The sequence below is a fragment of the Comamonas antarctica genome, from assembly GCF_013363755.1.
GTDB classification, from domain to species: Bacteria; Pseudomonadota; Gammaproteobacteria; order Burkholderiales; family Burkholderiaceae_C; genus Comamonas; species Comamonas antarctica.
In genome coordinates this window covers 3802900-3859095 of the sequence record NZ_CP054840.1, presented here as the reverse complement: position 1 = coordinate 3859095, position 56196 = coordinate 3802900, and the positions used below count along the sequence as shown (strand labels likewise).

The following is a 56196-nucleotide window of genomic DNA, read 5'->3' as shown; positions in this document are numbered from 1 at the left end:
CGATGCGGTGGTGTACAGCGCCTTCCCCATCGAGCCTGCCGCACTGACGGAGCTCAGCGCTTCGTTGGAAAAGCGTTTTGGCCGCAAGCTGCATCTCACCGTTCAGCCCGATGAGTCGCTGATCGGTGGCATTCGCGTGGTCGTGGGTGACGAAGTGCTCGACACCTCGGTCAAGGCCCGTCTGGAACAAATGAAAGCGGCCCTCACTGCCTGATCGCGGTTGAGGTCCCGGCTAAACAAAGAAAGAAGGAAAGAGTCATGCAACTCAATCCCGCAGAAATTTCTGAATTGATCAAGAGCCGCATCGAAGGTCTGGCTGGCAGCACCGATATCCGTAACCAGGGCACCGTGGTGTCGGTGACGGACGGTATCGTGCGCGTGCACGGCCTGTCGGACGTGATGCAAGGCGAAATGCTCGAATTCCCGGCCAACGCCGAAGGCCAGCCTTCGTACGGCCTGGCCCTGAACCTCGAGCGCGACTCCGTCGGCGCCGTGATTCTGGGTGAGTACACGCACATCTCCGAAGGCGACACCGTCAAGTGCACGGGCCGCATTCTGGAAGTGCCGGTCGGCCCCGAGCTGATCGGCCGCGTGGTCAACGCACTGGGCCATCCCATTGACGGCAAGGGTCCGATCAATGCGAAGATGACCGACGTGATCGAAAAGGTCGCTCCGGGCGTGATCGCACGCCAGTCCGTCGACCAGCCGCTGCAGACCGGCGTGAAGTCCATCGACTCGATGGTTCCCGTGGGCCGCGGCCAGCGCGAACTGATCATCGGTGACCGCCAGACCGGCAAGACGGCCGTGGCCATCGACGCGATCATCAACCAGAAGGGCCAGGGCGTGACGTGTATCTACGTCGCGATCGGCCAGAAGGCTTCGTCGGTCAAGAACGTCGTGCGCGCCCTGGAGCAATCCGGCGCCATGGAATACACCATCGTGGTGGCTGCCACCGCTGCCGAATCGGCCGCGATGCAGTACGTGTCGGCCTACTCGGGCTGCACCATGGGTGAGTACTTCCGCGACCGCGGCGAAGACGCACTGATCGTCTATGACGACCTGTCGAAGCAAGCCGTGGCCTACCGCCAGGTTTCGCTGCTGCTGCGCCGCCCGCCAGGCCGCGAAGCCTTCCCCGGCGACGTGTTCTATCTCCACAGCCGCCTGCTCGAGCGCGCAGCCCGCGTGAACGCCACCTACGTGGAAGAGTTCACCAAGGGTGCGGTCAAGGGCAAGACCGGTTCGCTGACGGCACTGCCGATCATTGAAACCCAGGCAGGCGACGTGTCGGCATTCGTGCCTACCAACGTGATCTCGATCACCGACGGCCAGATCTTCCTGGAAACCAGCCTGTTCAACGCCGGTATCCGTCCCGCGATCAACGCCGGTATCTCGGTGTCGCGCGTCGGTGGCGCTGCCCAGACCAAGTTCGTCAAGGGCCAGTCCGGCGGTATCCGTACCGACCTGGCACAGTACCGTGAACTGGCTGCGTTCGCGCAGTTCGCTTCCGACCTGGACGAATCCACCCGCAAGCAGCTCGACCGCGGTGCCCGCGTGACCGAACTGCTGAAGCAAGCCCAGTACAGCCCGCTGTCGGTGGCCCTGATGGGTGCTTCGCTGTTCGCAGTGAACAAGGGTTACATGGACGACATCGAAGTCAAGCAAGTGCTGCCCTTCGAAGCCGGCCTGCATCAGTTCCTCAAGACCAGCCACGGCGCGTTGATCGACAAGCTCAATGCCACCAAGGCCATGGACAAGGAATCCGAAGCTGAATTGACCGCTGCCATCGCTGCGTTCAAGAAGTCGTTCGCTTAATCCGGACGAGGAGCCATCATGGCAGCAGGTAAGGAAATTCGCGGCAAGATCAAATCGGTGGAAAACACCAAGAAGATCACGAAGGCCATGGAAATGGTCGCAGCCTCCAAAATGCGCAAGGCGCAGGAACGGATGCTCGCGGCCCGTCCCTATAGCGAGAAGATCCGCAACATTGCAGCCCATCTTGGCCAAGCCAATCCCGAGTACGTGCACCCGTTCATGCAAGTGAACGATACACCGAAGGTCGGCGTCATCGTGGTGACGACCGACAAGGGATTGTGCGGCGGCATGAACACCAACGTGTTGCGTGTCGTCACGGCCAAGCTGCGTGAATTGCAGGACCAAGGCATCTCTGCGGAGGCCGTGGCCATTGGCAGCAAGGGTCTGGGCTTCTTGAACCGTGTCGGCGCCAAGGTGGTTTCGCATGTCACGGGTCTGGGCGACACGCCACATCTGGAATCCCTGATCGGCCCTGCAAAGGTGCTGCTGGACGCATATGCGGAAGGCAAGATAAGCAAGGTGTACCTGAGCTACACCCGCTTCATCAACACCATGAAGCAGGAATCGGTCATGGAGCAGCTGTTGCCCCTGTCGTCCGCGCAAATGCAGGCTGAGAAGACGTCTGGCTCCAGCTGGGACTACATCTACGAACCCGATGCGCAGACCGTCATTGACGAACTGCTGGTGCGTTACGTGGAGTCCCTGGTGTACCAGGCCGTTGCCGACAACATGGCGTCCGAGCAGTCGGCGCGCATGGTGGCCATGAAGGCCGCAACCGACAACGCAGGCAACGTCATCAGCGAGTTGAAGCTGGTCTACAACAAGACGCGTCAAGCAGCGATCACGACCGAGCTGTCGGAAATCGTGGCCGGCGCCGCCGCTGTGTAAGCAGCTCAACCGACAAACTTATTGGAGCAAAAAATGGCTCAAGTGCAAGGCAAGATTGTTCAATGTATTGGCGCTGTGGTGGACGTCGAGTTTCCCCGCAACGCAATGCCGAAGGTGTACGACGCGCTCAAGCTCGACGGTTCGAACCTGACGCTGGAAGTGCAGCAGCTGCTGGGTGACGGCATCGTGCGTACGATTGCCCTCGGTTCGTCCGACGGCCTGCGTCGCGGCCTGATGGTCAGCAACTCCGACGCCCCCATCACCGTGCCCGTGGGCAAGGCGACCCTGGGCCGCATCATGGACGTGCTGGGCGCGCCCATCGACGAGCGCGGTCCCGTGGACCAGACCCTGACGGCCCCGATCCACCGCACCGCTCCTGCGTACGACGAACTGTCGCCTTCGCAGGAACTGCTGGAAACCGGCATCAAGGTGATCGACCTGATCTCGCCTTTCGCCAAGGGCGGCAAGGTGGGTCTGTTCGGTGGCGCCGGCGTGGGCAAGACCGTGAACATGATGGAACTCATCAACAACATCGCGAAGGGCCACGGCGGTCTGTCGGTGTTTGCTGGTGTGGGCGAACGTACCCGTGAAGGCAATGACTTCTATCACGAAATGTCCGATGCGGGCGTCGTGAACCAGGAGAACCTGAACGAGTCCAAGGTGGCCATGGTCTACGGCCAGATGAACGAGCCGCCAGGCAACCGTCTGCGCGTGGCACTGACCGGCCTGACGATGGCCGAAGCTTTCCGTGACGAAGGCAAGGACGTGCTGTTCTTCGTGGACAACATCTACCGCTACACGCTGGCCGGTACCGAAGTGTCCGCTCTGCTGGGCCGCATGCCTTCGGCCGTGGGCTACCAGCCCACGCTGGCCGAGGAAATGGGCCGCCTGCAAGAGCGCATCACCTCGACCAAGGTCGGTTCGATCACGTCCATCCAGGCCGTTTACGTGCCTGCCGATGACTTGACCGATCCCTCGCCCGCAACGACCTTCGCCCACTTGGATTCGACCGTCGTTCTGTCGCGTGACATCGCTTCGCTGGGCATCTACCCCGCGGTCGATCCCCTGGACTCGACCAGCCGCCAGCTGGACCCCCAAGTGGTGGGTGACGAGCACTACCAAGTGGCCCGCGCCGTGCAAGGCACGCTGCAGCGTTACAAGGAACTGCGCGACATCATCGCGATTCTGGGCATGGACGAACTGGCACCTGAAGACAAGCTGGCCGTGGCCCGCGCGCGCAAGATCCAGCGTTTCCTGTCGCAGCCCTTCCACGTGGCCGAAGTGTTCACGGGCGCGCCCGGCAAGTACGTGCCCCTGGCAGAAACCATCCGCGGCTTCAAGATGATTGTGGCTGGCGAGTGCGACCACCTGCCCGAGCAGGCCTTCTACATGGTTGGCACCATCGACGAAGCCTTCGAAAAGGCCAAGAAGCTGGCAGCCTGAGGCACCGGAGCCCGCAAGGGCTCCTGTTCCCCAGCCCAGACTTAACCTTTAGGAGCAAAGATGAACACCATCCACGTCGATGTGGTCAGTGCCGAAGAGTCGATCTTCTCCGGTGAAGCGCGTTTCGTCGCGCTGCCCGGCGAGGCCGGCGAACTGGGCATCTACCCGCGCCACACCCCGCTGATCACGCGCATCAAGCCTGGCTCGGTGCGCATCGAGATGGCGGACGGCAGCGAAGAATTCGTCTTCGTGGCCGGCGGCATCCTCGAAGTGCAACCCAACCTCGTCACGGTACTGTCCGATACGGCCATCCGCGGCAAGGACCTCGACGACGAGAAGGCCAACAAGGCCAAGGCCGCCGCCGAGGAAGCGCTGAAGAACGCCAAGGGCGAACTGGATCTGGCCAAGGCCCAGTCCGAGCTGGCTGTCATGGCCGCTCAGATTGCCGCGCTGCGCAAATATCGCCAGAAACGCTGAGCTTTCGGCGCATGAAAAAAACCGCTCCTCGGAGCGGTTTTTTTATGCCTGCAGGCAACCGATCAGGGCGCGCACTTCGCCTGGTAGACATAGACCACCGAGTTGTCCTTGGAGTCGACGACGCGGCGCTTGTGCAGCTGGGTGGTTTCGGGGTTGGAGCACATGGCCTTGGCCTGGGCTTCGCACTTGCGCGGATCGTCTTCCTTGAGCTTGCAGCTCAGCACGTAGTCATAGACCACGCCAGACTCTTTGCTGTCATGGCCCAGGCTTGCACAGCCGGCCAGACCAAGGGTTGCGCCAAGCGCAAGGACTGCCAATGTTTTCATGGAAAGCTCCAGTGATGGGATGCGCTAACGCTATCACATGTTGTGACAGATGTGACGGTGACTCAAGGTCCCATGCGATGGCCGCTGCGCAGGCGCACGGGCGCATCGGGCAGCGCATTGGCATGCATTGAAGCGGCGCCGTCGTCTGCGGTGGCGAAGTGTTCGTACAGCAGCGCGGTGGCATGCGACAGCGCATGCGTCAAGCCATCTTCATATTTGCCGTCCTGGAAGGCCGTGCCCATGTGCTGCACCATGCGCTCCCAGGTATCGGCGGGAATGGCGCGCGTCAGTCCGCGGTCGGCGATGACCTCGATCGCGTGGTCTGCAAGCAGCAGGTAGATCAGCACGCCATTGTTGTGTTCGGTGTCCCACACGCGCAGCTTGCCGAACAGCGCCACCGCACGCTCGCGTGCCGACGCATCGCGCCAGATATACGACATGGGCAGCCCGGCTTCGACACAGATGCGGATCTCGCCCGAATGGCGCTGCTCGCTGGCGGCCACGCGCCGGCCCAGACGCTCGAGCAGTTCATCGGGCAGCGCGGCCTGCATCCGACCCTCGGCCCAGCGGTGGCGCAGCAGGCGCACGAAACGTTGTATCCAGTTGCGCATGTTCACCAGCTCCCCGAGGCGCCGCCGCCGCCAAAACTGCCACCGCCGCCGGAGCTGAAGCCGCCGCCGCCGAACCCGCCGCCGCCGCCTCCAAAGCCACCGCCGAATCCGCCGCCACCGCCAAAGCCACCGCCGCCAATGTGCATGCCCTTGCCGTTCGACAGCAGCGTGATCAGCAGCGCGACGACCCCGGCGCCGCCCGCCAGCAGCACGCTGGTGGTGAGCCAGAAGGCCACGGCACCCGTGCCCGCGCCCATCAGCACCGCGCCCAGGCGGTTGCCGAAGATGCGGCGCGCCAGCGGTCGCAGCACGGACACCGCGATGAACAGGAAGATCGCCAGCGACTCCAGGTCCAGCTTGTCGTCCTGTTGAGCGCGCGTGGGTGGCGGCAGCTGTTCGCCCGAGATCAGCTTCTCGATCTGCGTGAGCGCCGCGCCCAGGCCTCCCGCATAGTCGCCGGCGCGAAAGCGCGGCTGCATGGTTTCATCCAGGATGCGCGCGGCGGAAATATCGGGAATCGCGCCTTCGAGCCGGCGCGCGACTTCGATGCGCATGCGCCGGTCGTCCTTGGCGACGATGACCAGCAGCCCGTCGCCGACATCGCGCCGGCCGATCTTCCATTCGCTGGCGACGCGGTAGGCATAGGCCGCGATGTCTTCGGGTGCGGTCGTGGCCACCATCAACACCACCACCTGCGAACCGTGCCGGCTTTCGATCGCGGCCAGCTGGGACTCCAGCGCAGTGCGGTCTGCGGGTGCGAGCGTGCCGGTCTGGTCGATGACGCGCGCACTGAGCGTCGGCACGGGTTGCAGCGCCTGCGCACCCGCAAACAAAGGCGCGCAGGACAGTAGCAACAGGGACAGGAGCCAGCGCCAGGCCAGCGTGAAATGCATCGTGCGGCCTGATCAGCGAGCGGGTGCGGCCGGCGCGGGTGCCGAGAAATCCACGCGCGGCGGGGCGGAGATCTGGGCCTCGTTCTGCACCGTGAAATTCGGCTTGGGGTCGTAGCTGAAGACCTTGGCCGTGAGATTCGTCGGGAAACTGCGCGCCAGCACGTTGTAGTCCTGCACGGTCTTGATGTACTGGTTGCGCGCCACGGTGATGCGGTTTTCCGTGCCTTCAAGCGTCACGCGCAGGTCGCGAAAGCCCTGGTTGGCCTGCAGTTGCGGATAGCGTTCCGACACCACCATCAAGCGCGACAGCGCACTCGACAGCTCGCCTTGCGCCTGCTGGAAACGGTTGAAGGCGGCGGGGTCGTTGATCAGCTCGGGCGTGGCCTGGATCGAGGTGGCCTTGGCGCGGGCCTCGATGACGCGGGTGAGCGTTTCCTGCTCGAAATTGGCCTCGCCCTTGACGGTGGCAACGATGTTCGGCACCAGGTCGGCGCGGCGCTGGTACTGGTTGAGTACCTCGCTCCACGCGGCCTTGGATTGCTCGTCAAGGCGCTGGAAGTCGTTGTAGCCGCAGCCGGTCAAGACCAGGGCCGTGAACATAATCGCTAGAAGTCGTTTCATGGTGAGCTCTTGCCGGCACACCCCACAGGCGAAATTGCATGGATGGCTGCCGATGCCAGCGATTGTGCCGCAGGTAACATCGGGGCGATGGTAGGAGCCGGCCGCAACCCAAGGAGACGCAAATGGACGATATCGTGAAACAGGCCATGGCCAAGTGGCCCAATGTGCCCGACTGCTTTGGCTGGCTGGGCCTCGATGCGCGCGGACAATGGTTTCTGCGCGACGATGCCACCCAGGCCCAGGGCGCATTCCCCGACAGCAAAGGCTCACTTCTGGAGCATGGGAAATTGCTGGCCTTCATTGCCCGCAACTACGCGCATGACGACCAGGGCCGGTGGTTTTTTCAGAACGGGCCGCAGCGCGTCTATGTCGAACTCGAGGCCGCGCCCCTGGTCTGGCGCCTGCAGCCCGACGGCCAGGTGCAGGCGCACACCGGGGTGCTGGCAATGCCCGAGGCCTGCATCGTCGATGAACAGGGCCGGGCCTATTTCATGACGGCGCTGGGCCTCGGGCTGGTGCACAGCCTGGATGTGGGATTGGTCGCGGACGGTCTGGAGCAGGGCCGCTGGCCGCAGGAAGAAGTGCCGGCCGCCCGCCTGGCGCAGCGCTTTGGATTCATACCCAGCCCGGCGCAGCACCAAACGGCGCAGATGTGAAAAGAGGCCCGAAGGCCTCTTGATCGAACGGGCGTGGCGCCGTCTGCTTACTTGGCGGCTGCTGCGCCTTGCTGCGCGGTGTTTGCCGGTGCGGCAGCTTCCGCTGCGGCAGCTTCCGCTGCGGCACCCTCCGCTGCAGGCGGGTTGGGCTCTTCGAACTTCGCGCCCGCGGCATTGGCCATGTAGACCACGCCGCGCGCGATTTCGGTGTCGTTGAAGTCGCCGCCGCCCTGGGGTGCCATCGCGCCCTTGCCGGCCAGCGCGGAATGCACCAGCGTCTCGAGGCCTTGCGCCAGGCGCGGGCCCCAGGCGGCGACATCCTGGAACTTGGGTGCGCCGGCCGCGCCGGTCGCATGGCAGGCCGCGCATTGGCCGTTGTAGACCGCTTCACCGCCGCGCAGCGGGCGATTGGCGTCGCGGATCTCGATATGCCCCACCTTCTGCAGGCGCTGGGCCTTGGCCATCTCGGGATTGGCCGCGCCCGGGCCGGGCTTGTTTTCTGAGCTGACGATCGTCACCAGGCCGATGATGACCAGGACCGGAATCACAAAAGAGAGAAAGACGGCGATCAGCAACTGCTTGGGGTTCTTGATCGGGCCTGCATGTGCTTCTTCGTGGGGGGTGGCGCTCATGACATCCTCAGTATTTATAGGGGTATAAACCAGCAAGGAATTATATGGGCCGACCCGCGCTTGGGTGCTGCGCGTTTCCCCGCCTGTGCGGACTACGGCAACTTTGCTGCACAAGACATGATCTGGCGCAAGAAAAACGGCCATGACCCGAAGGGCATGGCCGTTGCAGTGGGCACCGGATCCGGACTTCAGCGCGCGCTGGTGGTCGCCTGTGCGGTGGCGGCGAGCGGCGTGGGCGTGGTCACGCCGCCGCCCAGCGCCTTGTAGAGCTGCAGCTGGTTCTGCAGCTGGGTCAGGCGCACCTGGACCACCGATTGCTCGAGCGCAAACACCGAGCGCTGGGCATCGAGCAGGTCGAGGTAGCTGGCCACCCCGTTGTTGTAGCGCAGGTCGGAAAGCCGCAGGCGCACGACTTCGGCTTCGAGCTGGGCGCGCTGGGCGCGGTCCTGCTCTTCGAGCGATGCCTGGCTGTCGAGCGCATCCGAGACTTCGCGGAACGCGGTCTGGATGGTTTTCTCATACTGCGCCACGGCAATCCGGCGGCCCACTTCGGCGGCGTCGAGGTTGGCGCTGTTGCGGCCCGCATCGAAGATCGGCAGCAGCGCCGAGGGCGCCAGCGAGAAGCCCCAGGATCCGCTCTTGAACAGACCCGAAAGCTCGCTGCTGGCCGTGCCGACCTGCGCCGTGAGCGCAATGCGCGGGAAGAAATTCGCGCGCGCGGCGCCGATGTTGGCGTTGGCGCCGATCAGCGCCTGTTCCGCCTGGCGGATGTCGGGACGCTGGATCAGCAGGTCCGAAGGCAGGCCCGCGGGCAGCGGCGCCAGCGACGGCACCTGGTTCAGCGGCGTGCTCGCCAGGCTGGCGCTGATCTCGGCCGGCAGCGCCTGGCCCAGCAGCAGGGACAGCGCATTGGCGTCCAGCGCGCGCTGGCGCTGCTGCAGCGCCAGCGTGGCGCGCGCGCCTTCGGTCAGCGTGATGGCCAGGCGGTAGTCGAGTTCGGAGCTCGCGCCGGCGTCGAAACGCAGCTTGGTCAGCGCCACCGAGGCTTCGCGCGTCTCGAGCGTGCGGCGCGAGATCGCCAGCAGTTCCTCGTTGGCCAGCAGGGTGTACCAGGCATTGGCCACCGCGGCCACCAGGCTGATCTGCGTGGCACGCATGCCTTCCTCGGTGGCCAGGTACTGGGCCAGGGCCTGTTCCTTCAGCGCGCCCACGCGGCCAAAGAAGTCCAGTTCCCAAGCCGTGGTCTGCAGGCCGACGTTGAAGACGTTGGCATAGCCGCCGTTGACGGTGTCGGGTGCGCGCGAGGCGGTCGCGCCGCCACTGATGGTCGGGAACTGGTCGGCGCGCGTGATGCGGTACTGGGCGCGGGCCTGCTCGATGTTGAGCACCGCGACCTGGAGGTCACGGTTGTTGGCCAGCGCCAGGCCGATCAGTTGCTGCAGCCGCGGATCGGTGAAGAACTGCTGCCAGGGCAGCGCGGCCGCGGGCTGGGCACCTGGCGCAACCCCTTGCGGGGCCGAGCGGTAGGCTTCGGGCATGGGCGCCGCGGGGCGCTCGTAGGTGGGAATGAACGAGCAGCCAGCCATCAGCAGGGCCGCTGCGAGCGCTACGGGAGTGCAGCGGTTAATCATGGCGCAGGGCCTCCGAATTGTGGGCAGTAGCGGGGGGCGTCTCGGCGTCCTCGGCGTGCTTCTTGCCCTTGAACAGCGTGCGCACGACCACGAAGAACACGGGCACGAAGAACACGGCCAGCACCGTGCCGGTGATGATGCCGCCGAGCACGCCGGTACCGATCGCGCGCTGGCTGGCCGAGCTTGCGCCCGAGGCCAGCACCAGCGGCACCACGCCCAGGCCAAAGGCCAGCGAGGTCATGATGATCGGGCGGAAGCGCAGGTGGGCGGCTTCGATCGCGGCCGCGATCGCCGACTTGCCCTGGGCCTGCAGGTCCTTGGCGAATTCGATGATCAGAATCGCGTTCTTGGCCGTCAAGCCGATGATGGTGATCAGGCCCACCTGGAAGTAGACGTCGTTGGAGTAGCCACGCAGCAGCGTGCCCAGCACCACGCCCAGCACGCCCAGGGGCACGACCAGGATCACGGCCAGCGGAATCGTCCAGCTTTCATACAGCGCGGCCAGGCACAGGAACACGGCCAGGATGGCGAAGCTGTACAGGATCAGCGACTGCGAACCCGCGAGCTTTTCCTCGTACGACTGACCGGTCCATTCGTAGCCGAAGCCCTCGGGCAGCTGGGCCACCAGGCGCTCGACTTCCGCCATGGCGTCGCCGGTGCTGTAGCCCGGAGCCGGCACGCCCGTGATCTTCATCGCGGGATAGCCGTTGTAGCGCAGCGTCTGCTGCGCACCCGTGACCCAGCGGGTCGTGGCAAAGGTCGCGAACGGCACGGGCGCGCCTTGGGCGTTGGGCGCCGTGAGCTGCATCAGGTCCTCGGCCTGCATGCGTGCGGGCGCATCGGCCTGCACGATCACGCGCTGCAGACGGCCCTTGTTCGGGAAGTCATTGACGTAGCTCGAACCCAGCGCCGTGGACAGCGTGGAGTTGATCGAACTGAACGACACGCCCAGCGCGCTGGCCTTGTCGCGGTCGATGTCGATCTGCAGCTGCGGTGCGTCTTCGAGGCCTTCGGGACGGACTTGCGTCAGCACCTTGCTTTGCGAAGCCATGCCCAGCAACTGGTTGCGCGCATTGACCAGCGCCGTATGGCCGTTGCTGCCACGGTCTTGCAGGCGCAGCGTGAAGCCCGTGGAGTTGCCCAGTTCGGGAATCGGAGGCGGGCTCAGCGCAAACACGAAGGCATCACGCACGCTGGACATCGCGCCCATGATGCGGCCGGCGATCGCATCCGCCGAATGTTCCGCGCCATGGCGCTCGCCCCAGTTCTTGAGCGTGATGAACGCCAGGCCGGCATTCTGGCCCTGGCCCGAGAAGCTGAAGCCCAGCACGCTGACCATGCTCGAGACTTCAGGCTGCTGCAGGGCGAACTTCTCCACCTCTTCCATCACGGCCTGGGTACGCTGCAGTGTCGCGCCCGGAGGCAGCTGGACGTTGGCGATGACCGTGCCCTGGTCTTCACCGGGCAGGAACGATGTGGGCAGGTTCCTGAAGATCAGCACCGCGGCGCCCAGGATGGCGGCGTAGATGATCAGGTAGCGCGCAGCCTTCTTCAGCATGCGTGCGACCACGCTTTCATAGCCCTTGGCGGTCTGGCTGAAGCGGCGGTTGAACCAGGTGAAGAACTTGTTCTTCTTGGCGTCATGGTCGATGGGCTTGAGCAGCGTCGCGCACAGCGCGGGTGTCAGCGACAGCGCCATGAAGGCCGAGAAGGCAATCGAGGCCACCATCACCGTCGCGAACTGGCGGTAGATGTTGCCGGTGGAGCCGGCAAAGAAAGCCAGCGGCACGAACACCGAGATCAGCACCACGGTCACGCCGATGATGGCGCCCGAGATCTGGCCCATGGCCTTGCGGGTCGCGGCGCGCGGCGGCAGCTTCTCCTCCTCCATGATGCGCTCGACGTTCTCGACCACCACGATGGCATCATCGACCACGATACCGATCACCAGCACCATGCCGAACATGGTCAGCACGTTGATCGAGAAGCCCAGCGCCAGCAGCGTGGCGAAGGTGCCCAGCAGCGCGATCGGCACGACGATGGTCGGGATGACCGTGTAGCGCCAGTTCTGCAGGAACAGGAACATCACCAGGAACACCAGCACCACGGCTTCGACCAGGGTCTTCGCGACCTGCTCGATGGAGATGCTCACGAAGTTCGAGCTGTCATAGGGAATCGACCATTCGACGCCCTCGGGGAAGTACTTCTCCAGCTCCTCGAGCTTGGCGCGCACGTCCTTGGCGGCGGCCAGCGCATTGCCGGTCGGCGACAGCTGGACACCGATACCGACGGCAGGCTGGCCATTGAGGCGCGCCGAGGTCGACAGGCTCTGCGAGCCGATTTCGATGCGGGCTACATCCTTGAGGCGCACGGTCGAGCCGTCGGCCTGGGCGCGCAGCACGATGTTGCCGAACTGCTCGGGGGTCGAGAGCTGGCCTTTGACCGTCACCGTCGCCGAGATCGACTGGCCGGTGATGTTGGGCAGCTCGCCGATCGCGCCGGACGCGACCTGGGCATTCTGCGCCTGGATGGCAGCCGTGACCTCGGCCGAGGACAGGTTGAAGCCCTGCAGCTTGGCGGGGTCGATCCAGATGCGCATGGCCTGCTCGGAGCCGAACAGCTGCACCTGGCCAATGCCGGTGACGCGCTGAAGTTCGGGCACCAGATTGCGCGTCGCGTAATCGCCCAGCGCCGTCGTATTCCATTCGGGGTTCTTCGACGCCAGCATCGCGAACAGCAGGAAGTTGGACGACGACTTGTCGACCTTGACGCCCTGCTGGGTCACGGCGGCAGGCAGACGCGGCGTGGCGCGCGACAGGCGGTTCTGCACGTCGACCTGGGCCAGCTCGGGGTTGGTGCCCTGCGCAAAGCTCACGGTGATCGAACCCGTGCCGTTGGCCTGGGCGACCGACTCCATATAGAGCAGTCCGGGCGAGCCGTTCATTTCGCGCTCGATCACGGACAGCACACTGTCCTCGAGCACCTGGGCGGAGGCACCGGGATAGGCGGTGCTGATGACGATGGCCGGAGGGGCCACGGGCGGATACTGCGCGATCGGCAGCTGTGTCAGCGAGACCGCGCCCATCACGATGATGAACAGCGCGATCACCCACGCAAAGATGGGGCGTTCGATAAAAAACTTGGCCATGACTAACGCCTTTGTTTACTTGGCGGCTGCGGCAGCCGGAGCGCCGGCCGCCGGAGCCGCTTCGGCCGCAGGTGCGGCGGCCGGGGCGCTGCCCGGAGCCTTCCACGGCACCGGAGTCACCGGCGTGCCCGGCGGCAGCATCTGCAGTTTCTGGAAGCCGTCGACCATGACCTTCTCGCCGGCCTTCAGGCCCTCGAGCACGACCCATTGCTGGTCCTGCGCGGCGCCGACCTTGATCGTGCGCTTGGTGATCTTGCCGTCGTCGCCCACGATGGAGACGGTGTCGCCGGTTTCGGTGCGCGTCACGGCCTGCTGGGGCAGGGTGATGGCATTCGAGACCTGAGCTTGTTCCACCTGCACGCGGACATACAGGCCTGGCAGCAGCATGCCCTTTGGGTTGGGCACTTCGGCGCGCAGCGTGACCTGGCCGGTGGCGCTGTCCACGGACAGATCGGTGAACAGCAGCTTGCCGGTGCGCTCATAGACGCTGCCGTCTTCCAGCACGACCTTCACGCTGGCGGCGTCGTTGCCCGAGGCCTTCTTCAGCTTGCCTTCGGCCATGGCCTTGCGCAGCTTGAAGGCCTCGCTCGACGACTGGGTGAAGTTGATATAGACAGGGTCGATCTGCTGGATCACCGCCAGCGGCGTGGCTTCGCCCTGGCCGACCAGCGCGCCCTCGGTGACCAGCGACTGGCCGATGCGGCCCGAGATCGGCGCCGTGACCTTGGCGTAGCCGAGGCTGATATCGGCAGTGCGCACGTTGGCCTTGCCCGCGGCGACATCGGCCAGCGCCTGCTTGTAGGCCGCTTCGGCGTTGACGAATTCCTGCTTGCTGATGGCATTGGCTTCGACCAGCGGCTTGTAGCGCTCGAGCTGGGCCTGGGCCTGGATCAGATTGGCTTCCGAACGGGCCAGCGCGGCGCGCGCGCTCTGGGCCGTGGCTTCATAGGACGCGGCATCGATGCGGTACAGCGCCTGGCCTGCCTTGACGTCGCTGCCTTCGCGGAACAGGCGCTCCAGCAGGATGCCGGCGCTGCGTGCGCGCACCTGGGCCACGCGCGATGCTTCGACACGGCCGGGCAGCTCGGTCACCAGGCCGACATCGCCGGGCGTGGCCACGACGACACCGACCTGCACCTGGGGCGCCTGGCCGGCGGCGGCTGCAGGTGCCTGGCCTTCGGCCGGCTTGTCGCCGCAGGCGGCCAGCGCAAGCGCCGCCGTGATGGCCAGGGCCAGGCTGGCGTGCCGGTAGAGGCGACGGGGAGGGTGTGCGTCGTGCGCGTGGCGCGTGCTGTGCATGGTTTTTTTCCTAATATGAATCAGCGTCAAAGCATGGAGGGGTTGCGTGTGACGGGCGTGAATACGCAATGCCCCTCAAAAGAGCTTGGAGATTGTACATACATCCATGAATGTATAATTAGATCCCTGCCTGAACTGAGGACATTGTGACCTTAGTGCCCCAAGCTGTGCACAAAGAGAATTGGAGACATCTGATGGCCCGTAGAACCAAGGAAGATGCCGAAGCAACGCGCAATGCCTTGCTGGACGCTGCCGAGCAGGTGTTTCTGGCGCAGGGCGTCTCGCAATCATCGCTGGCGGCCATTGCCAAGGAGGCAGGCGCGACGCGCGGCGCGGTGTACTGGCACTTCAAGGACAAGCTCGATCTGTTCAACGCGATGATCGATCGCGTGACCATGCCGCTGGACCAGGTGATATATGGCGACCTGGGCCAGTTGTCGCAGGTGGCCCCGCTGCCGCGGATGTGCCGCGTCATCCATTTGCTGCTCAATGGCCTGGTCAACGACGACCGTATCCGCCGGGTGTTCACCATCCTCATGCACCGCATGGAGTTCGTGGGCGAACTCGCGGCCCTGCAGGTGCGCCATACCTCGTCGATGAACGAGTTCACGCGCCAGCTGGCGCTGGATTTCGCTGCGGTGGCCGAGCAGCAGGGCTATGCGCTGAGCGGCACGCCGCAATTGCTGGCCATCGGCCTGCGCTCCCTGCTGGACGGACTGATGCATTCCTGGCTGATGAGCATCGAGGGTTTCGATCTCGAGAAGGATGGCCTGGCGGCGGTGCAGGTGTATCTCGTGGGCGCCGGACTGCCCAAGGCGGCGGTGGCCGCGACTTTTGCCGAAGCCACTTCCCTGCCGAACCCGCTGGCGGGTGCAGCACGTTTGCCCTGTGGCTATGTAGATAGCTCGGTTCTGTGAATTGCAGGCAAAGTCGTGCGACAATGCCGCTTGCTTTGGACCTCGGTCCGGGGCGGCTGTAGCTCAGTGGATAGAGTATTGGCCTCCGAAGCCAAGGGTCGTGGGTTCGATCCCCGCCAGCCGCACCAGCGCTGCATGAAAGTGCAGAACTAAAGTGAAAAAATAGCAGTTTTGTTTTTGGTGTCAAAAATGCTGCTACAATCGAATTCTTCGGAGGGGTGCCCGAGTGGCTAAAGGGGGCAGACTGTAAATCTGTTGGCTTACGCCTACACTGGTTCGAATCCAGTCCCCTCCACCAGTTTTTGGTTGAAGAGTTGAAGGATGCTTTTACCGGCATCCGCGCACAGAGATGTGCGGGAGTAGTTCAATGGTAGAACCCTAGCCTTCCAAGCTAATGACGCGGGTTCGATTCCCGTCTCCCGCTCCAGAACTGTGTGTCAGTAATTTTTTGAGTTGCCGCAAGGCAATTTCAATGCCCATGTGGCTCAGTGGTAGAGCACTCCCTTGGTAAGGGAGAGGTCGCGGGTCCGATTCCCGCCATGGGCACCAGCTTTCTGGTGCTTCCGCTAGATGGTTGCGCCGAGTCCTGTAGTTAAAGATTTTTTTCGGAGTCGGAAAAATGGCAAAAGGAAAATTCGAGCGCACCAAGCCGCACGTCAACGTGGGCACCATCGGTCACGTCGACCACGGCAAGACGACGCTGACGGCTGCGATCGCAACCGTGCTGTCCGCCAAGTTCGGCGGCGAAGCCAAGAAGTACGACGAAATCGACAAGGCGCCTGAAGAAAAGGCCCGCGGTATCACCATCAATACCTCGCACGTCGAATACGAAACCGAAAGCCGCCACTACGCGCACGTCGACTGCCCCGGCCACGCTGACTATGTGAAGAACATGATCACCGGCGCCGCCCAGATGGACGGTGCGATCCTGGTTTGCTCGGCCGCCGACGGCCCGATGCCCCAGACCCGCGAGCACATCCTGCTGGCTCGCCAAGTGGGCGTTCCCTACATCATCGTGTTCCTGAACAAGTGCGACATGGTGGACGACGAAGAGCTGCTGGAACTGGTGGAAATGGAAGTCCGCGAACTGCTGGACAAGTACAGCTTCCCCGGCGACGACACCCCCATCATCCGTGGTTCGGCCAAGCTGGCTCTGGAAGGCGACAAGGGTCCCCTGGGCGAGCAAGCCATCATGGGTCTGGCTGAAGCCCTGGACACCTACATCCCCACGCCCGAGCGCGCTGTGGACGGTGCCTTCCTGATGCCTGTGGAAGACGTGTTCTCGATCTCCGGTCGTGGCACCGTGGTGACGGGCCGTATCGAGCGCGGCATCATCAAGGTCGGCGAAGAAATCGAAGTCGTCGGTATCCGCGACACGCAAAAGACCACCTGCACCGGCGTGGAAATGTTCCGCAAGCTGCTGGACCAGGGCCAAGCTGGCGACAACGTCGGCCTGCTGCTGCGCGGCACCAAGCGTGAAGACGTGGAACGCGGCCAAGTGCTGTGCAAGCCCGGTTCGATCAAGCCCCACACCCACTTCACCGCTGAAGTGTATGTGCTGAGCAAGGACGAAGGCGGCCGCCACACTCCTTTCTTCAACAACTACCGTCCCCAGTTCTACTTCCGTACCACGGACGTGACCGGTGCGATCGAGCTGCCTGAAGACAAGGAAATGGTCATGCCTGGCGACAACGTGTCGATCACCGTCAAGCTGATCGCTCCCATCGCCATGGAAGAAGGTCTGCGTTTCGCCATCCGTGAAGGCGGCCGTACCGTCGGCGCCGGCGTGGTTGCAAAGATCCTGGCATAATAGATAAGTTCTAGGGGTATAGCTCAATTGGCAGAGCGTCGGTCTCCAAAACCGAAGGTTGTAGGTTCGATTCCTACTGCCCCTGCCACCTCGGTGGTGAAATGAGAAAGCCCGCCAGTCTCTGGCGGGCTTCAGTGTCTTGGGCGTGGCGTGATCCGCGCGAGAGAAATCAGATATGGCCATAAGTCAGGTAGAAACCGTTAGTTCCACCGCCGATAAGGCGAAGCTTGCCGCAGTAGCGGCTTTGGTCGTTGCTGCGATTGCCGGTTTCTACCTGTTGTCCAAGCAAGGCCCGGTGGCGCAATGGGGCGTGCTGATTGTCGGCCTGGTGGCTGCAGCCGGAGTGTTCCTGGTGTCCGAGCCGGGCAAGCAATTCGTCGGCTTTGCACGCGACTCCTGGCGTGAAGTCAAGAAGGTTGTCTGGCCTACCCGCAAGGAAACGATGCAGATGACGGCCTACGTCTTTGTGTTCGTGGTGATCATGGCCTTGTTCCTTTGGTTCACCGACAAGACACTGGAATGGGTTTTGTACGATCTGATTTTGGGCTGGAGGAAGTAATGACGGATGCTGTCGAAATGGGCGTTGCAGATACCACGGGTGCTGCTCCTACCAATCCTGACCTGCGCTGGTACATCGTTCATGCCTATTCGGGCATGGAAAAAGCAGTCGAACGCAACATCACCGAGCGCATCATGCGCGCCGGCATGGAAAACAAGTTCGGCCGCATCCTGGTGCCCACCGAGGAAGTGGTCGAAGTCAAGAACGGCCAGCGCAAGACCACCGAGCGCCGCCTGTTCCCGGGCTACGTGTTCGTCGAGATGGTCATGGAAGACGACACCTGGCACCTGGTCAAGCACACCAACAAGGTGACCGGCTTTGTCGGCGGCGCGAAGAACCGTCCCGCACCGATTTCCGAAGAGGAAGTGCAGAAGATCGTCAGCCAGATGCAGGAAGGCACGGACAAGCCGCGCCACAAGGTCGAATTCCTGGCGGGCGAACTGGTGCGTGTCAAGGAAGGCCCGTTCACCGACTTCAACGGCTCGGTCGAGGAAGTCAACTACGAAAAGAACCGCCTGCGCGTGTCGGTCACGATCTTCGGTCGTGCCACGCCGGTGGAGCTCGAATTCTCCCAGGTCGAAAAGACCTGAGGAACCCCATGAGGCCCAGGCCTCATGTTCTGTGTGGCCCAGGCCTCATGTTTTTGTGTTTTCGCATTTCTCGGCTCGATGCGGAATTTTTGAATGAGTCGTTAACCCCCGGGGAGCAGCGCGCGATAGCGCGCCGCGTTATACCCGCAAGGAGCAATCATGGCGAAGAAAATCGTCGGCTTCATCAAGCTGCAAGTCCCAGCTGGCAAGGCCAACCCATCCCCACCAATCGGTCCCGCACTGGGCCAACGTGGCCTCAACATCATGGAGTTCTGCAAGGCGTTCAACGCCCAGACCCAAGGTGTCGAGCCCGGTCTGCCGCTGCCCGTGGTCATCACGGCCTTTGCCGACAAGAGCTTCACCTTCATCATCAAGACCCCGCCCGCGACGGTCCTGATCAAGAAGGCCATCAAGCTGGACAAGGGTTCCTCGAACCCCAACAAGGTCAAGGTCGGCAAGATCACGCGTGATCAACTGGTTGAGATTGCTAACACCAAGCTCAAGGACATGAACGCCGCCGACGTCGACGCCGCTGTGCGCACGCTGGCTGGTTCCGCCCGTTCGATGGGCGTGCTGGTGGAGGGTTTGTAAAATGGCCAAGCTGACCAAGAAGCAAAAAGCCTTTGCAGGCAAGGTTGATTCCAACAAGCTGTACGCTTTCACCGAAGCCGTCGTGCTGGTGAAGGAAGCTGCAACCGCCAAGTTCGATGAATCCATCGACGTGGCCGTGCAACTGGGCGTGGATGCCAAGAAGTCGGACCAAGTGGTTCGCGGCGCTGTCGTGCTGCCCCACGGTACCGGCAAGACCACCCGCGTTGCGGTGTTCGCACAAGGTGCCAAGGCTGAAGAAGCCAAGGCTGCCGGCGCCGACATCGTGGGCATGGACGACCTGGCCGCCATGGTCAAGGCCGGCGACATGCCTTTCGACGTGGTGATCGCTGCTCCCGACGCCATGCGCGTCGTGGGTACGCTGGGCCAGATCCTCGGCCCCCGCGGCCTGATGCCCAACCCCAAGGTTGGCACCGTGACCCCCGACGTCGCCACGGCCGTGAAGAACGCCAAGGCTGGTCAGGTCCAGTACCGCGTCGACAAGGCTGGTATCGTGCACAGCACCATCGGCCGCCGCTCGTTCGACAACGAAAAGCTGCAGGGCAACCTGGTGGCTCTGATCGACGCCCTGAACAAGTCCAAGCCCGCCACGAGCAAGGGCCTGTACCTGCGCAAGGTGGCAGTTTCCTCGACGATGGGCGTGGGCGTTCGCGTCGACACCCAGACCATCGCAGCGTAATTGCAAAAAATCTTCAGGCCGGTTGCAAGACCGGCTTGATGTGGTGGGCTGCGGCCTGGCGCTCAGGCGCCGGGCCCAGGCCATCCAAGACCGTTGGTGCACACCTGGCTGTGCTTAAACCCGAATGGGCCAACGCAGATGGCGATCCCGCTGCAGATGGATGTATTTCCTCAACAGTTGGTCGCTGCAACAAGAGCGCGTACGAAGGACCTCCGACGTATGCATTTTAAGGAGTAGACCTTGAGTCTTAATCGCAGTGAGAAAGAAGCGGTCATTTCCGAAGTGACCAGCCTCGCCGCTAAAGCTCAAACGCTTGTGATCGCGGAATACCGTGGCATCACGGTCGCCGACATGACCAAACTGCGTGCTGATGCCCGCAGCAAGGGTGTGAGCCTGAGCGTGTTGAAGAACACCCTGGCCCGCCGTGCTGTCGCCGGTAGCGCGTTTGACGTGGTGGCTGACCAGATGACTGGTCCGCTCATCTATGGCTTCTCTGAAGACGCAGTGGCCGCCGCCAAGGTGGTGGCCGACTTCGCGAAGACCAACGCCAAGTTGGTCATTCGCGCAGGCGCTTTCGGTGGCAAGGCCCTGGATGTCGAAGGCGTGAAGCAACTGGCAAACATTCCTTCCAAGGAAGTTCTGCTGGCACAAGTGTGTGGCTTGCTTATGTCCCCCATGTCGCGTACGGCCGTTGTGCTGGGCGCCCTGGCGGCAAAGAAGAGCGAAGGCGTTGCCGAAGTGGCAGCCGAAGAAACTGCCGCGGCCTGAGCGCCTGGTAGTCAACCAACAAAATTGTTAGGAAATCAAAATGGCATTCGATAAAGACGCATTCTTGACCGCGCTGGACAGCATGACGGTTCTGGAACTCAATGACCTGGTGAAGGCCATTGAAGAGAAGTTTGGCGTGAGCGCTGCCGCTATGGCTGCTCCCGCTGCTGGTGGCGCTGCTGGCGGCGCTGCTGCTGCTGAAGAGAAGACCGAATTCAACGTCGTCCTGCAAGAAGCCGGCGCCAACAAGGTGTCCGTCATCAAGGCCGTGCGCGAAATCACCGGTCTGGGTCTGAAGGAAGCCAAGGACCTGGTCGACGGCGCTCCCAAGAACGTGAAGGAAGGCATTGCCAAGGCTGACGCTGAAGCTGCCGTGAAGAAGCTGGTGGAAGCCGGTGCCAAGGCTGAACTCAAGTAATTGAGCTCATTCCCTAGGCTGGAGTGCCCGCAAGGCGCTCCAGCCTTTGGCGCTTATGGAACGCGATTCCAGAACGCACCAGAAAGCGGTCGTGCAAACGAGCGCTTTTTAGTGTCTTCTGACAACCCGACAGCAGAAGACGCCTTGGTTCGGGCGGTGTGCAAGGCACCGTCGTCAGCCATGGTTGGTAGTGGCCAACCGCCAAGCCCGCAGGGAGCTTTCCATGTGGGGCAGTCGTCGAAGACCCAGGACTCATGTCTTTGCCCGGAGATCTCATGGCCTATTCTTACACCGAACGCAAGCGGATTCGCAAAAGTTTCGGCAGCCGCGATAGCGTGCTCGAAGTGCCGTATCTGCTCCAGATGCAAAAGGACGCCTACACCGCGTTTTTGCAAGCAGATGCAGCCCCCAAAAAACGTACCCACGAAGGCCTGCAAGCAGCTTTCAATGCTGCGTTCCCCATCGTCTCGCACAACGGTTTTGTCGAGATGAAGTTTGTCGAGTACAACCTTGCCAAGCCCGCATTTGACGTGCGCGAATGCCAGACCCGTGGTCTGACCTTCGCCTCGGCCGTGCGCGCCAAGGTTCAGCTCATCATCTACGATCGCGAATCCTCGACCAGCCAGTCCAAGGTCGTCAAGGAAGTGAAGGAGCAGGAAGTCTACATGGGCGAAGTGCCCCTGATGACGGAAAAGGGCTCGTTCATCATCAACGGCACGGAACGTGTGATCGTTTCGCAGCTGCACCGCTCGCCTGGCGTGTTCTTCGAACACGACAAGGGCAAGACCCACAGCTCGGGCAAGCTGCTGTTCTCGGCACGCATCATCCCCTACCGCGGCTCCTGGCTCGACTTCGAGTTCGATCCCAAGGACATGCTGTACTTCCGCGTGGACCGTCGCCGCAAGATGCCCGTGACGATCCTGCTGAAGGCCATCGGCCTGACACCCGAGTCGATCCTGGCGAACTTCTTCGTCAACGACAATTTCCGCCTGATGGACAGCGGCGCGCAGATGGAGTTCGTCGCCGAGCGCCTGCGCGGCGAAGTCGCACGCTTCGACATCACCGACAAGTCGGGCAAGGTGGTCGTGGCCAAGGACAAGCGCGTCACCGCGCGCCACACGCGCGAACTCGAGCAGTCGGGCACGAAGTACATCAGCGTGCCTGAGGACTTCCTGATCGGCCGCGTCTGCGCACGCCACATCGTCGACCCCGACACCGGCGAGATCATTGCCAAGGCCAACGAAGAGCTGACCGAAGCGCTGCTGAAGAAGCTGCGCAGCGCCGGCGTGCAAGAGCTGCAGTGCATCTACACCAACGAACTCGACCAGGGCGCCTACATCTCGCAGACGCTGCGCATCGATGAGACGGTGGACGAATTCGCCGCGCGCGTGGCCATCTATCGCATGATGCGCCCCGGCGAGCCGCCAACGGAAGATGCCGTGCAGGCCCTGTTCCAGCGCCTGTTCTACAACCCCGATACGTACGATCTGTCGCGCGTCGGCCGCATGAAGTTCAACGCCAAGATCGGCCGCGACGGCGCGACCGGTCCGATGGTGCTGTCGAACGAAGACATCCTGGCCGTGGTCAAGATCCTCGTCGACCTGCGCAACGGCAATGGCGAAGTCGATGACATCGACCACCTGGGCAACCGCCGCGTGCGTTGCGTGGGCGAACTCGCCGAAAACCAGTACCGCACCGGTCTGGCACGTATCGAGAAGGCCGTGAAGGAACGTCTGGGTCAGGCCGAGCAAGAGCCGCTGATGCCGCACGACCTGATCAACAGCAAGCCGATCTCGGCCGCGCTGAAGGAGTTCTTCGGTGCGTCGCAGCTGTCGCAGTTCATGGACCAGACCAACCCGCTGGCCGAAATCACCCACAAGCGCCGTGTTTCGGCCCTTGGCCCGGGTGGTCTGACGCGCGAGCGTGCGGGCTTCGAAGTGCGCGACGTGCACGTGACCCACTACGGCCGCGTCTGCCCGATCGAAACGCCTGAAGGCCCGAACATCGGCCTGATCAACTCGCTGGCCCTGTATGCGCGCCTGAACGAGTACGGCTTCATCGAGACCCCGTACCGCCGCGTGGTGGACGGCAAGGTCACGGCCGAGATCGACTACCTGTCGGCCATCGAGGAAGGCAAGTACATCATTGCCCAGGCCAACGCCGAACTCGACGCCGAAGGCCGCCTGACGGGCGAGCTGATCTCGGCGCGCGAAAAGGGCGAATCGACGCTGATCTCCGCCGACCGCGTCCAGTACATGGATGTGTCGCCCGCGCAGATCGTGTCGGTGGCCGCTTCGCTGATTCCGTTCCTGGAACACGATGACGCGAACCGCGCCTTGATGGGTGCCAACATGTCGCGCCAGGCCGTGCCGGTGCTGCGTCCCGAGAAGCCCATGGTCGGTACCGGTATCGAGCGCGTTGCCGCGGTCGATTCGGGCACCGTGGTGACGGCAACCCGCGGCGGTATCGTGGATTACGTCGATGCAACCCGCATCGTGATCCGCGTGAACGACGCCGAAGCCGTGGCCGGTGAAGTCGGTGTGGACATCTACAACCTGATCAAGTACCAGCGTTCCAACCAGAACACCAACATCCATCAGCGTCCCGTGGTCAAGCGCGGCGACCTGCTGGCCAAGGGTGACGTGATTGCCGACGGCGCTTCGACCGACCTGGGCGAAATCGCCATCGGCCAGAACATGCTGATCGCGTTCATGCCCTGGAACGGCTACAACTTCGAGGATTCGATCCTGATCAGCGAGCGCGTGGTGGCCGAAGACCGCTACACCTCGATCCATATCGAAGAACTCGTGGTGATGGCCCGCGACACCAAGCTCGGTGCCGAGGAAATCACGCGCGACATCCCGAACCTGTCGGAACAGCAGCTCAACCGCCTCGACGAGTCGGGCATCATCTACGTCGGCGCCGAAGTCCAGCCGGGCGACACGCTGGTCGGCAAGGTCACGCCCAAGGGCGAGACCACGCTGACGCCGGAAGAGAAGCTGCTGCGCGCGATCTTCGGCGAGAAGGCTTCTGACGTGAAGGACACCTCGCTGCGCGTCGACCAGGGCAGCTCGGGTACCGTCATCGACGTGCAGGTCTTCACGCGTGAAGGCATCCAGCGCGACAAGCGCGCCCAGCAGATCATCGACGATGAACTCAAGCGCTTCCGCCTGGACCTGAACGACCAGCTGCGCATCGTCGAAGCCGACGCGTTCGACCGTATCGAGAAGCTGCTGATCGGCCGCGTGGCCAACGGCGGCCCGCAGAAGCTGGCCAAGGGCGCCAAGCTCGACAAGGCCTATCTGGACGGCGTCGAGAAGTTCCACTGGTTCGACATCCGCCCCGCGGAAGACGAAGTCGCGGCACAGCTCGAGTCGATCAAGAACTCGCTGGAGCAGACGCGCCACAGCTTCGACCTGGCTTTCGAGGAAAAGCGCAAGAAGCTCACGCAAGGCGACGAGCTGCCCGCGGGCGTGCTGAAGATGGTCAAGGTCTACCTGGCCGTCAAGCGCCGCCTGCAGCCTGGCGACAAGATGGCCGGCCGTCACGGCAACAAGGGTGTGGTCTCGAAGATCACGCCCGTGGAAGACATGCCTTTCATGGCCGACGGCACCACCGCCGACATCGTACTGAACCCGCTGGGCGTGCCTTCGCGCATGAACATCGGCCAGGTGCTCGAAGTCCATCTGGGCTGGGCCGGCAAGGGTATCGGCCAGCGCATCGGCGACATGCTGCAAGCCGAAGCCAAGGCCTCGGAAATGCGTGAATTCCTGGAGCAGGTCTACAACTCGCGCGGCCGCCAGGAAGACCTGGCCCAGCTGAGCGACACGGAAGTCCTGGCCATGGCGGAGAACCTGAAGACCGGCGTGCCGTATGCAACGCCGGTGTTCGACGGCGCTTCCGAAAAGGAAATCCAGGACATGCTGGCACTGGCGTACCCGCCGGAAATCGCCGCGCGCAAGGGCCTGACGGAAAGCCTGACCCAGGCCTACCTGTTCGACGGCCGCAGCGGCGAGCGTTTCGAGCGTCCGACGACCATTGGCTACATGCACTACCTGAAGCTGCATCACCTGGTCGACGACAAGATGCACGCGCGTTCCACCGGTCCCTACTCGCTGGTGACGCAGCAGCCTCTGGGCGGTAAAGCCCAGTTCGGCGGCCAGCGTTTCGGTGAAATGGAAGTGTGGGCGCTCGAAGCGTACGGCGCCGCCTATGTGCTGCAGGAAATGCTGACCGTGAAGTCCGATGACGTGGTGGGCCGTACCAAGGTGTACGAATCCATCGTCAAGGGCGAACACTCCATCGAAGCCGGCATGCCCGAATCGTTCAACGTGCTGGTCAAGGAAATCCGTTCGCTGGGCCTGGACATCGAGCTGGAACGCTCCTAAGCCGAAAAGGAAAGAGTCACTATGAAATCGCTGCTCGACCTATTCAAGCAATTCACGCCGGATGAGCATTTCGATGCCATCCGCATCGGCATGGCTTCGCCCGAGAAGATCCGTTCGTGGTCTTTCGGCGAAGTGAAGAAGCCCGAGACCATCAACTACCGCACGTTCAAGCCCGAACGCGACGGCCTGTTCTGCGCCAAGATTTTTGGTCCCATCAAGGACTACGAATGCCTGTGCGGCAAGTACAAGCGCCTGAAGCACCGCGGCGTGATCTGCGAGAAGTGCGGCGTTGAAGTCACGCAGACCAAGGTGCGTCGCGAGCGCATGGGTCACATCGACCTGGCCGCGCCCTGCGCCCACATCTGGTTCCTGAAGTCGCTGCCGTCGCGTCTGGGCCTGGTGCTCGACATGACGCTGCGCGACATCGAACGCGTGCTGTACTTCGAAGCCTACGTGGTGACCGACCCCGGCATGACCCCGCTGAAGAAGTTCGGCATCATGTCCGAGGACGACTACGACGCCAAGCGCAAGGAATACGGCGACGAGTTCATCGCCAAGATGGGCGCCGAAGGCATCAAGGACCTGCTGGAGTCGATCGACATCGAGATCGAGATCGACAAGCTGCGCAACGATCTGACGGGTTCCGAAGTCAAGATCAAGAAGAACGCCAAGCGCCTGAAGCTGCTCGAGGCCTTCAAGAAGTCGGGCATCAAGCCCGGCTGGATGGTGCTCGAAGTGCTGCCCGTGCTGCCTCCGGACCTGCGTCCGCTGGTGCCGCTGGACGGCGGCCGCTTCGCGACCTCCGACCTGAACGACCTGTACCGCCGCGTCATCAACCGCAACAGCCGCCTGCGCCGTCTGCTGGAACTGAAGGCACCGGAAATCATCGCGCGCAATGAAAAGCGCATGCTGCAGGAAGCCGTCGACAGCCTGCTGGACAACGGCCGCCGTGGCAAGGCCATGACGGGCGCGAACAAGCGCGCGCTGAAGTCGCTGGCCGACATGATCAAGGGCAAGAGCGGTCGTTTCCGCCAGAACCTGCTGGGCAAGCGCGTGGACTACTCCGGTCGCTCCGTGATCACCGTGGGCCCATACCTCAAGCTGCACCAGTGCGGCCTGCCCAAGCTGATGGCGCTGGAGCTGTTCAAGCCCTTCATCTTCTCGCGTCTCGAAGCCATGGGCATCGCGACGACGATCAAGGCGGCGAAGAAGGAAGTCGAATCCGGCACCCCCGTGGTCTGGGACATCCTGGAAGAGGTCATCAAGGAACACCCGGTGATGCTCAACCGTGCGCCTACGCTGCACCGTTTGGGTATCCAGGCCTTCGAGCCCATCCTGATCGAAGGCAAGGCCATCCAGCTGCACCCCCTCGTCTGCGCGGCGTTCAACGCCGACTTCGACGGTGACCAGATGGCTGTCCACGTGCCGCTGTCGGTGGAAGCGCAGATGGAAGCCCGCACGCTGATGCTGGCCTCCAACAACGTGCTGTTCCCGGCTTCGGGCGAACCGTCGATCGTGCCGTCGCAAGACGTGGTGCTGGGCCTGTACCACGCCACCCGCGAGCGCATCAACGGCAAGGGCGAAGGCATGGTCTTCGCCGACATCGGTGAGGTGCAGCGCGCGCTCGACGCCGACCAGGTCGAACTGGCGGCGAAGATCAACGTGCGCCTGACGGAATGGACCAAGAACAAGGCGACGGGCGAATTCGAGCCCGAAACCAAGCTCGTGGAAACCACCGTCGGCCGTGCGCTGCTGTCGGAAATCCTGCCCAAGGGCCTGCCGTTCAGCAACATGAACAAGGCGTTGAAGAAGAAGGAAATCTCCAAGCTCATCAACACCTCGTTCCGCAAGTGCGGCCTGAAGGCAACCGTCGTGTTTGCCGACAAGCTGCTGCAAAACGGTTTCCGCCTGTCGACGCACGCCGGCATCTCGATCGCCATCGGCGACATGCTGGTGCCGCCGCAAAAGGCCGAGATCATCGGCCGTGCCGAAGCCGAAGTGAAGGAAATCCAGCAGCAGTACGTCTCGGGTCTGGTGACCTCGGGCGAACGCTACAACAAGGTGGTGGACATCTGGGGCAAGGCCGGTGACGAAGTCTCCAAGGTCATGATGGCCCAGCTGGCCAAGGAAAAGGTCATCGACCGCCACGGCAACGAAGTCGATCAGGAATCGTTCAACGCGATTTACATGATGGCCGACTCCGGCGCCCGCGGCTCCGCGGCCCAGATCCGCCAGCTCGCCGGTATGCGTGGCCTGATGGCCAAGCCGGACGGCTCGATCATCGAGACGCCCATTACCGCGAACTTCCGCGAAGGCCTGAACGTGTTGCAGTACTTCATCTCCACCCACGGTGCCCGCAAGGGTCTCGCGGATACGGCGCTGAAAACGGCCAACTCGGGTTACCTGACGCGTCGCCTGGTCGACGTGACGCAGGATCTGGTCGTGACCGAGCAGGATTGCGGCACCACCAATGGCACGCTGATGCGCGCCATCGTCGAAGGCGGTGAAGTCATCGAATCGCTGCGCGACCGCGTGCTGGGCCGTACCACGGCCGAGGACGTGCTGAGCCCCGAGACGCGCGCCGTCGTGGTGCCCGCGGGCACGCTGCTCGAGGAAGACACGATCGAAGGCATGGAAGCTGCCGGCGTGGACGAAGTGAAGGTGCGCACGGCCCTGACCTGCGAAACCCGCTACGGCCTGTGCGCCTGCTGCTACGGCCGCGACCTGGGCCGCGGCGGCCAGATCAACCTCGGCGAAGCCGTGGGTGTGATTGCCGCCCAGTCCATCGGCGAACCCGGCACGCAGCTGACCATGCGTACGTTCCACATCGGTGGCGCGGCTTCGCGTGCGGCGATTGCCTCGAGCGTCGAAGCCAAGTCCAACGGCTTGATCGGTTTCAACCCGACCATGCGCTATGTGACCAACACCCGTGGCGAGCTGGTGGTGATTTCGCGTTCCGGCGAAATCATCATCCAGGACGAGCACGGCCGCGAGCGCGAGCGCCACAAGGTGCCGTACGGTGCGATCCTGACCATCAAGGCCGACCAGACCATCAAGGCTGGCACGATCCTGGCGAACTGGGATCCGCTGACCCGACCGATCATTACCGAGTACGCCGGTAGCGTGAAGTTCGAGAACGTCGAAGAAGGCCTGACGGTTGCCAAGCAGCTCGACGAAGTGACCGGTCTGTCCACGCTGGTGGTGATCGATCCGAAGCGCCGCGGCTCGACCAAGGTGGTTCGTCCCCAGGTCAAGCTGATCGACGCGAGCAACCAGGAAGTCAAGATCCCCGGCACCGACCATTCGGTGACGATCGGCTTCCAGGTGGGCGCGCTGATCCAGGTGCGCGACGGCCAGGAAGTGGGCCCCGGCGAAGTGCTGGCCCGTATTCCGGTCGAAGGCCAGAAGACGCGCGACATTACCGGTGGTCTGCCCCGCGTTGCCGAGCTGTTCGAAGCCCGTACGCCGAAGGACAAGGGCACGCTGGCAGAAATGACCGGCACGGTGTCGTTCGGCAAGGAAACCAAGGGCAAGGTCCGCCTGCAGATCACCGATCTCGAAGGCAAGGTCTCCGAAGAGCTGGTGCCGAAGGAGCGCAACATCCTGGTGCACGAAGGCCAGGTGGTGAACAAGGGCGAACTGATCGTCGACGGCCCGGCCGATCCGCAGGACATCCTGCGCCTGCTGGGTATCGAGGAACTGTCGCGCTACATCGTGGACGAAGTCCAGGACGTGTACCGCTTGCAGGGCGTGAAGATCAACGACAAGCACATTGAAGTGATCGTGCGCCAGATGCTGCGCCGCGTCGTGGTCGAGAACCCCGGTGAGTCGACCTACATCGCCGGCGAACAGGTCGAGCGCTCGGAGATCCTCAACACCAACGAAACGCTGCTGGCCGAAGGCAAGATCCCGGCAACGTACTCGAACGTGCTGCTGGGTATCACCAAGGCGTCGCTGTCGACCGATTCGTTCATCTCCGCGGCTTCCTTCCAGGAAACCACGCGCGTGCTGACCGAAGCGGCGATCATGGGCAAGCGCGACGAGCTGCGCGGCCTGAAGGAAAACGTCATCGTCGGCCGCCTGATTCCCGCAGGTACCGGCCTGGCCTACCATCAGGCACGCAAGGCCAAGGATGCGATGGACGACGCCGAGCGCCGCGCCATTGCCGAAGCCGAAGCCGCCGAGCTGGCCGGCATCATCGAAGAAGGCGCCGACACGGTGTCCGTCAACGATTCTTCCGCCGATTAAGTCTCTGACTTAAGCTGAGCCGCGCCCCCGTTCCGCAGCTGCTGGACGGGGGCGTTTTCATTGGTTTTTCACGAACCGGGGCGCGATGAAGACAAGCGTTCCGGTCCCTGTGCATGTGGTCTATCTCCCTGGACTGGATCGTCCTGGCGGTGCTGGTTTTCTGGGCCGTCGGTGCCTACAACCGGATAATGCGGCTGCGCACGGCCTGTGTGCAGGCCTTTGGCGCGCTCGACAGCTATCTGCTGCAGGCCCAGGGGCTGCTGGGCGAATGGGCCGCGGCCCAGGCCGGGCAGGCCGATCTCGCCGGCGCGCACCGGCTCGCGCATGCGGCCTGGCAGCAGAGCCTGGCGGCGCTGGGTGCGGCATTGGCCGGCGCGCGTGCGCGGCCGCTGCACGCGCAGACGATGCAGGGGCTTGAAAGTGCCCACGCCGCACAGTACGTGGCCTGGCAAGCCCTGAAGAACCTGCCGGGCGCACCTGAGGACCCGGCATGGCGCCTGCGCTGGCAGCAGCAGCAGGCACAGACCGGACTGGCCGCCGACCAGTTCAACACCGCAGTGGCGCAATACAACGCGGCCATTGCCCAATTCCCGGCGCGCGTGCTGGCGTGGTTCTTTGGATTCCGCGCAGCACGCCCGCTTCAACCGGCCCTTGGGGCCCAGCCAGCAGACACCGCCGCATGAGCCGAATCTTTCCTCCTTCTTCCCTCGAACCGGCAGCTGCCGCAGGAGGCGGCGCGCCCGCGCTGTCGCAGCAGCTGGCCGAAGTGGCGCAGGCGCTGCAGGCCATCCTGGCGGGCCAGTCGGGCACGCAGGCGCTGGCCGCCGTGCCGCAACGCCTGCGCCCCGGCGTGCAGGCACTGCTGTTCCAGGTGCTGCGCCAACTGGGCCGCGCCCAGGCGCTGCGCGCCGAACTCGCGCCGCGCACGCCGCCGCCGCGCGTGAACGCGCTGCTGTGCACGGCGCTGGCGCTGGCCTGGGACGAGGCCCAGGCGCCGTATCCGCCGTTCACGCTGGTGAACCAGGCCGTGGAGGCCGCCAAGCGCGGTCCGGCCCAGCGCCAGGCGGCCTTCATCAACGCCTGCCTGCGCCGTTTCCTGCGCGAGCGCGATGCGCTGGTGCACAAGACCAATGCCCAGCCGCAGGCGCTGTGGAACCATCCGCAGTGGTGGATCGACCGGCTCAAGCAGGACCATCCCGACCACTGGCAGCAGATCCTCGAAGCCAACAACCGGCATGCGCCCATGACGCTGCGCGTCAACCGGCTGCAGGGCACGGTGGCGCAATACCAGGAATTGCTTTCGGCGCAGCAGATGGATGCCAAGCCGGTGGTGGACAGCGGCCTGGAGCTCGCGCAGCCGCAGCCGGTGCAGGCCCTGCCCGGGTTTGCGCAGGGCCGGGTGTCGGTGCAGGATGCGGCCGCGCAGATGGCCGCGCCCTTGCTGCTGCAGGGACTGGACCTGGCGCAGCCGCTGCGCGTGCTCGATGCCTGCGCCGCGCCGGGCGGCAAGACCGCGCATCTGCTGGAGTACGCGGGCGCCGGCGCGCCGCTGCAGGTCACGGCGCTGGAGATCGATGCGCAGCGCAGCCAGCGCATCCACGACACATTGGCGCGCGTGGGCGTCAAAGCCCAGGTGCTCGTGGCCGATGCCTCGCGTCCCGAGCTGTGGTGGCAGCAGGCCAGCGGCGGCGCGCAGTTCGACGCGATCTTGCTCGATGCGCCCTGCACGGCCTCGGGTATCGTGCGCCGCCACCCGGACGTGCGCTGGCTGCGCCGCGGCAGCGATGTGGACCAGTTGGCAGCGATCCAGTCGCGCCTGCTCGACACGCTGTGGCCGCTGCTGCGCAGCGGCGCGCGCATGCTGTACTGCACCTGCTCGGTGTTCAAGGCCGAGGGCGACCTGCAGGTGAAAGCGTTTCTTGCACGCAACACTCAAGCGCGGCTATTGCCCTCACCCGGGCATTTAATTCCAGGCAATGGCGCGCAAAACGCGGCTGTCCTGGACAATCATCCGGGTGACCATGATGGATTCTTCTACGCCCTGCTGGAAAAACTCCCCTGAGCGCACGCGGCATGCGCGCGTGCGGACCCTGCGCTGGCAGCATTGGCTGATGGCCTGCGTGCTGTGTCTCGCGGGCTGGAGCCTGCAAAGCCCGGCCTGGGCGCAGGGCAGCGCGGCCATCACCCAGATGCAGGTCGAGCGCACGCCCGAAGGCATGCTGCTGAGCGCGGCGCTCGCGTTTGAATTGCCCGAGCATGTCGAAGATGCGCTGCTCAAGGGCATCACCATGCATTTCGTGCTGCAGGCGCAGGTGCTGCGCGAGCGCTGGTACTGGTCCGATGCCGAGATGGCGCATTCGACCCGCTATATGCGCCTGAGCTACCAGCCGCTGACCCGGCGCTGGCGGCTGCACATCTCGTCCACCCCGCTCACGGGAACGGGATCGGGTTCGGGCCTGGGGCTGGCACTGTCCCAGACCTATGACGATCTGGCCGAGGCGCTCAACGCCATGCAGCGCATCTCGCGCTGGAAGATTGCCGATGGCGCGCAGGTGCCCGAGGACATGCCGGTCACGGTGCAGCTGCGCTTCGGCCTCGACCTGTCGCAGCTGCCGCGGCCGCTGCAGATCGGTGCGTTCGGCCGCTCGGGCTGGAGCCTGCAGATGACGCAAAGCCTGCGCCTCGCGGGCGGAGGCCAGCCTTGAACGCAGGCGCGGCGATGCCGGCTTCGCGTTGGTCGCGCACGGCGCGCTGGGCCGTGGGCGTGGGCGTGGCGCTGATGTGCGCGATCGGCCTGGTGCTGATGTTCCTGCTGGCGCTGGCCACCAATAACCGCGAGGCCTACGAACGCAACTACAACTGGCTGTTCACGATGAACGTGCTGGTCGCGGCCGTGCTGCTGGGCCTGCTGCTCTGGGGCGGAGTGCGGCTGGCGCTGCGCCTGCGGCGCGGGCGCTTCGGCAGCCGACTGCTGCTCAAGCTGGCAGGCATCTTTGCGCTGGTCGGCGTGGTGCCCGGGCTGCTGATCTATGTCGTGTCCTACCAGTTCGTCTCGCGCTCCATCGAGAGCTGGTTCGATGTCAAGGTCGAAGGCGCTCTGTCCGCGGGGGTGAGCCTGGCGAGCGTCACGCTCGAGACCGTGGCCAACGACATGGCGCACAACACGCGCACGGCGAGCGAGTCGCTGTCCCAGGTGCCGAATGCGGCCGCGGGTTTCGAACTCGAACGCATACGCGAGCAGCTCGGTGCCGTCGATGTGGTGCTGTGGAACGACTCGGACAAGGTGCTGGCCAGCGCCGGGCCGTCCAAGTTCGATCTGTTGCTGCCCGAGCGGCCCAGCGCCCAGCAAAAGCGCGCGCTGCGCGAGCAGTCGGCATCGGCGCGCATCGAGGGGCTGGATGACATGTCGGGCATCGACGATCCCGAGGTCCTGGCGCGCATGCTGGACGCGGTGCGTGTGCGCACGCTGGCGCTGGTGCCCAATCCTGCCGTGGGACTGCTGGCCGAGCGGCGCTATGTGCAGGCCACGCTGAAGCTGCCGGTGGCGCTGCTGGCCAATGCCATGGCGGTGCAGGAAGCCCACCGCGAATACCAGGAACGCGCGCTGGCGCGCGAAGGCCTGCAGCGCATGTACATCGGCACGCTGACGCTGACGCTGTTTTTCGCGGTGTTCGGTGCCGTGCTGCTGGCCGTGGTGCTGGGCAACCAACTGGCGCGGCCGCTGCTGATGCTGGCCCAGGGCGTGCGCGAAGTCGCGCGTGGCGACCTGCGGCCCAAGGCCTCGCTGCCCAGCGCCGACGAGCTCAGCGGACTCACGCGCGCGTTTGCGCTGATGACACGGCAGCTGGCCGAAGCCAACTACGCGGTGGGCCAGAGCATGGCCGATCTCGACTCGGCGCGCGCCAACCTGCAGACGATTCTCGACAACCTGACCTCGGGCGTGATCGTGCTCGATGCGGACGGACATGTGGTGTCCAGCAACCCGGGCGCCACGCGCATCCTGCGCGTGCCCATGGCCGCCTACCAGGGCCGGCTGCTGCAGGACGTGCCGGGCCTGCAGGAATTCGCGCAGATGGTGCGCGAGCAGTTTGCGCAGTTCCTCGGCGAGCGCGGCGCGTCGCTGGGCCGCGACCGCTGGCAGCAGGTGCATGAGCTGCACAGCGCGGCCGGCGGCGGCGTGGTGCATGACAGCACCAGCCTGGTGGTGCGCGGCGCGGAGCTGCCCGACACCCAGCACCTGCTGGTGTTCGACGATATCTCCGAGATCGTCTCGGCCCAGCGTGCGCAGGCCTGGGGCGAGGTCGCGCGGCGCGTGGCCCACGAGATCAAGAATCCGCTGACGCCGATCCAGCTGTCGGCCGAGCGCCTCGCCATGAAGCTCACGGACAAGCTCGCTCCCACCGATCAGGCCCTGCTCAACAAATCGGTAAAGACCATCGTCGAGCAGGTGGGCGCGATGAAGCATCTGGTGGACGAATTCCGCGACTACGCGCGCCTGCCCGCGGCCCAGCTGATGCCGCTGGACCTGAACGGCCTGCTGGCCGATGTGATGCATCTCTACGGCGAGGAGAACGCCGCGGTGCGCGTGACCCTGCACCTCGATGCGAACTGCCCGTGGATTGCCGGAGATGCACAGCAACTGCGGCAGATCGTCCATAACCTGTTGCAAAATGCGCAGGACGCGACCGAACAGGCCGCGGCCGAAAGCGGCACGGCGCCCGGCTCGGTGGAACTGGCCACGCAGTGGAACGCACTCACCGGACGCGTGCAACTGATCATCAGCGATAGCGGGACAGGATTTCCCGCCAATATCCTGCAAAGGGCCTTCGAGCCCTATGTCACAACCAAGGCACGCGGCACCGGTCTCGGGCTTGCCGTGGTCAAGAAAATCGCAGATGAGCATTCGGCCCGCATCAACTTGAGCAACCGGGTAGAAAACGGGATAGTGCGGGGAGCACAAGTGTCGCTATCATTTGCCCCTGTAAACAAGGTCCTCGCAGAGGGCGCCGCTCAGCGCAGTACATAGGCGTTTCAATACACATGGCAAACATACTGGTGGTCGACGACGAATTGGGGATTCGGGATTTGTTGTCGGAGATCCTCAATGACGAGGGACATAGTGTCGATCTGGCCGAGAACGCAACCCAGGCGCGTGCGGCGCGGTTGTCCGGCAGCTATGACCTGGTTCTGCTGGACATCTGGATGCCCGACACCGATGGCGTGTCGCTGCTCAAGGAATGGTCTGCGGCAGGCCAGTTGACCATGCCGGTGATCATGATGAGCGGCCATGCCACCATCGATACCGCCGTCGAGTCCACCCGCATCGGCGCGTTCTCCTTTCTGGAAAAGCCGATCACGCTGCAGAAGCTGCTCAAGGCGGTCGAGCAGGGCCTGGCACGCAGCAGCGCGCAGGCCGCTGCGGCGCCCGGGCACGCACCTGCCGACAGCAGCAGCGCCGCGGCACCGGCCGAATCCACGCACCACCATGCACTGTCTTCGGCCGTGCGCGTGGCCAGCGATGCCGGCCCTGAACAGCACCAGGGCTTCGACCTCGACCGCCCGCTGCGCGAGGCGCGTGACGGTTTCGAGAAAGCCTACTTCGAATTTCACCTGGCCCGCGAAGGCGGCTCGATGACGCGCGTCGCCGAAAAGACCGGCCTGGAGCGCACCCATCTGTACCGCAAGCTGCGCCAGCTGGGCGTCGATCTGGGCCGCAACAAACGCGGTTGAAAGAAATTTTGAAAAAAATAGCGATTTTCAAATTCGGGTCAAAAAACGCCCCTATAATTTGAGCTTCAGCAGGCCCGGTAGCTCAGTCGGTAGAGCAGAGGATTGAAAATCCTTGTGTCGGCGGTTCGATTCCGTCCCAGGCCACCAAACACGAAGCCCCAGATCAGCAATGGTCTGGGGCTTTTGCTGTTGGCGGCGTGGCGCACGGCGCTGCGCCTTGCGGCGGTGCCCGAAAGGGGCTTGCCAAAACGGCGCGATTGCTCCGACCATAGCGGCATGCAAGGTCTTGCGCTTTCCTTTTTCGCGTGGGTCTGGTGCGCCGGTCTCGCCCTGGCGTGTGGGCTGGGCCATGCCGAGCCGGCCAAGGCGCCCGCAGCGGTGCCCATCAACGCGGTGCAGCCGATTGCGCTGGCGGACATCCTGGCGCGCGCCGAGGAGGACCAGCAGCGCGTCGATCGCGTCAAGCGCCTGCTGGCTGCTCCCGATCCGGTGGTGCCCCTGCAGGCGGCGCTGGGCAAAATCGCGGCGCCCGTCGATGCCAAGCTGCACAACGCCACGGGAGCGGCCTTGCGCGGGCTGCCAGTCATGCGCCTGGAGAGCCTCGCGCGGCATTGGCAATTCGACATCCGCCGCCATGAACGCTGGCAGGCCGAGGCACATCGCAGCTTCGCGCCCTACGAGGACAGTGCGCTGGACCTGGCGCAGCGCCGTGCCGCATGGTCGGCGACGCGCGCCCAGGGATTGCTCGATGGCCTGCCGTCAGTGCTGGCCGGGCGCGTGGACGCGATGCTGGGCGGCATCGACGCCGCCGAAGCCGGCCTGGGCGCGGCGCTGTCGCGCCAGTTCGCGCTCATGCAGCGCGCCAGCGCGCTCAAGGCGCGCATCGATGCCGGGAACAACGAGGTGGCGTCCACCATCGCCGAGATCGACGCGGGGCTCTGGCATGAGGAGGCGCCGGCGCTGTGGGAGGGTCTGGAGCAGCATGGCAGCGGAAGCCAGTCGCCGCAGCGCCAGCTCGACCTCGGCCTGGATATCGAGCGCCAGTTCGCGATCGATTACAACGCCGCCAACACCGGCAACCAGCGCGCGCTGCACGCCGTGCAGCTGTTGCTGCTGCCGGCGATCATCTGGCTGGTCATGCGCAGCCGGCACAACCGGCCGGTGGGGGATGCCAAGGAAACCACGTCACCGGCCGCGGCACTGGCATTGCGCCGACCGGTATCGGCCTGGCTGCTGTTGTCGCTGCTGGCGGTGCTTGCCCTGGAGGCCGATGCGCCGCTGCTGGTGCAGGAATTCGTGTTGCTGCTGGCGCTGGTGCCGGCGCTGCGCCTGCTGCCGCCGGGCACGCTGCGCGCGCTGGGCGCCTGGCCTTACGTCGCCGTCGCGCTGTATGTGCTCGATCGCGCGGGGGTGGCCGTGCCGGTGGACAAGGGCTGGTACCGGCTGTTCCTGCTGGTGCTCAATATCCTGGCATTGGTGCTCACGCTCTGGCTGCTCAAGCGTACCGCGGGCGCGCAGGCGCCGGCCCCGGGCCACAGCCAGCGGCTCAGGACGTCAGTGCGCAGCGTGGCCTGGGGCGTACTGGCTTTGCTGGTGGTGGCTGCCATCGCCAATGTCGTCGGCAATGTGTCGCTGGCCGAGACGCTGACCAGCGGCGTCATTGACAGCGGCTACATGGCGCTGCTGCTCTATGCCGGCGTGAATGCCTGCCTGGGCCTGCTGCAGGCCTTGTTCGACCAGCCCGAGCTGGTGGATCGCCGGCTGGTGCGCGCGCATGGTGCGCTGATACAGACGGCCTGCACGCGGGTGCTGCTGCTGGCGGCGGGCATCGGCTGGCTGCTCTACACCATGAACCGGTTCCGCGTCCTGCGCCCGCTGCACAGCATGGGCGCGAAGGTGCTGGGATTCGGCATCGAGGCCGGCGAGGTGTCCATCCACCTGGGCGACCTGCTCACGTTCGCGTTCTCCGCCTGGCTCGCGCTGTGGGCCGCGCGTGCCGTGCGCCGGCTCTTGCGCGACGAACTCACGGGCCATGCCGGCCTGCCGCGCGGCGTGGGCAACAGCATCTCGTCGCTGAGCTACTACGGCGTGCTGCTGCTGGGGTTGCTGATCGCACTGTCGGCCGCAGGCTTCAAGGTGAGCCAGCTGACGCTGGTGTTCGGCGCGCTGGGCGTGGGTATCGGTTTCGGGCTGCAGAACGTCGTCAACAACTTCGTTTCAGGCCTGGTGCTGATGTTCGAGCGGCCCATACAGCCGGGCGATGTGGTGGACGTGGCGGGCGTTTCGGGCACGGTGCGCGAGATCAGCCTGCGCGCCACCGTGATCCGCACCTTCGATGGCGCGGATGTGGTGGTGCCGAACGGGCAGCTGCTGTCCGGCAATCTCGCGAACTGGACCATGTACGACCGCAGCCAGCGCGTGCAGGTGCCGGTGGACGTGGCCTACGGCTCGGATCCGGCGCAGGTCATTGCCTTGCTGCAGGCGGCGGCCTGCGCGACACCGGGCGCGGCCGAGAATCCCGCGCCGGTGGTGCTGATGACGAACTATGGCGACAGCGGGTTGAAATTCGTGGTGCGGGTCTGGGCCCGCGACCAGGCCAACGCGGAAACGCTGCGCAGCGAATTGCTGGCGCGCCTGCTCAAGGCGCTCGAGACCGCCGGAATCGCCATTGCCCACAAGCAGCTCGATATCAGCCTGCACCCGATGGCGCAAACGCCGGCGCCGCCGGCGCGTGACGCGAAGGCCTGAGGCGGCGCGAGCCGCCCGGCTTCAATCGGGGAACAGCTTCTGGATCTGCTCCAGCGTCACGGGCTTCTGGAAGTAATGGTCGACGGTGACGAAGGTGGCCTTGACGCGCGGATCGTCGGCGGGCGAGCCGGTGATGGCGACCAGGATGACGTCGTCGCCGAACTGCTCGCGAAAGCGGCGCGCGAGTTCAAGACCGTCCATGCCGGCCATGCTGATGTCGAGCATGACGCAATGCGGCGGTTCATGCTGCGCTTGCTCCAGAGCCTCTTCGCCGCCATAGAATGGCCGGGCGCGGTGGCCCAGCAGCTCCAGCAGCGTCGCAAGGGAATCCGCTGCATCCTTCGAGTCATCAACGACGTAGACTGTCAACTGGTCCACAATATTCCTTACACGTACTTGCCGTCCATTGTGCCCGTGGACGGCCGAAAAAGCACACGACGATCTCATGGCGCATCAAAAAAAAGCCGATGAATTCAACGCCGACCGCTTCCGGTTGCTGGTGGAGGCAGTGCAAGACTACGGCATTTTCATGCTTGACGAAAACGGTATCGTCATGTCCTGGAATGCGGGCGCGGCGCGGCTCAAGGGTTATACCGCCGAGGAAATCATAGGGCGGCACTTCTCGATCTTCTATCCCGAACCCGCAAAGCAGAAGATGTGGCCCGACCATGAGCTGCAGCTGGCCACGGAGCACGGCACCTACGAGGAAGAAGGCTGGCGCGTGCGCAAGGATGGCAGCATGTTCTGGGCCAACGTGGTCATCACCGCGCTGCGCGACCCGCAGGGCCAGCTGACCGGTTTCGGCAAGGTCACACGCGACCTGACCGAGCGGCGCCTGCAGGAGGAGGCGCTGCGCCAGAGCGAGGAGCGCTTTCGGCTGCTGATCGAGGGCGTGCGCGACTATGCGATCTACATGCTCGACCCGATGGGCCGGATCCAGAGCTGGAACAGCGGCGCCGAACTCATCAAGGGCTACAAGGCGGCGGAGGTGCTGGGCCGGCACTACAGCATGTTCTTTCGCAGCGAGGATGTGGCGCAGGGCCTGCCGGGACAGGAGCTGCGCGACTGCCTGCAGCGCGGGCGCACCGAGGAAGAGGGCTGGCGCGTGCGCAAGGACGGCTCGACCTTCTGGGCCAATATCGTCATGGTGCCGATGTGGAGCGCCGACGGCTCCCACCTGGGCTTTGCCAAGGTCACGCGCGACATGACCGAAAGCCGGCGCCTGAGCCATCTCGAACACTCGTCGCGGCAGATGAACGAGTTCATCGCGATGCTGGCGCACGAGTTGCGCAATCCGCTCGCGCCGATCCGCAATGCGGTGTCGATCCTGCAGCTCGAGCAGGCGCCGAGCACGACGGTGCGCACCAGCCGCGACATGATCGACCGCCAGCTGTCGCATCTGACGCGCCTGGTCGACGACCTGCTCGATGCGGGCCGGCTGACCAGCGGCAAGATCCGCATCAAGCCGGAACTGATTTCCTTCAACCGCGTGGTGTCGCGCGCCATCGAGGCCACGCGGCCCGCGATGGATGCGCGCTCGCACCAGTTCAAGCTCGACGTGCCGGCCGAGGACCTGTGGGTGAATGCCGACGAGACGCGGCTGGCGCAGGTGCTGCAGAACCTGCTGAGCAACGCCACCAAGTTCACGCCCGTGGGCGGCGTGATCACGCTGTCGGCGCGCGTCGAGGCCGGGCGGCTGCATGTCGATGTCGCGGACAACGGCGAAGGCATTTCACCGCTGGCGCTGGAGAGCATCTTCGAGCTGTTCTCGCAGGGCGACGGGCTGGCGGCATCGCGCCAGTCGGGGCTGGGCATCGGCCTGTCGCTGGCGCGCTCGCTGGTGGAAATGCATGGCGGCTCGATCTCGGCCAAAAGCCCGGGCACCGGCCGGGGCAGCGTGTTCAGCTTCGAGCTGCCGGGCGCGGTGCTCAAGACCGGGGGAGGCGATGATGCGAATTCCGACGCCGGCGCGACCCTCGCGGTGCGCATGCTGGTGGTCGACGACAACCGCGATGCCGCGGACAGCCTCGCGGAAATCCTGCGCCTGCTCGGCTACCGCGTGAGCACCGCGTATGACGGACGCACGGCGCTGGAATCGGCGCTGCGGGAAAAGCCGCGCGCGGTGTTTCTCGATATCGGCATGCCCGACATGGATGGCCCGGCCGTGCTGCGCGCCTTGCGCGCGCTGCCCGGCGGCAGCAGCATCTATGCCGCGGCCGTGACCGGGTATGGCAGCGAAGACGAGCGCACCCACCGTCCGGATTTCGCCGGCTTCGACGCCCGGCTGCTCAAGCCCGTGGCGCTCGAGGACCTGCAGAAGCTGCTGGCCGCGGCGAAATTGTGATGCCGCGCGCGGCGCAGGAGCGGGGTCAGCGGATGGTCAGGCCCGCAGTCTTGATCGCCTGCGCGTAGCGCGGCTGCTCGGTCTGCAGGCTCCTGGCGAGATCGGCCGACGAGCCGCCCGCGACCTTGAAGCCCTGGGCCTCGAGCTGGGCGCGCACCTCGGGCAACTGCAGCACCTGGTTGATGTCGCGGTTGATCTTCTGCACGATGGCCGGCGGCGTGCCGGCCGGCGCGAAATAGCCCTGCCAGCTCTCGACCGAATAGCCCGGCAGCTTGGCGGCTTCGGCCACGGTGGGCACGTTCGGCAGTGCGGGCGAACGGTAGCTGGTGGTCACGGCCAGCGCGCGCAGCTTGCCGGCGCGCACGTATTCGGTCACCGCGGCCAGCGTGATCAGCGTCGCATTCGCATGCCCGGCAATCACATCGACCGAGGCCGGGCCGCCGCCAGGGTAGGGAATGTAGTTGACCTTGGCACCGGTCTCCTGGGCCAGGATCTCGTGCGCGACATGGGCGATGCCGCCATTGCCGGGCAGCGCCAGGCTGATGCTTTCGGGCTGGGCCTTGGCGCGCGCCAGGTAGTCGCCCAGCGTGTTCAGGCCCGTGCCCGGGTTCACCACCAGCACCTGGGGGTTGACCACGGCCTTGACCACGGGCGCAAAGCTGCGCGCGGTGTCGTAGGGCAGGTCGCGGAACAGGATGCTGTTGAGCATCAGGCCCTCGCCCTGCTGCAGCAGCGTGTAGCCGTCGGGCGCTGCCTTGGCAACCTTGCCGGCGCCGATGGTGCCGCTGGCGCCGGCGACGTTCTCGACGATCACGGTCTGGCCCCAGAGCTGGGACAGGCGCTCGCCCAGCGTGCGCGTGAGCTTGTCGGCGCTGCCGCCCGGCGCCACCGGCACGATGATGCGCACGGGCTTGCTGGGGAAGGTGGCCGCGGTGTCGGGCGCGGCCTGCAGCGCGGAGGCATGCAGCGCGGCGCCGCCGGCGGCGGTCAGTGCGATTGCCGACGCCAGGGTGCGCAGGAAGAAACGTTTGGTGGTCATATGGCGGCTCGGCAGGAAAGAAAGGATGTGCCGAATCTAGGGACCGCGGCGCGCCGCGTGAACGAAGCTTTTCAGCTAACGATCTGCGCTTTTCTTCGTTGGCCCGGGCCGCGCGGGTGCGTAACGTGGGGGCAATTTCCCGGAGACCCCCATGACCCAGACCCATGTTTCCCTCGACTTCAGCGGCAGCGACATCGCCAGCCGGCGCAGCGCTGCCGTGGCGGATTTCGTGGCCCAGGCGCGCCGCCTGCTGCCCGACCCCGAGCGCGCCACGCCCGAACAACTGCGCGCCGTGGCCACGCTGCTCGAGCGCCTGGGCACGCAGCGCGAGCTGTTCGCGTCCGAGCACTTTCCGGTGTCGGCGCAGAACCCGGCGCAGGTATACCGCCTGAGCGAGGATGCGGGCGGGCGCTATGCGCTGTATCTGTCGGCGGGCCTGCCGGGCAAGTCGCAGCCGCCGCATGACCACACCACCTGGGCCATCATTGCCGGCATTTCCGGCAACGAACGCAATGTGTTCTTCCGCCGCGACAAGACCCAGGATGCCGCGCGCGACACGCTCACGGCCGAGCGCAGCGTCGATGTGACTTCGGGCGTGTCCGTGGTGCTGTCGCCCACCGACGTGCACACCATCGAGCTGATCGGCGACGAGCCCGGGCTGCACCTGCATTTCTACGGCCTGGGCATCGACCGCCTGCCGGGCCGCGTGGTGTTCGAGAGCCCCGAAGGCGGCAGCTTCCGCACCTTCGGCCCGCCGCGCTCGATCCGCCACCCGCTGGTCTCGCCCCAGGCGCTCAAGGCCGCGCTGTTCGATGGCGAGGAGATTGCCGTGCTCGACGTGCGCGAGACCGGCGTGTTCGCGCACCGCCACCTGCTGTTTGCGGCCTCGGCGCCGCTGTGGCGCCTGGAGCTGCTGATCGACCGCCTGGTGCCGCGCCGCGGCACGCGCATCGTGCTGGTCGATGCCGACGAGTCGCTGTCGCACCAGGCCGCGGCCAAGCTCGCGCGCCTGGGCTGGCGCAATGTGTCGGTGCTCGCAGGCGGCACCGACGGCTGGGCCGCCGCGGGCTTCGAGATCTTCAGCGGCACGAATGTGCCGAGCAAGGCCTTCGGCGAAGTCATCGAGCACGAGAAGCACACGCCCTGGATCACCTCCGACGAGCTGCAGGAGCGCGTCGAGCGCGGCGACAACATCGTGGTCGTGGACAGCCGCACGCCCGAGGAATTCGCGGCCTTCAGCCTGCCGTTCGCGCACAGCCTGCCGGGCGCCGAACTGGTGTACCGCATCGGCGAGATCGCGCCCGATCCCGAAACGTTTGTGGTGGTGAACTGCGCGGGCCGCACGCGCAGCATCGTCGGCGCGCAGACGCTGATCGATGCCGGCATTCCGAACCGCGTGGCGTCGCTGCGCAACGGCACGATGGACTGGCTGCTCACGGGCCGCACGCTGGCGCATGGCCGTGGCGCGGCCCTGCCCGAGCCCGCGCCCGAGACGCTGGACAAGGCGCGCGCGCGTGCGGCCGCGGTGGCGCAGCGCGCCGGCGTGCAGCGCATCGGCGCGGCGGATCTCGCGCGCTTCGAGTCCGAGGCGCAGGAGCGCACGCTCTACCGCTTCGACGTACGCACCGAGCAGGAATACGAAGCCGGCCATCTGCCGGGCTGGCGCTGGGCGCCGGGCGGCCAGCTGGTGCAGGCCACCGATGAATACGCGGCGGCGCGCGGGGCGCGCATCGTGCTGGCCGACTGGGACGGCGTGCGCGCGCTGACCACGGGCGCCTGGCTGGCGCAGCTCGGCGGCTACGAGGTGTACCTGTTCACGCCGCCCGCGCTGGCCACGCTGGAGACCGGGGCCGAACCGGTGCGCGTGCTGGCGCTGCATGCGCCCGCGGCGCTGGTGTCGCCGCAGCAGGCGCAGGCGCTGCTGCAGGCCGGCAAGGCCGCGGTGTTTGACATCGACCGCCGCGCGGCGTTCGAGAAACAGCACATCGCGGGCGCGCGCTTCGCGGTGCCGGACCGCCTCGAGGCTTTCGTGGCGGAGCTGCCCGAAGCGCAGGCCGTGCTGCTGCATTCGCCCGATGGCGTGCTGGCGCGCAGCGTCGCGGCCGAGCTCGCGGCGCGCACCGGGCGCGACGTGCGTGCGATCGCGGGCGGCACGCCGGCCTGGGTGGCGGCCGGGCTGCCGGTGGCGCAGGGCGCCGAAGGCGTGCTGACCGGTGACGACGACCACTGGTACAGCCCCTATGCCCACCATGACCTGCGGCTGCGCAACGCCGGCTTCCAGCAGTACCTGGATTGGGAGCTGGGCCTGGTGGCGCAGCTCGAGCGCGAAGGAACGACGGGAATCCAGTTGCTGCCCGTGGCTGGTTGATGGGGGAACGCGGCGGCCAGGGGGTGGACGCCGCGACATGGCAGACAACAACGGCGCCGTTTGGCGCCGTTGTTGTTTTCGGTTTTTGGGAGCTACTGGACGGTGGGCGTTCACCCTTCGGCGGCCGCGTCGAACCATGAACGGCCCGTTCTCATGAACAAGCCTTTTTCACGCCTCCGCCAGTTCCTGCTGCTGCCCCACCCGCGCAAACGCCTGCTGCAGATCCGCAATCAGATCCTGCGGATCCTCCAGCCCGATGTGCAGGCGCACGACGGGCTGGGTGCCGCTCCAGAAGCTGTGCTCGCGCACGCGCTCGGGGGCCGCGACCAGGGCCAGGCTTTCGTAGCCGCCCCAGGAGGCACCGATGCCGAAGAACGTCAGCGCGTCGACAAAGGCCTCGGCAATGCGCGCATCGACGCCGTCCTCGAATGCAAACGACACCAGGCCGCTCGCGCCGCTGAAGTCGCGCTGCCACAGCGCATGGCCCGGGTCGGAAGGCAGCGCGGGATAGAACACGCGGCTGACCTGGGGCTGCGCCAGCAGCCACTGGGCGACCTGCGTCGCATGGCGCTGGTGCTGGGCCAGGCGCACCGGCAGCGTGCGCACGCCGCGCAGCGCGAGATAGGCGTCGTCGGCGCCCACCGTGAGGCCCAGCGCTTCGTAGGCCAGCGCAATCTTCGCGGACAGCGCCGCGGAATCGGTGACCACGATGCCCTGCATCACATCCGAGTGGCCGGAGATGTATTTGGTCGCGGCATGGATGGAGATGTTGGCGCCCAGTGCCAGCGGCTGGTAGAACCAGCCGCCGCTCCAGGTGTTGTCGGTGGCCACGGGAATGCCGTGCGCGCGCGCAATGGCGCTGAGCGCGGGCAGGTCGAGCACCTCGTAGAGCAGCGAGCTGGGCGATTCCAGGTAGATCAGCCGGGTATTCGGCCGGATCTTCGCCGCGAGATCGTCCTGCGAGGGCGAGAAGTATTCCAGCGTGATGCCCAGGCGCTGCAGCAGCGTGTCGTCGACGCGGCGCACCGGCGAGTAGACGCTGTCGGCCACCAGCGCATGGTCGCCGGGCGACAGCAGCGCCACCAGCACCAGTGTGATCGCCGACAGGCCCGAGGGCGTGAGAAACGCGCGGTGCCCGCCTTCGAGCGCGGTCACGGCATCTTCGAGCGCGCGGTGGGTGTCGAGGCCATGCCGGCCGTAGGTGGCCAGGCGTTCGCCCGCGCTGCGGCGGTGGTGGTGCTCGGCATACGCAGCGCTGTTCTCGAAGCGCACGGTGCTGGTGCGCACCACCGGCACGTTGACGGGTCCCGAGCCGCCGCGCAGCGCGGGTGCGCCCGCATGCAGCAGCCGGGTGGCGCGGCCGGTGCGCGCGGAGGAATCGTGCGGGCTCATGCGGCCACCTTGCTGGGTTCGAAGTGCGCGCGGTTGTAGTTCGTGACCGCGCCCGTGACCGGGTCTATGCCTATGCGTCCAGTGAGGCGCTCGAGCGGCTTGCCATAGAGATGGAAATGCAGCGTCGGCGATTCGCCCACCACATGGATGCTGTGCACGTCGTCGGGCAGGAACGCGATCGACGCGCCGGGCTCCACGGTGAACTCGCGCGCGAGCCGGATCTGTGCCTGCGCCGGGTTGCTGCCGTCATCGGTGCGGTCGTAGAGGCGGTTCAGTTCCTGGCCTTCGACGGCCACGATCACGGCCCAGGTGGTGTGGTTGTGCGGCTGCGTGGTCTTGCCCGGCAGGATGGAGTTCAGGTACAGCGCCAGGCCCTCGTCGCCATCGGCGGCGTTGAGGCGGTAGCGCGTCGACGCGCCCACGCCCTGGCCCGCTTCGGGCGGCGGAAAGTCGGCGCGCGTGAACAGCGCTTTGTGCGCGGCCAGTGCTTCGAGGCGCGCGGTGATGGCGGCCAGCGCGGCGCGGTCGGGGTCGCCGCCGGCCAGCAGCTGGCGCACATCGGCAAGGGCGGCGGCAACGGCCGCGCGGCGCTGTTCGGACAGGGAAGTATCGGTGCTCATGGGGGCCTTCTGGAGTGGGAATTACAGGGCGAAACGCAGCTGGTTGAAGCGCAGGCCGGCGTCCGGCGCGGGCGGCACGCGCACGCGTGGCCCGTCGCCGAGCGCGCGCTGCAGGAACTGGCGCGTGCGCTCGCTGCGCGGCGCGCCGAAGATCTGCGCGACGGGACCGTGCTCGACGATGCGGCCGGCCTCGGTGAAATAGACCTGGTCGCTGATCTCCTCGGCAAAGCGCATCTCGTGCGTGACCAGCACGCAGGTCATACCTTCCTTGACCAGGTCGCGGATCACGGTGAGCACCTCGCCCACGGTTTCGGGATCGAGCGCCGAGGTGACTTCATCGAACAGGATCAGCTCGGGCTGCATGGCCAGCGCGCGCGCAATCGCCACGCGCTGCTGCTGGCCGCCCGAGAGTTCGCCGGGATAGGCATCGGCCTTGTGGGCGAGCCGCACCTTCTCGAGCAGTGCGCGCGCATCGCGCTCGGCCACGGCGCGGCTGCGGCCGACGACGCGCGTCGGCGCGATCACCAGGTTCTGCAGCACCGTGAGATGCGGAAACAGGTTGTACTGCTGGAACACGAAACCCACGCGCTTGCGCAGGGCGATCAGCTCGGCTTCGGTGCGCAGCTGGTCGACGCGCGTGCCGCCCACGCCGATCGCGCCGGCCTGCGGGCGCAGCAGCCCGGTGATGCAGCGCAGGATGGTCGACTTGCCCGAGCCCGAGGGCCCGATGATCGATACCGCCTGACCGCGCCGGACCTCGACATCGATGCCCTGGAGCACGGCGTTGTCGCCAAAGGACAGGTGCACGTCCTGCAACTGCACCAGCGGCGCCTCGTGCGCGTTTGCAGCGGTCGTGCGCAGGAATGAATCAGTGGCGTTCATGGCGTCGCTCCAGGGCGCGCGTGGCGCGGGCAATCGGATAGCAGTAGGCGAAGAACAGCGCCAGCAGCGTGAAATAGACGAGGATGGTGAAGTCGGTTCGCACCACGGTGTTGCTGGCGATCTGCGCCATGTCCACCACGTCGTGCACGCCCACCAGCGAGGCCAGCGAGGTGCTCATGGTGATGCTGGCGTAGAGGTTCATCCAGGGCGGCAGCATGCGCCGCAGGCACTGCGGCAGCACGATCAGCCGGAAGATCTCGCGGCGCCTGAAGGCCAGCGACTGCGCCGCCTCCCACTGCGCGTTGGGGATCGACTGGATCGCGCCGCGAAAGATCTCGGCCACGTTGGCGCTGGTCGGCAGCGCCAGGCCCAGCACCACCTTGACCCAGTCGGGGAAGGGAAAACTCCACTGCACGATATGCACTTCGAACGGAAACACATAGGTGGTGAAATAGATCAGCACCAGCACCGGCGCATTGCGAAACGCCTGGACGTAGAGCTGCGCCACGCGCCGCACCAGCACCGAGGGCGACAGCAGCAGCGCGCCGACGACCAGCCCGACCACGGTGCCCAGCGCCACGGCCAGCACGCTGATCTCGATGTTCACCAGCAGGCCGCGCAGCAGCGAGGGCAGCCATTTCCACAGCAGCGCCACGGCCACGGGCGTGGTGCCGGTGGCGCTCCAGAAAGCCAGCAGCGCCAGCAGTGCCACGCCGGCGAGCAGCCAGGGATTGCGCGCGGCGGCCAGCGCGCCGCGCGGCAGCCACGGCCGCAGCGGCGCAGCGCGGGGCAGGGTCGCATCATTGGCCATAGCCAGGCATCCTCAGGCGTTGTTCGAGCCAGCGGCCCGCCCGGCTCACGAGCCAGGTCAGCAGGCCGAACCACAGCAGGATCAGCAGCAGCTCGAGCACGTTGTCGCGCTGCGTCCAGATCATGATCGATTGGTAGGTCACGTCGCCCACCGCGATGGCCGAAGCCACGGCCGTCATCTTGACCAGGTCGACGAGGTTGTTGATGAGCGACGGCAGCGCGAAGCGCACGGCCAGCGGCAGCTGCACGCGCACCAGCAGCTGGCGCCGCGAGAAGCCCAGCGAACGCGCGGCTTCGAGCGTGGTGGCCGGCACGCTTTCAATGCCCGCGCGCAGCGCCTCGGCGTGGAACACGCCCTTGTGCAGCGACACCACCACCACCACCCAGAGGAAGGGCGTGAGCGGGTTGGGGCCCGCGCCCCAGTCGCGCAGCTGCTGCGTGATCAGCATGTTCAGCACCAGGAAGGCGCAGTACAGCTGCACCAGCGTCGGCGTGTTGCGCGTCACCTCGATGAAAGCCCGCGCCGGGCCCGCCAGCCAGGCACGGCCCGAGACCAGCAGCGCGGCCAGCAGCACGCCCGCGGCAAGGCTGCCGGGGATCGTCAGCAGGCACAGCTGCAGCGTCACGCCCAGCCCGCGCACAAACGCCTGGCGCTCCATGTCGTCCAGCACGAAGGAGTAGTTCAGGCCCAGCGCCTTGAGCGCCTGCACGCCCTGGAACAACAGGCTGTCGCTCATGGCGGCTTTCAGCGCGCGGCGGTCTTGAACTTCGACTGCTGCTCGGCCAGGAACGGATTGGCGGGCGAGATGCCGACGCGTTTCTCGGTCGCGATCAGCCAGCCGCTGCGGTGCCATTCCTGCACCACCTTGTCGACCGCGGCAATGGTGTCGGCCTCGCCCTTGCGCGTCCAGACCACCGAGGGCGCGGGCAGGATTTCGCTGGCGATGGGCGCGGCATACTGCGCCCACTCGGCGTTGCTGCGCAGCAGCGGGTGGATCAGCGTGCTGTCGTGCACCGCCGCGACGCAATTGCCGCCGCGCAGCGCCAGCAGCGAATCCGACGAGCTCTTGTAGCCCTGGACCTGCGCGCCGTATTCGGCGGCCAGCGGCTTGGCGAAGCTGCTGCCCTGCGACACGCAGACCGGCTTGCCGCGCAGGTCGGCCCACTGCGTGATGCCGCTGTCCTTGCGCACCGCCGCCGCGCCGCCGACGCGGTAGAACGGCGTGGGTGCGTAGCCCAGGATCTCGGCGCGGTCGGGGTTGAGTTCCATCGAGGCAATCAGCAGGTCGACCTTGCCGGCCTGCAGGAACTGCACGCGCGTCGCGGTCTGCACCTGCACCAGGTCGGCCTCGACGCCCAGGCCCTTGGCCACGGCGCGCGCGAGTTCAGGGTTCCAGCCGACGAGCTGCTGCGAGTTGGGATCGATGGAGCCAAACGGGCCGTCATTGACCAGCACGCCGATCGTCACCTTGCCGCGCTGCTTGATCTTGTCGAGCGTGGCATCGGCATGGGCCGTGCCGGCCAGCAGGGTGAGGGCGGCGGCCACGCCGGTCAGCGACCGGGCAATGGAGCGGGAGGAAGCGAGCTGTTGGCGCATGGTGGTCAGAAGAAAAGTGCGGATAGGCGCTTATCTTCTGGCAGCCCCGGCAATGCGACAACAAAGCTTATCGATGATCGATATGCGCGCAGCGCGCTAGGGCGGCACGGTTCGAGTGGCAAATTTCAGCGTGAAAAATATTGTGCTTTGAAGCCTTGTTCATTTATTATTCTTGTTCACGTTTCGTGAACATTGGACATCTATGAACGAGCAAGACATTCTTCAACAGGCATTGGCAGCAACCCAAGCGCTTGCTGCTCTGGAGCTTGAAAGTTTGGAGTGGAGTACTGCTCCTTGGGGAGATGCCGTGGCGCGATTGCTACTCTCCAACGGCGAAAGCGAAGTGTTTGCCGTTGAGGTCAAACGGAAAGTGGAGCGGCTGGAAACGTTGCGGTTCCTGCGTGAACATGCCCAGGACATCTCCCAGCGGACCTTACTGGTCACCTCTTATGTTTCGCAGCAACTGGCGCAAGAATGCCAAAAGCAGGGTTTGAATTTCATCGATATGGCCGGCAATGCACACATCGATGTGCCTGGCCGTTTCGTGTTTGTTTCCGGCAATCCCAGGCCCAAGACCAGCCCGTCCGGCGATGAACACAGTGCTCTGCGAACGGCAAATGGACTGCGCATCATTTTTACTCTGTTGACGCAGCCGAATCTCGTTTCGCAGCCCCAACGCGATATTGCCGTCCATGCAGGCGTTGCCCTGGGTTCCGTCGGAAAGGTGCTGGCAGACCTGCAGCGTCTGGGCCACTTGAGCCCGGGCAGTGGTGAACGCCGTCGTTTGCTGGCGGTGGATGAACTGTCGCGCATGTGGGTGCAGCACTATCCCGTTGCATTGCGGCACAAGCTCAAGCCACAAAGATACGCCATGGTTTCCAACAAGAATTGGCAAGATATTCAACTGTTGCCTGGCGATGCGGTGTGGGGCGGGGAGGCCGCGGCGCACCGCATGGACGGCTATATCCAGCCCATCGAGGCCACCATCTACAGTTGGCTGCCGCGCCAGCGATTTATCGTTGAGCATCGGCTGCGACCAGATCCGCAAGGAGATGTTGAAATACTGGATGCGTTCTGGAGCCCTCATTCGCCAAACGATACGGCGGTCGCTCCTGCCTTATTGGTCTATGCCGACTTGATGGGAAGCCGGGATGGTCGCAGCAAGGAAGTAGCCGCCGCGCTGTGGAAGACTCTAGAAAATGCTTAAGGTCCGCTCCGACAGGCCTGTCGATGCATTGCTCCAGCAGATATTGCGGCAGGTTTGCGACGTCGCCGCTGTTTCCGGTATGGAGTTCTTTGTGGGGGGCGCCATGGCGCGTGACATCCTGCTCACCCACGTGTTTGGCCAAAAACTGGCGCGGGCTACACGCGACGTCGATCTGGGACTGTATGTCGATGACTGGGGGCAGTTCAGGCGCTTGAAAGAGCAGCTTGTGCGATCGGGGCACTTTGCTGAAGAACCGGCCGTCGCCCAGCGTTTGCATCACCACAGCGGACTTCCATTGGATCTCATTCCGTTCGGCGGAGTGGCCACGCAAGATCAAGCCATCGCCTGGCCACCCGGCCACGACATCGTATTGAACGTGGCCGGCTTTGCCGATGCCTGGCGCTCATCCATCATGGTGGATCTGGGAGAAGGCCTACAGGTCAAAACCTGCTCCTTGCCCGCCCTGGCGGTACTCAAACTCATCGCCTGGAAGGACCGTGGCCTGGAGAACAACAAGGATGCAACGGACTTCCTGCTGATTGCGCGGCTGTATGGCCCCGCCCAGAACGAGGACAGGCTGTATACAACGGAGACTGAACTGCTTCTTGCCGCAGGCGGTGATCCCGAGCTGGCCGGCGCGCAACTGCTGGGTGTGGATGCCGCGATGCAATGCCAACCCGAAACAGCGCAGCAGATCAGCGATCTGCTCGCTGATGCCCTGCTGCTTCAACGTCTTTCTGATCAATTGCTGCGTGCTCAATCAGGCGCAATACAAGACGATGGAGCCCGCGCGATTGAAAATTTGATAGCGGCCTTCATCCGCGGGTTTGCCACGCCACGATAGCGGCGTGCGTACGCCAAGCATCGATGCCCGACATTGGGGGCATCAAACAATGGATGCACAACGCTCCCCGCGTGCCTTGGCAGCCGGCAGCCGGAAACCCGTGAGCTCATCCGGCTGGCATTGGGCAATCAGCCCGGTCTCCCAGTCCAGATAGCGGCGTGCGGCATCGAGGTTGCCGTCGTGGCGGTCGTGCACGAAGAACAGGTAGTCGATGGCCTCGCTGTCGGCCGGACTGTCGGGCGTGCTTTCCACGGGCAGGCCCGCGGCGTGCCAGTCGGCGGCCAGGACCCACTGCAGCGTGCGGCCCGGCAGTTCCGCCAGTGCCAGGGCGGCCGTGCTGGCATCGGCGGCCAGCAGCAGCACGGGCTGGTCGGCGCGTGCCGCGGCCTGCACCTGCGCGGCCAGGCGCGGGCGCACGGACCAGAGCGCGCCGGCGGCGTGGCGCTGGCGGTAGGCCAGCGAGGGTTGGATGTCGACCAGCAGCGGCGCATGACGATCGACCCAGGCGGCCAGATCCTGCTTTGCCAGCGGCGGTATGGCCGGGGTGGCTTCGGGTTGCGCGGGCAGGCGCAGCGGCGCGCGGATGCCGCCTGCCACGGTGGCGGTTTCATAGCCCAGGCGCCAGAGCCAGCTGGCGACGACCGGTGCGCGCACGGCTTCGTCGTCGAGCAGCAGCACGCGGCTGTGGCGCACGCCTATGCTCTGGTCGGTGGCTTGCAGCAACTGGCCGCCGGGCGCATGGCGCGCGCCGGCCAGCGTGCCCGCGGCAAACTCCTCGGCGCTGCGCACATCGAGCACGTAGGTGGTGCGCGTGGTGTCGTCGATCCAGGCCTGGGCCTGCGCGGCATCGAGTTGCGGCACGCCGGCTTCGGCGGCCAGCGCCGCGGCCGCGGCCTGGTCCTGCGCGCGTGCCGCGCGCGGCGCCGGGGCGGGGCGCGGGCTGCCATGTTCGAGCTGCTGGCCTGCGAGCGCCCAGCCCTGGGTGCCGTTTTCCAGTGCAATCACGGGATTGGGCACGCCCAGGCTGCGCAGGATCTGCGCGCCGATGATGCTGCGCGTGCGGCCCGCGCAATGCACCACGATCGGCGTGCGCGGATCGGGCGCGAGCGCATGCCAGTGCAGCGCGAGTTCGCCGTTGGGCACCGGCGTGGCGCCGGGAATGGTCATCTTGCGGTGTTCGGCGAGCGTGCGGCCATCGAGCAGCACCAGCGGTTCGCCGGCCTGCTGGCGGCGCTGCAGTTCCTGCGCCGACAGGTGGGGCGTATCGAAAGCGTGTTCGACCAGCTCGCCAAAGGTCTTCGAGGGCAGGTTCACGCCCTGGAACAGCACATAGCCGGCTGCGGCCCAGGCGGGTGCGCCGCCTGCGAGCACATGCAGCTGCGTGTAGCCCAGTGCCGCGAGGCGCTGCGCGGCGCGCTCGGCCACGCCGTCGCCGGCATCGAGCAGCACCACGCGCGTGCCGCGCCGCGGCACCAGGCGCGGCACGTCGTTTTCCAGCTGGCTGTAGGCCGCGGGAATCGCGAAGAAGGGATGACCTTCGCCGAACTGGCCGGCTTCGCGCACGTCGAGCAGGGCGATTTCCGCGCCGTCATTGAGCCAGGCGCGCAGCGTGGTGGCGGAGACCGAAGAAAAGATGGGGGAGGGCATGGGGGCGAGGGCGCGAACGCGCGGCAAAGAGGGAGGACGTGTGGTCCGCCTGAATCTACGCGCGCGTGCGGCCCGGGCCAACGAAGAAATGTGCATATGCAATGCGGGAAATCTTCTTTGGGGTCGGGTAGGGCGAGCGTTAACCGTTCGCTCTGAACCTGATCCTGAGCTTGTTGAAGGATCGAAGGGGGAAGGGGGAAAGGGCCTGCTCTCTATTTTGAGTGCCGGCCGTCCATCCTTCGACAGGGTGCCCTGCGCCAAGCTCAGGACGAACGGGTGTTGAGCCGCTCACCCTCGGCGGGCCCCCCTGAGCCTGCCTCGCCGGCCGCGTCGAAGGGTGAACGCCATACCTCTAGCCTAGGGTATCCCTTGAGTGCTTTTAATCCACCTTCAGCTTCGCCACCTTGGCCAGGTTCTGCCAGGTCGCCACATCCTGCTTCACCGTCGTGGCGAACTGCTCCACGCTCTTGATCGGCGGCTTGGCCATGTTCTGCAGCGCGAACTTCTGGATCACGTCGTCGGTGGCCAGGATGCGGTTGATTTCGTGGTTCAGGCGCTGCACGACGTCGGCGGGCGTGCCCGCGGGCGCGAACACGCCATACCAGCCGTTCATGTCGAAGCGAAAGCCCTGTTCATAGAGCGTCGTGACTTCGGGCAGCGCCGGGCCGCGCGAGGAGCCGGTGCAGCCGAGCGCGTTGAGCTTGCCGGCGCGGATATGCGGCACGGGCGAGGCGATGTCGGTGAAGCCCACCGAGATGTTGTTGCCCAGCAGGTCGGTCACCAGCGGCGCCACGCCCTTGAACGGCACATGCTCCATCTGCAGTCCGTAGTGGGCCTTGATGCCTTCCATCGCCAGGTGGCCGGTCGAGCCGCTGCCCCAGGAGCCGTAGACCAGCTTGTTCGGGTTGGCCTTGACATGGCGCACCAGGTCGCCGAGGTTTTTGAAGCCCGTCGACGGATGGGCCACGAGCAGCACGCCGGCCGAGCCGACCTGGGCCACGGGCAGCAGGTCCTTCTCGGTGTCGTAGGGCATCTTGGCCTGGATCACGGGATTGATGGCAATCGCCGATGAGGGCGACAGCAGCAGCGTGTAGCCGTCGGGCTGGGCCTTGGCGACGTTGTCGGTGCCGATCAGGCTGTTGGCGCCGGGCTTGTTGTCGACGACCACGGTCTGGCGCAGCGCATCCTGCAGCTGCACTGCCAGCAGGCGGCCGAAGATGTCCATGCCCGAGCCTGCGGGGCCGGGCACCACCAGGCGAATCGGGCGCGCGGGCCAGTTCGCCGGGGCGGTGCTGGCATGGGCCTGCAGGGCCAGGGCGGCCGAGCCGGCAAGCAGGGTGCGGCGGGTGATGGGCGTGTTGATCATGACGTGTCTCCTTGGTGTTTTGGTATCTATCAGGAACGGGCCGCGGGGTGCATCATGGCGTTTCGGGACCGTCCCGTGTGCCGGTGCCCGCAAAGAGCACTTGGCCCGTAAGGAACTGCGCGCGCGCGCCGCTGGCGTAGTCGAGCAGTGGCAGGCAGGCGGCCGGTGCGCAGCCGCCAGCGGGCGCCAGCGCATTGATGCGCAGGCCCAGCGCGCCCCATTCGGCGGCCAGCGTGGCAAGCGCCATGCGCGCCGCGGCGGCGTCGCCGGCCCGCTGCCAGTCGATGTCGGCGGGCGCGGGCGGCAGCAGCAGCGTCAGGCTGGCCTGGCGCGCATGCTGCAGGCGAAAGGCGCGCGCGGCGTCCAGCACGGCGGCCAGCAGGCCGCCAGCCGGTGCCTGCAAGGCGCGGCCGTCGATCACCGCGGGATAAATGCTGCCCGCGGTCTCGCCCGCCGGCAGTTGCGCCAGCGCGGCCTGCCATTCGGCGCATGCAATGGCTTCGCAGTGCAGCGCGCGCGGCGTATCGAAGGGCAGCGCGGGCAGCTGCGCCGGAGGCAGCGGCTGGCTGCCGCCATAGACCGACGAGCCGCCATCGAGCACCAGCAACTGGCCCGCGCAGGGCCGCGCGCCGGGGCTGGCGAGAAACGCCAGCGCCTCGGCCATGTCCTCGGGTTCGGCCATGCGTGCCATCGGAATGCGCGACAGCACCTGGCGCAGATCGAGGCGCCGGCTGTCGATCAGCCGCTGCACGAGCTCGGTGCGCACGAAGCCCGGCGACAGCGCGCTCACGCTCCAGTCGGGCCGCGCGCGCGCCAGCGCCCGGGTCTGGGCGATCACGCCGGCCTTGCTGGCGCTGTACAGGCCGCGCCAGGGAATCGCGCGCAGGCCCGCGCCCGAGGCCACGTTGACGATGCGTGCGCCCGCGCGCAGATGCGGCGTGCAGGCCTGCACCATGCGTGCCGGGGCCTCGAGATTGAGCGCCAGCAGCCGCTGCGCCGCGCCATCGTCCAGGCCCGCCAGCACTTCGGCGCCACCAGCCGACATGCCGGCGTTGTTGATCAGTGCATCGAGCGGCGGCAGCTGCGCGCCCAGCGCTTCGATGCGCGCGGCATCGGTGAGATCGGCGACCAAGGCCAGCGGCGCGGACGCAGCCACGGGCCACTCGGCCTGCAGGCGTTCGAGCGCGCCGGCATCGGCATCGACCAGCACGCAGCGCCAGCCGGCGCGCGCGAGCCGCAGCGCCGTGGCGCGGCCGATGCCGCCCGCGGCGCCGGTGATGAGTACGGTGCAAACCTCGGGCATGGCTCAGATATTGGTGAAGGTCACACCGCCATCGACGGCCAGGCCTTGCGCGGTGACGAAACCGGCGTCGTCGCTGGCCAGGAAGCAGATCGCGCGCGCGATGTCTTCGACCGTGCCCAGGCGGCCCATGGGCGTGCTCGCCACGCGCGCCGCGTCGCGCTCGGCGTTGCGGTTGCGCTGCGTGCCCTCGGTGGGCACGGCCGAGGGGCAGACCGCATTCACGCGGATGCGCCGCGCGCCGAGTTCGGCCGCGGCCGCGCGCGTGATGCCCAGGATTCCCGACTTGATGCCGGAGTAGACCAGCGAATGGGGCGCCGAGCGCAGCGCGGCCGTCGAGGCGACGTTGACGATGGCGCCGCCGCGCTCGGCATCCATGGCCGCGGTCGCGGCCTGTATGCCCCAGATCACGGCCTTGAAACCGACATCGAGCATGCGCTCCATGGTGTCGGGCTGGATGTCGGGCACGGCCTGGTAGCGCACCCAGGCGGCGTTGTTGACCAGGATGTCGAAGCGCCCGCCTTCGCTGCGCGCCTGCTCGACGGCGGCCTGCATGCCTTCGCGCGTGGCGATGTTCTGCACCACGCCAAACGCGCGGCCCCCAGCAGCGCGGATTTCATCGACCACGGCGCCGACGAATTCGGGCTTGAGGTCGTTGACGGCGACGACGGCGCCGCGCGCCGCCATCTGACGCGCGGTTTCACGGCCGATGCCGTTGCCGGCGCCGGTGATCAGGGCCACGCGGTCCTGCAGGTCGAGTTTGGCGCTGCTCATGCGGCCTCCTGTGCATTGATGAAGTCTTGTCCCAGCTGGCGCGCGAGCGCACCCGCGCCGCAGGCGGCATCGAGCGCGCGCACGCTGCGCAGCGCGCGGTGCAGC

The 56196-nt window shown here is 65.6% G+C and carries 47 protein-coding genes and 6 tRNA genes (2 of these 53 cut by a window edge); 32 read left to right on the top strand and 21 right to left on the bottom strand.

Features of this window, described 5'->3' with window-relative positions; all coding sequences use genetic code 11:
* The 5 genes in view from HUK68_RS17900 to HUK68_RS17880 are tightly spaced (at most 60 nt apart) and all read left to right on the top strand, a layout consistent with a single transcriptional unit that may run on beyond the window.
* A protein-coding gene (locus HUK68_RS17900; RefSeq protein WP_175505410.1) for a F0F1 ATP synthase subunit delta crosses the window boundary here: on the top strand, positions 1–214 show its 3' portion. Its footprint begins 326 nt before the window's first position; the window shows 214 of its 540 coding nt (coding positions 327–540); its start codon lies beyond the left edge, outside the window; the stop codon is at positions 212–214.
* Positions 215–258: 44 nt separating this feature from the next.
* The gene (gene atpA / locus HUK68_RS17895) at positions 259–1812 is read left to right on the top strand and encodes a F0F1 ATP synthase subunit alpha (RefSeq protein WP_175505409.1); all 1554 of its coding nucleotides are present in this window, start codon (positions 259–261) and stop codon (positions 1810–1812) included.
* An 18-nt stretch (positions 1813–1830) separates the two neighbouring features.
* A complete protein-coding gene (gene atpG / locus HUK68_RS17890) occupies positions 1831–2700 on the top strand; it encodes a F0F1 ATP synthase subunit gamma (protein ID WP_175505408.1) in 870 nt (289 codons plus the stop codon).
* A 33-nt stretch (positions 2701–2733) separates the two neighbouring features.
* Positions 2734–4143, top strand: a complete 1410-nt coding sequence (gene atpD, locus HUK68_RS17885) for a F0F1 ATP synthase subunit beta (protein ID WP_175505407.1) — start codon at positions 2734–2736, stop codon at positions 4141–4143.
* Between the two features lie 60 nt (positions 4144–4203).
* Positions 4204–4620 (top strand): F0F1 ATP synthase subunit epsilon, encoded by a 417-nt coding sequence (locus HUK68_RS17880; protein ID WP_175505406.1) that lies wholly within the window; start codon positions 4204–4206, stop codon positions 4618–4620.
* Between the two features lie 62 nt (positions 4621–4682).
* On the opposite strand, the gene HUK68_RS17875 is transcribed toward HUK68_RS17880, so the two are convergent.
* From HUK68_RS17875 to HUK68_RS17860, 4 genes are all read right to left on the bottom strand, one after another.
* Positions 4683–4946, bottom strand: coding sequence for a hypothetical protein (locus HUK68_RS17875; RefSeq protein ID WP_175505405.1), 264 nt, complete (start codon positions 4944–4946; stop codon positions 4683–4685).
* A 62-nt stretch (positions 4947–5008) separates the two neighbouring features.
* The gene (locus HUK68_RS17870) at positions 5009–5557 is read right to left on the bottom strand and encodes a TPM domain-containing protein (RefSeq protein ID WP_175505404.1); all 549 of its coding nucleotides are present in this window, start codon (positions 5555–5557) and stop codon (positions 5009–5011) included.
* Between the two features lie 2 nt (positions 5558–5559).
* Positions 5560–6450: a TPM domain-containing protein gene (locus HUK68_RS17865; RefSeq protein WP_175505403.1), complete on the bottom strand. Its 891-nt coding sequence runs from the start codon at positions 6448–6450 to the stop codon at positions 5560–5562.
* A 12-nt stretch (positions 6451–6462) separates the two neighbouring features.
* Positions 6463–7071: a LemA family protein gene (locus HUK68_RS17860; protein ID WP_175505402.1), complete on the bottom strand. Its 609-nt coding sequence runs from the start codon at positions 7069–7071 to the stop codon at positions 6463–6465.
* A 122-nt stretch (positions 7072–7193) separates the two neighbouring features.
* Here HUK68_RS17860 and HUK68_RS17855 point away from each other — a divergent pair, with 122 nt between their 5' ends.
* The gene (locus tag HUK68_RS17855) at positions 7194–7727 is read left to right on the top strand and encodes a DUF2946 family protein (RefSeq protein WP_175505401.1); all 534 of its coding nucleotides are present in this window, start codon (positions 7194–7196) and stop codon (positions 7725–7727) included.
* Positions 7728–7774: 47 nt separating this feature from the next.
* On the opposite strand, the gene HUK68_RS17850 is transcribed toward HUK68_RS17855, so the two are convergent.
* From HUK68_RS17850 to HUK68_RS17835, 4 genes are all read right to left on the bottom strand, one after another.
* The gene (locus tag HUK68_RS17850; protein WP_175505400.1) at positions 7775–8359 is read right to left on the bottom strand and encodes a c-type cytochrome; all 585 of its coding nucleotides are present in this window, start codon (positions 8357–8359) and stop codon (positions 7775–7777) included.
* A 188-nt stretch (positions 8360–8547) separates the two neighbouring features.
* On the bottom strand, positions 8548–9990 hold the full coding sequence (locus HUK68_RS17845) for an efflux transporter outer membrane subunit (protein ID WP_175505399.1): 1443 nt from the start codon (positions 9988–9990) through the stop codon (positions 8548–8550).
* Positions 9983–13138 carry an efflux RND transporter permease subunit gene (locus tag HUK68_RS17840; RefSeq protein ID WP_175505398.1) on the bottom strand — a complete coding sequence of 1052 codons (3156 nt, stop codon included), beginning with the start codon at positions 13136–13138 and terminating at the stop codon, positions 9983–9985. Before HUK68_RS17840 ends, HUK68_RS17845 begins: the two co-directional genes overlap by 8 nt.
* Positions 13139–13153: 15 nt before the next feature.
* Positions 13154–14437 carry an efflux RND transporter periplasmic adaptor subunit gene (locus tag HUK68_RS17835; protein WP_175505397.1) on the bottom strand — a complete coding sequence of 428 codons (1284 nt, stop codon included), beginning with the start codon at positions 14435–14437 and terminating at the stop codon, positions 13154–13156.
* A gap of 194 nt (positions 14438–14631) precedes the next feature.
* Here HUK68_RS17835 and HUK68_RS17830 point away from each other — a divergent pair, with 194 nt between their 5' ends.
* The 22 genes from HUK68_RS17830 (at position 14632) to HUK68_RS17725 (ending at position 37901) form a co-directional block, all read left to right on the top strand.
* Positions 14632–15354 carry a TetR family transcriptional regulator gene (locus HUK68_RS17830; protein WP_175505396.1) on the top strand — a complete coding sequence of 241 codons (723 nt, stop codon included), beginning with the start codon at positions 14632–14634 and terminating at the stop codon, positions 15352–15354.
* 52 nt (positions 15355–15406) lie between these two features.
* Positions 15407–15482 (top strand) — tRNA-Arg (locus tag HUK68_RS17825).
* 84 nt (positions 15483–15566) lie between these two features.
* A tRNA-Tyr gene (locus HUK68_RS17820) sits at positions 15567–15652 on the top strand.
* Between the two features lie 55 nt (positions 15653–15707).
* Positions 15708–15781, top strand: a tRNA-Gly gene (locus HUK68_RS17815).
* Positions 15782–15828: 47 nt separating this feature from the next.
* A tRNA-Thr gene (locus HUK68_RS17810) sits at positions 15829–15903 on the top strand.
* Between the two features lie 70 nt (positions 15904–15973).
* On the top strand, positions 15974–17164 hold the full coding sequence (gene tuf / locus HUK68_RS17805; RefSeq protein ID WP_175505395.1) for an elongation factor Tu: 1191 nt from the start codon (positions 15974–15976) through the stop codon (positions 17162–17164).
* Between the two features lie 12 nt (positions 17165–17176).
* Positions 17177–17252 (top strand) — tRNA-Trp (locus HUK68_RS17800).
* An 87-nt stretch (positions 17253–17339) separates the two neighbouring features.
* The gene (secE, locus tag HUK68_RS17795) at positions 17340–17723 is read left to right on the top strand and encodes a preprotein translocase subunit SecE (protein ID WP_175505394.1); all 384 of its coding nucleotides are present in this window, start codon (positions 17340–17342) and stop codon (positions 17721–17723) included.
* Positions 17723–18313 (top strand): transcription termination/antitermination protein NusG, encoded by a 591-nt coding sequence (gene nusG / locus HUK68_RS17790; protein WP_175505393.1) that lies wholly within the window; start codon positions 17723–17725, stop codon positions 18311–18313. The genes secE and nusG overlap by 1 nt, the downstream gene beginning before the upstream one ends.
* Before the next feature lie 159 nt (positions 18314–18472).
* Entirely contained in the window at positions 18473–18904 is a 432-nt protein-coding gene (gene rplK / locus HUK68_RS17785) for a 50S ribosomal protein L11 (RefSeq protein ID WP_175505392.1), read from the top strand.
* A gap of 1 nt (position 18905) precedes the next feature.
* Positions 18906–19601: a 50S ribosomal protein L1 gene (gene rplA / locus HUK68_RS17780; RefSeq protein WP_175505391.1), complete on the top strand. Its 696-nt coding sequence runs from the start codon at positions 18906–18908 to the stop codon at positions 19599–19601.
* Positions 19602–19841: 240 nt separating this feature from the next.
* Positions 19842–20369, top strand: coding sequence for a 50S ribosomal protein L10 (gene rplJ, locus HUK68_RS17775; protein WP_175505390.1), 528 nt, complete (start codon positions 19842–19844; stop codon positions 20367–20369).
* A gap of 40 nt (positions 20370–20409) precedes the next feature.
* Entirely contained in the window at positions 20410–20787 is a 378-nt protein-coding gene (gene rplL / locus HUK68_RS17770; protein WP_175505389.1) for a 50S ribosomal protein L7/L12, read from the top strand.
* A gap of 275 nt (positions 20788–21062) precedes the next feature.
* The gene (rpoB, locus tag HUK68_RS17765; RefSeq protein WP_175505388.1) at positions 21063–25175 is read left to right on the top strand and encodes a DNA-directed RNA polymerase subunit beta; all 4113 of its coding nucleotides are present in this window, start codon (positions 21063–21065) and stop codon (positions 25173–25175) included.
* Positions 25176–25196: 21 nt separating this feature from the next.
* Complete coding sequence (gene rpoC, locus HUK68_RS17760; RefSeq protein ID WP_175505387.1) at positions 25197–29423, top strand: DNA-directed RNA polymerase subunit beta'; 4227 nt, start codon at positions 25197–25199, stop codon at positions 29421–29423.
* Between the two features lie 113 nt (positions 29424–29536).
* Positions 29537–30106: a LemA family protein gene (locus tag HUK68_RS17755; RefSeq protein WP_175505386.1), complete on the top strand. Its 570-nt coding sequence runs from the start codon at positions 29537–29539 to the stop codon at positions 30104–30106.
* Positions 30103–31485, top strand: a complete 1383-nt coding sequence (gene rsmB / locus HUK68_RS17750; protein ID WP_175505385.1) for a 16S rRNA (cytosine(967)-C(5))-methyltransferase RsmB — start codon at positions 30103–30105, stop codon at positions 31483–31485. The genes HUK68_RS17755 and rsmB overlap by 4 nt, the downstream gene beginning before the upstream one ends.
* Entirely contained in the window at positions 31445–32128 is a 684-nt protein-coding gene (locus HUK68_RS17745; RefSeq protein WP_434082447.1) for a DUF4390 domain-containing protein, read from the top strand. Before rsmB ends, HUK68_RS17745 begins: the two co-directional genes overlap by 41 nt.
* A 14-nt stretch (positions 32129–32142) precedes the next feature.
* Positions 32143–34449, top strand: coding sequence for a sensor histidine kinase (locus HUK68_RS17740; RefSeq protein ID WP_175505890.1), 2307 nt, complete (start codon positions 32143–32145; stop codon positions 34447–34449).
* A 14-nt stretch (positions 34450–34463) separates the two neighbouring features.
* Positions 34464–35153: a response regulator gene (locus HUK68_RS17735; protein ID WP_175505383.1), complete on the top strand. Its 690-nt coding sequence runs from the start codon at positions 34464–34466 to the stop codon at positions 35151–35153.
* A 71-nt stretch (positions 35154–35224) separates the two neighbouring features.
* Positions 35225–35300 (top strand) — tRNA-Phe (locus tag HUK68_RS17730).
* A 129-nt stretch (positions 35301–35429) separates the two neighbouring features.
* Positions 35430–37901 (top strand): mechanosensitive ion channel family protein, encoded by a 2472-nt coding sequence (locus tag HUK68_RS17725; protein WP_175505382.1) that lies wholly within the window; start codon positions 35430–35432, stop codon positions 37899–37901.
* 21 nt (positions 37902–37922) lie between these two features.
* Here HUK68_RS17725 and HUK68_RS17720 read toward each other — a convergent pair whose 3' ends face one another.
* Positions 37923–38279: a response regulator gene (locus HUK68_RS17720; RefSeq protein WP_175505381.1), complete on the bottom strand. Its 357-nt coding sequence runs from the start codon at positions 38277–38279 to the stop codon at positions 37923–37925.
* Positions 38280–38346: 67 nt separating this feature from the next.
* On the opposite strand from HUK68_RS17720, the gene HUK68_RS17715 reads away from it, so the two are divergent.
* Positions 38347–40245 carry a PAS domain-containing hybrid sensor histidine kinase/response regulator gene (locus HUK68_RS17715; protein ID WP_175505380.1) on the top strand — a complete coding sequence of 633 codons (1899 nt, stop codon included), beginning with the start codon at positions 38347–38349 and terminating at the stop codon, positions 40243–40245.
* A 25-nt stretch (positions 40246–40270) separates the two neighbouring features.
* Here the strand turns inward: HUK68_RS17715 and HUK68_RS17710 are convergent, their stop codons facing one another.
* Positions 40271–41284, bottom strand: a complete 1014-nt coding sequence (locus HUK68_RS17710) for a tripartite tricarboxylate transporter substrate binding protein (protein ID WP_175505379.1) — start codon at positions 41282–41284, stop codon at positions 40271–40273.
* 151 nt (positions 41285–41435) lie between these two features.
* On the opposite strand from HUK68_RS17710, the gene HUK68_RS17705 reads away from it, so the two are divergent.
* Positions 41436–43652 carry a rhodanese-like domain-containing protein gene (locus HUK68_RS17705; protein WP_175505378.1) on the top strand — a complete coding sequence of 739 codons (2217 nt, stop codon included), beginning with the start codon at positions 41436–41438 and terminating at the stop codon, positions 43650–43652.
* Positions 43653–43820: 168 nt separating this feature from the next.
* Here the strand turns inward: HUK68_RS17705 and metC are convergent, their stop codons facing one another.
* The 6 genes from metC to HUK68_RS17675 are packed head-to-tail and all read right to left on the bottom strand — an operon-like array spanning position 43821 to position 48953.
* On the bottom strand, positions 43821–45044 hold the full coding sequence (gene metC / locus HUK68_RS17700) for a cystathionine beta-lyase (RefSeq protein WP_175505377.1): 1224 nt from the start codon (positions 45042–45044) through the stop codon (positions 43821–43823).
* Positions 45041–45664, bottom strand: a complete 624-nt coding sequence (locus HUK68_RS17695) for a cysteine dioxygenase family protein (protein WP_175505376.1) — start codon at positions 45662–45664, stop codon at positions 45041–45043. The genes metC and HUK68_RS17695 overlap by 4 nt, the downstream gene beginning before the upstream one ends.
* Positions 45665–45685: 21 nt before the next feature.
* Positions 45686–46546 carry an amino acid ABC transporter ATP-binding protein gene (locus tag HUK68_RS17690; protein WP_175505375.1) on the bottom strand — a complete coding sequence of 287 codons (861 nt, stop codon included), beginning with the start codon at positions 46544–46546 and terminating at the stop codon, positions 45686–45688.
* On the bottom strand, positions 46533–47357 hold the full coding sequence (locus HUK68_RS17685; RefSeq protein ID WP_175505374.1) for an amino acid ABC transporter permease: 825 nt from the start codon (positions 47355–47357) through the stop codon (positions 46533–46535). Before HUK68_RS17685 ends, HUK68_RS17690 begins: the two co-directional genes overlap by 14 nt.
* Positions 47347–48093, bottom strand: coding sequence for an amino acid ABC transporter permease (locus HUK68_RS17680; RefSeq protein WP_175505373.1), 747 nt, complete (start codon positions 48091–48093; stop codon positions 47347–47349). Before HUK68_RS17680 ends, HUK68_RS17685 begins: the two co-directional genes overlap by 11 nt.
* Before the next feature lie 8 nt (positions 48094–48101).
* Positions 48102–48953, bottom strand: coding sequence for a transporter substrate-binding domain-containing protein (locus HUK68_RS17675; protein ID WP_175505372.1), 852 nt, complete (start codon positions 48951–48953; stop codon positions 48102–48104).
* Positions 48954–49155: 202 nt separating this feature from the next.
* On the opposite strand from HUK68_RS17675, the gene HUK68_RS17670 reads away from it, so the two are divergent.
* Both HUK68_RS17670 and HUK68_RS17665 read left to right on the top strand, forming a co-directional pair.
* Positions 49156–50160: a type IV toxin-antitoxin system AbiEi family antitoxin gene (locus HUK68_RS17670; RefSeq protein WP_175505371.1), complete on the top strand. Its 1005-nt coding sequence runs from the start codon at positions 49156–49158 to the stop codon at positions 50158–50160.
* Complete coding sequence (locus tag HUK68_RS17665; protein ID WP_175505370.1) at positions 50153–51004, top strand: nucleotidyl transferase AbiEii/AbiGii toxin family protein; 852 nt, start codon at positions 50153–50155, stop codon at positions 51002–51004. The genes HUK68_RS17670 and HUK68_RS17665 overlap by 8 nt, the downstream gene beginning before the upstream one ends.
* A 42-nt stretch (positions 51005–51046) precedes the next feature.
* Here HUK68_RS17665 and HUK68_RS17660 read toward each other — a convergent pair whose 3' ends face one another.
* The 5 genes from HUK68_RS17660 to HUK68_RS17640 all read right to left on the bottom strand — a co-directional run.
* Positions 51047–52651 carry a rhodanese-like domain-containing protein gene (locus tag HUK68_RS17660; protein WP_175505369.1) on the bottom strand — a complete coding sequence of 535 codons (1605 nt, stop codon included), beginning with the start codon at positions 52649–52651 and terminating at the stop codon, positions 51047–51049.
* 379 nt (positions 52652–53030) lie between these two features.
* Positions 53031–54017: a Bug family tripartite tricarboxylate transporter substrate binding protein gene (locus HUK68_RS17655; protein ID WP_175505368.1), complete on the bottom strand. Its 987-nt coding sequence runs from the start codon at positions 54015–54017 to the stop codon at positions 53031–53033.
* A gap of 52 nt (positions 54018–54069) precedes the next feature.
* Positions 54070–55320, bottom strand: coding sequence for an SDR family NAD(P)-dependent oxidoreductase (locus HUK68_RS17650; protein ID WP_175505367.1), 1251 nt, complete (start codon positions 55318–55320; stop codon positions 54070–54072).
* Between the two features lie 3 nt (positions 55321–55323).
* Positions 55324–56091, bottom strand: a complete 768-nt coding sequence (locus tag HUK68_RS17645; protein WP_175505366.1) for an SDR family NAD(P)-dependent oxidoreductase — start codon at positions 56089–56091, stop codon at positions 55324–55326.
* A protein-coding gene (locus HUK68_RS17640) for an acyl-CoA dehydrogenase family protein (protein ID WP_175505365.1) crosses the window boundary here: on the bottom strand, positions 56088–56196 show its final stretch. Its footprint extends 881 nt past the window's final position; only the last 109 of its 990 coding nucleotides appear in the window; its start codon lies off the right edge, out of view; its stop codon occupies positions 56088–56090. Before HUK68_RS17640 ends, HUK68_RS17645 begins: the two co-directional genes overlap by 4 nt.

What these genes read in the sequence shown, in the direction of transcription:
- HUK68_RS17715 (WP_175505380.1), top strand. Translation starts at nt 38,347, where the DNA reads ATGGCGCATCAAAAAAAAGCCGATGAATTCAACGCCGACCGCTTCCGG.
- HUK68_RS17685 (WP_175505374.1), bottom strand. Translation starts at nt 47,357, where the DNA reads ATGGCCAATGATGCGACCCTGCCCCGCGCTGCGCCGCTGCGGCCGTGG.
- HUK68_RS17665 (WP_175505370.1), top strand. Translation starts at nt 50,153, where the DNA reads ATGCTTAAGGTCCGCTCCGACAGGCCTGTCGATGCATTGCTCCAGCAG.
- HUK68_RS17830 (WP_175505396.1), top strand. Translation starts at nt 14,632, where the DNA reads ATGGCCCGTAGAACCAAGGAAGATGCCGAAGCAACGCGCAATGCCTTG.
- HUK68_RS17880 (WP_175505406.1), top strand. Translation starts at nt 4,204, where the DNA reads ATGAACACCATCCACGTCGATGTGGTCAGTGCCGAAGAGTCGATCTTC.
- HUK68_RS17870 (WP_175505404.1), bottom strand. Translation starts at nt 5,557, where the DNA reads ATGCGCAACTGGATACAACGTTTCGTGCGCCTGCTGCGCCACCGCTGG.
- HUK68_RS17740 (WP_175505890.1), top strand. Translation starts at nt 32,143, where the DNA reads ATGCCGGCTTCGCGTTGGTCGCGCACGGCGCGCTGGGCCGTGGGCGTG.
- HUK68_RS17835 (WP_175505397.1), bottom strand. Translation starts at nt 14,437, where the DNA reads ATGCACAGCACGCGCCACGCGCACGACGCACACCCTCCCCGTCGCCTC.
- HUK68_RS17865 (WP_175505403.1), bottom strand. Translation starts at nt 6,450, where the DNA reads ATGCATTTCACGCTGGCCTGGCGCTGGCTCCTGTCCCTGTTGCTACTG.
- secE (WP_175505394.1), top strand. Translation starts at nt 17,340, where the DNA reads ATGGCCATAAGTCAGGTAGAAACCGTTAGTTCCACCGCCGATAAGGCG.
- HUK68_RS17735 (WP_175505383.1), top strand. Translation starts at nt 34,464, where the DNA reads ATGGCAAACATACTGGTGGTCGACGACGAATTGGGGATTCGGGATTTG.
- rpoC (WP_175505387.1), top strand. Translation starts at nt 25,197, where the DNA reads ATGAAATCGCTGCTCGACCTATTCAAGCAATTCACGCCGGATGAGCAT.
- HUK68_RS17855 (WP_175505401.1), top strand. Translation starts at nt 7,194, where the DNA reads ATGGACGATATCGTGAAACAGGCCATGGCCAAGTGGCCCAATGTGCCC.
- HUK68_RS17745 (WP_434082447.1), top strand. Translation starts at nt 31,445, where the DNA reads ATGATGGATTCTTCTACGCCCTGCTGGAAAAACTCCCCTGAGCGCACG.
- HUK68_RS17655 (WP_175505368.1), bottom strand. Translation starts at nt 54,017, where the DNA reads ATGATCAACACGCCCATCACCCGCCGCACCCTGCTTGCCGGCTCGGCC.
- atpA (WP_175505409.1), top strand. Translation starts at nt 259, where the DNA reads ATGCAACTCAATCCCGCAGAAATTTCTGAATTGATCAAGAGCCGCATC.
- HUK68_RS17670 (WP_175505371.1), top strand. Translation starts at nt 49,156, where the DNA reads ATGAACGAGCAAGACATTCTTCAACAGGCATTGGCAGCAACCCAAGCG.
- rsmB (WP_175505385.1), top strand. Translation starts at nt 30,103, where the DNA reads ATGAGCCGAATCTTTCCTCCTTCTTCCCTCGAACCGGCAGCTGCCGCA.
- HUK68_RS17705 (WP_175505378.1), top strand. Translation starts at nt 41,436, where the DNA reads ATGACCCAGACCCATGTTTCCCTCGACTTCAGCGGCAGCGACATCGCC.
- rpoB (WP_175505388.1), top strand. Translation starts at nt 21,063, where the DNA reads ATGGCCTATTCTTACACCGAACGCAAGCGGATTCGCAAAAGTTTCGGC.
- atpG (WP_175505408.1), top strand. Translation starts at nt 1,831, where the DNA reads ATGGCAGCAGGTAAGGAAATTCGCGGCAAGATCAAATCGGTGGAAAAC.
- rplA (WP_175505391.1), top strand. Translation starts at nt 18,906, where the DNA reads ATGGCCAAGCTGACCAAGAAGCAAAAAGCCTTTGCAGGCAAGGTTGAT.
- tuf (WP_175505395.1), top strand. Translation starts at nt 15,974, where the DNA reads ATGGCAAAAGGAAAATTCGAGCGCACCAAGCCGCACGTCAACGTGGGC.
- HUK68_RS17650 (WP_175505367.1), bottom strand. Translation starts at nt 55,320, where the DNA reads ATGCCCGAGGTTTGCACCGTACTCATCACCGGCGCCGCGGGCGGCATC.
- HUK68_RS17645 (WP_175505366.1), bottom strand. Translation starts at nt 56,091, where the DNA reads ATGAGCAGCGCCAAACTCGACCTGCAGGACCGCGTGGCCCTGATCACC.
- metC (WP_175505377.1), bottom strand. Translation starts at nt 45,044, where the DNA reads ATGAGCCCGCACGATTCCTCCGCGCGCACCGGCCGCGCCACCCGGCTG.
- atpD (WP_175505407.1), top strand. Translation starts at nt 2,734, where the DNA reads ATGGCTCAAGTGCAAGGCAAGATTGTTCAATGTATTGGCGCTGTGGTG.
- HUK68_RS17725 (WP_175505382.1), top strand. Translation starts at nt 35,430, where the DNA reads ATGCAAGGTCTTGCGCTTTCCTTTTTCGCGTGGGTCTGGTGCGCCGGT.
- HUK68_RS17690 (WP_175505375.1), bottom strand. Translation starts at nt 46,546, where the DNA reads ATGAACGCCACTGATTCATTCCTGCGCACGACCGCTGCAAACGCGCAC.
- HUK68_RS17660 (WP_175505369.1), bottom strand. Translation starts at nt 52,651, where the DNA reads ATGCCCTCCCCCATCTTTTCTTCGGTCTCCGCCACCACGCTGCGCGCC.
- HUK68_RS17840 (WP_175505398.1), bottom strand. Translation starts at nt 13,138, where the DNA reads ATGGCCAAGTTTTTTATCGAACGCCCCATCTTTGCGTGGGTGATCGCG.
- HUK68_RS17680 (WP_175505373.1), bottom strand. Translation starts at nt 48,093, where the DNA reads ATGAGCGACAGCCTGTTGTTCCAGGGCGTGCAGGCGCTCAAGGCGCTG.
- rplL (WP_175505389.1), top strand. Translation starts at nt 20,410, where the DNA reads ATGGCATTCGATAAAGACGCATTCTTGACCGCGCTGGACAGCATGACG.
- HUK68_RS17755 (WP_175505386.1), top strand. Translation starts at nt 29,537, where the DNA reads ATGTGGTCTATCTCCCTGGACTGGATCGTCCTGGCGGTGCTGGTTTTC.
- HUK68_RS17850 (WP_175505400.1), bottom strand. Translation starts at nt 8,359, where the DNA reads ATGAGCGCCACCCCCCACGAAGAAGCACATGCAGGCCCGATCAAGAAC.
- HUK68_RS17695 (WP_175505376.1), bottom strand. Translation starts at nt 45,664, where the DNA reads ATGAGCACCGATACTTCCCTGTCCGAACAGCGCCGCGCGGCCGTTGCC.
- HUK68_RS17675 (WP_175505372.1), bottom strand. Translation starts at nt 48,953, where the DNA reads ATGCGCCAACAGCTCGCTTCCTCCCGCTCCATTGCCCGGTCGCTGACC.
- HUK68_RS17845 (WP_175505399.1), bottom strand. Translation starts at nt 9,990, where the DNA reads ATGATTAACCGCTGCACTCCCGTAGCGCTCGCAGCGGCCCTGCTGATG.
- HUK68_RS17875 (WP_175505405.1), bottom strand. Translation starts at nt 4,946, where the DNA reads ATGAAAACATTGGCAGTCCTTGCGCTTGGCGCAACCCTTGGTCTGGCC.
- rplK (WP_175505392.1), top strand. Translation starts at nt 18,473, where the DNA reads ATGGCGAAGAAAATCGTCGGCTTCATCAAGCTGCAAGTCCCAGCTGGC.
- HUK68_RS17860 (WP_175505402.1), bottom strand. Translation starts at nt 7,071, where the DNA reads ATGAAACGACTTCTAGCGATTATGTTCACGGCCCTGGTCTTGACCGGC.
- nusG (WP_175505393.1), top strand. Translation starts at nt 17,723, where the DNA reads ATGACGGATGCTGTCGAAATGGGCGTTGCAGATACCACGGGTGCTGCT.
- HUK68_RS17710 (WP_175505379.1), bottom strand. Translation starts at nt 41,284, where the DNA reads ATGACCACCAAACGTTTCTTCCTGCGCACCCTGGCGTCGGCAATCGCA.